At 67.0% G+C, this 55,938-nt stretch carries 57 protein-coding genes and 2 pseudogenes (2 of these 59 only partly in view); 46 read left to right on the top strand and 13 right to left on the bottom strand.

The window, feature by feature from the left end; genetic code table 11:
- The 3 genes in view from AWB95_RS09330 to AWB95_RS09320 are tightly spaced (at most 7 nt apart) and all read left to right on the top strand, a layout consistent with a single transcriptional unit that may run on beyond the window.
- A protein-coding gene (locus tag AWB95_RS09330) for a glycoside hydrolase family 38 N-terminal domain-containing protein (RefSeq protein ID WP_085168067.1) crosses the window boundary here: on the top strand, positions 1-776 show its final stretch. Its footprint begins 3,376 nt before the window's first position; the window shows 776 of its 4,152 coding nt (coding positions 3,377-4,152); its start codon lies beyond the left edge, outside the window; the stop codon is at positions 774-776.
- Positions 773-1,381, top strand: a complete 609-nt coding sequence (locus tag AWB95_RS09325; protein ID WP_085168065.1) for a DUF7158 domain-containing protein — start codon at positions 773-775, stop codon at positions 1,379-1,381. The genes AWB95_RS09330 and AWB95_RS09325 overlap by 4 nt, the downstream gene beginning before the upstream one ends.
- A 7-nt stretch (positions 1,382-1,388) precedes the next feature.
- Positions 1,389-2,294: an ROK family protein gene (locus AWB95_RS09320; RefSeq protein ID WP_085168063.1), complete on the top strand. Its 906-nt coding sequence runs from the start codon at positions 1,389-1,391 to the stop codon at positions 2,292-2,294.
- A gap of 68 nt (positions 2,295-2,362) precedes the next feature.
- On the opposite strand, the pseudogene AWB95_RS23940 reads toward AWB95_RS09320, so the two are convergent.
- A pseudogene (locus AWB95_RS23940) lies at positions 2,363-2,473 on the bottom strand (winged helix-turn-helix transcriptional regulator); the annotation flags it as partial.
- Between the two features lie 44 nt (positions 2,474-2,517).
- Between AWB95_RS23940 and AWB95_RS09310 the strand changes: the two are divergent.
- From AWB95_RS09310 to rplL, 3 genes are all read left to right on the top strand, one after another.
- Complete coding sequence (locus AWB95_RS09310) at positions 2,518-2,904, top strand: anthrone oxygenase family protein (RefSeq protein WP_062539710.1); 387 nt, start codon at positions 2,518-2,520, stop codon at positions 2,902-2,904.
- Between the two features lie 192 nt (positions 2,905-3,096).
- Positions 3,097-3,681 carry a 50S ribosomal protein L10 gene (gene rplJ / locus AWB95_RS09305; RefSeq protein WP_062539706.1) on the top strand — a complete coding sequence of 195 codons (585 nt, stop codon included), beginning with the start codon at positions 3,097-3,099 and terminating at the stop codon, positions 3,679-3,681.
- Positions 3,682-3,706: 25 nt separating this feature from the next.
- Positions 3,707-4,099 carry a 50S ribosomal protein L7/L12 gene (gene rplL, locus AWB95_RS09300; RefSeq protein ID WP_062539705.1) on the top strand — a complete coding sequence of 131 codons (393 nt, stop codon included), beginning with the start codon at positions 3,707-3,709 and terminating at the stop codon, positions 4,097-4,099.
- Positions 4,100-4,126: 27 nt separating this feature from the next.
- On the opposite strand, the gene AWB95_RS09295 is transcribed toward rplL, so the two are convergent.
- Positions 4,127-4,876, bottom strand: coding sequence for a TetR/AcrR family transcriptional regulator (locus tag AWB95_RS09295; RefSeq protein WP_084707081.1), 750 nt, complete (start codon positions 4,874-4,876; stop codon positions 4,127-4,129).
- 67 nt (positions 4,877-4,943) lie between these two features.
- On the opposite strand from AWB95_RS09295, the gene AWB95_RS09290 reads away from it, so the two are divergent.
- The 11 genes from AWB95_RS09290 (at position 4,944) to AWB95_RS09240 (ending at position 22,410) form a co-directional block, all read left to right on the top strand.
- A complete protein-coding gene (locus tag AWB95_RS09290) occupies positions 4,944-6,482 on the top strand; it encodes a carotenoid oxygenase family protein (RefSeq protein ID WP_085168061.1) in 1,539 nt (512 codons plus the stop codon).
- A gap of 87 nt (positions 6,483-6,569) precedes the next feature.
- The gene (locus tag AWB95_RS09285; RefSeq protein ID WP_062539704.1) at positions 6,570-7,646 is read left to right on the top strand and encodes an ABC transporter ATP-binding protein; all 1,077 of its coding nucleotides are present in this window, start codon (positions 6,570-6,572) and stop codon (positions 7,644-7,646) included.
- A gap of 402 nt (positions 7,647-8,048) precedes the next feature.
- The gene (rpoB, locus tag AWB95_RS09280) at positions 8,049-11,537 is read left to right on the top strand and encodes a DNA-directed RNA polymerase subunit beta (RefSeq protein WP_062539709.1); all 3,489 of its coding nucleotides are present in this window, start codon (positions 8,049-8,051) and stop codon (positions 11,535-11,537) included.
- 35 nt (positions 11,538-11,572) lie between these two features.
- On the top strand, positions 11,573-15,523 hold the full coding sequence (locus AWB95_RS09275) for a DNA-directed RNA polymerase subunit beta' (RefSeq protein WP_062539703.1): 3,951 nt from the start codon (positions 11,573-11,575) through the stop codon (positions 15,521-15,523).
- Positions 15,524-15,642: 119 nt separating this feature from the next.
- A complete protein-coding gene (locus AWB95_RS09270; RefSeq protein WP_062539702.1) occupies positions 15,643-16,530 on the top strand; it encodes a type IV toxin-antitoxin system AbiEi family antitoxin in 888 nt (295 codons plus the stop codon).
- An 86-nt stretch (positions 16,531-16,616) separates the two neighbouring features.
- Positions 16,617-17,369 (top strand): deoxyribonuclease IV, encoded by a 753-nt coding sequence (locus tag AWB95_RS09265; protein ID WP_062539708.1) that lies wholly within the window; start codon positions 16,617-16,619, stop codon positions 17,367-17,369.
- Between the two features lie 2 nt (positions 17,370-17,371).
- The gene (locus AWB95_RS09260; RefSeq protein WP_062539701.1) at positions 17,372-18,211 is read left to right on the top strand and encodes a CE1 family esterase; all 840 of its coding nucleotides are present in this window, start codon (positions 17,372-17,374) and stop codon (positions 18,209-18,211) included.
- A gap of 48 nt (positions 18,212-18,259) precedes the next feature.
- Positions 18,260-19,888, top strand: coding sequence for an acyl-CoA dehydrogenase family protein (locus tag AWB95_RS09255; RefSeq protein WP_062539700.1), 1,629 nt, complete (start codon positions 18,260-18,262; stop codon positions 19,886-19,888).
- An 85-nt stretch (positions 19,889-19,973) separates the two neighbouring features.
- A complete protein-coding gene (locus tag AWB95_RS09250; protein ID WP_062539699.1) occupies positions 19,974-20,912 on the top strand; it encodes a crotonase/enoyl-CoA hydratase family protein in 939 nt (312 codons plus the stop codon).
- A gap of 14 nt (positions 20,913-20,926) precedes the next feature.
- Positions 20,927-21,649, top strand: coding sequence for a PaaX family transcriptional regulator C-terminal domain-containing protein (locus AWB95_RS09245; RefSeq protein WP_099539548.1), 723 nt, complete (start codon positions 20,927-20,929; stop codon positions 21,647-21,649).
- Positions 21,646-22,410 carry a crotonase/enoyl-CoA hydratase family protein gene (locus AWB95_RS09240; RefSeq protein WP_062539697.1) on the top strand — a complete coding sequence of 255 codons (765 nt, stop codon included), beginning with the start codon at positions 21,646-21,648 and terminating at the stop codon, positions 22,408-22,410. The genes AWB95_RS09245 and AWB95_RS09240 overlap by 4 nt, the downstream gene beginning before the upstream one ends.
- Before the next feature lie 76 nt (positions 22,411-22,486).
- Here the strand turns inward: AWB95_RS09240 and AWB95_RS09235 are convergent, their stop codons facing one another.
- A complete protein-coding gene (locus AWB95_RS09235) occupies positions 22,487-22,891 on the bottom strand; it encodes a DUF3060 domain-containing protein (protein WP_062539696.1) in 405 nt (134 codons plus the stop codon).
- A 50-nt stretch (positions 22,892-22,941) separates the two neighbouring features.
- Positions 22,942-23,277, bottom strand: coding sequence for a DUF3060 domain-containing protein (locus AWB95_RS09230; protein ID WP_062539695.1), 336 nt, complete (start codon positions 23,275-23,277; stop codon positions 22,942-22,944).
- Positions 23,278-23,475: 198 nt separating this feature from the next.
- Here AWB95_RS09230 and AWB95_RS09225 point away from each other — a divergent pair, with 198 nt between their 5' ends.
- The 7 genes and pseudogenes from AWB95_RS09225 (at position 23,476) to AWB95_RS09195 (ending at position 29,963) form a co-directional block, all read left to right on the top strand.
- Positions 23,476-24,111 carry a TetR/AcrR family transcriptional regulator gene (locus AWB95_RS09225; protein ID WP_062539694.1) on the top strand — a complete coding sequence of 212 codons (636 nt, stop codon included), beginning with the start codon at positions 23,476-23,478 and terminating at the stop codon, positions 24,109-24,111.
- A 245-nt stretch (positions 24,112-24,356) separates the two neighbouring features.
- Positions 24,357-24,731 carry a 30S ribosomal protein S12 gene (gene rpsL, locus AWB95_RS09220; protein ID WP_003879423.1) on the top strand — a complete coding sequence of 125 codons (375 nt, stop codon included), beginning with the start codon at positions 24,357-24,359 and terminating at the stop codon, positions 24,729-24,731.
- Complete coding sequence (rpsG, locus tag AWB95_RS09215; RefSeq protein ID WP_045382601.1) at positions 24,731-25,201, top strand: 30S ribosomal protein S7; 471 nt, start codon at positions 24,731-24,733, stop codon at positions 25,199-25,201. Before rpsL ends, rpsG begins: the two co-directional genes overlap by 1 nt.
- Before the next feature lie 70 nt (positions 25,202-25,271).
- Entirely contained in the window at positions 25,272-27,377 is a 2,106-nt protein-coding gene (fusA, locus tag AWB95_RS09210) for an elongation factor G (protein WP_084707078.1), read from the top strand.
- 99 nt (positions 27,378-27,476) lie between these two features.
- The gene (gene tuf / locus AWB95_RS09205; protein ID WP_062539693.1) at positions 27,477-28,667 is read left to right on the top strand and encodes an elongation factor Tu; all 1,191 of its coding nucleotides are present in this window, start codon (positions 27,477-27,479) and stop codon (positions 28,665-28,667) included.
- Between the two features lie 112 nt (positions 28,668-28,779).
- A pseudogene (locus AWB95_RS09200) lies at positions 28,780-29,061 on the top strand (SHOCT domain-containing protein); the annotation flags it as partial.
- Positions 29,062-29,144: 83 nt separating this feature from the next.
- Complete coding sequence (locus AWB95_RS09195; RefSeq protein WP_373280769.1) at positions 29,145-29,963, top strand: mycofactocin-coupled SDR family oxidoreductase; 819 nt, start codon at positions 29,145-29,147, stop codon at positions 29,961-29,963.
- Positions 29,964-29,976: 13 nt separating this feature from the next.
- On the opposite strand, the gene AWB95_RS09190 is transcribed toward AWB95_RS09195, so the two are convergent.
- Positions 29,977-31,197 (bottom strand): cytochrome P450, encoded by a 1,221-nt coding sequence (locus tag AWB95_RS09190; RefSeq protein ID WP_062539690.1) that lies wholly within the window; start codon positions 31,195-31,197, stop codon positions 29,977-29,979.
- 188 nt (positions 31,198-31,385) lie between these two features.
- On the opposite strand from AWB95_RS09190, the gene AWB95_RS09185 reads away from it, so the two are divergent.
- Positions 31,386-31,931, top strand: a complete 546-nt coding sequence (locus tag AWB95_RS09185) for a TetR/AcrR family transcriptional regulator (protein ID WP_062539689.1) — start codon at positions 31,386-31,388, stop codon at positions 31,929-31,931.
- A gap of 38 nt (positions 31,932-31,969) precedes the next feature.
- The gene (locus AWB95_RS09180) at positions 31,970-33,178 is read left to right on the top strand and encodes an NAD(P)/FAD-dependent oxidoreductase (RefSeq protein WP_085168059.1); all 1,209 of its coding nucleotides are present in this window, start codon (positions 31,970-31,972) and stop codon (positions 33,176-33,178) included.
- A 9-nt stretch (positions 33,179-33,187) separates the two neighbouring features.
- Here AWB95_RS09180 and AWB95_RS09175 read toward each other — a convergent pair whose 3' ends face one another.
- From AWB95_RS09175 to mftR, 4 genes are all read right to left on the bottom strand, one after another.
- Positions 33,188-34,480: a VOC family protein gene (locus AWB95_RS09175; RefSeq protein WP_062539920.1), complete on the bottom strand. Its 1,293-nt coding sequence runs from the start codon at positions 34,478-34,480 to the stop codon at positions 33,188-33,190.
- Complete coding sequence (locus AWB95_RS09170; protein WP_062539919.1) at positions 34,477-34,986, bottom strand: RNA polymerase sigma factor; 510 nt, start codon at positions 34,984-34,986, stop codon at positions 34,477-34,479. The genes AWB95_RS09175 and AWB95_RS09170 overlap by 4 nt, the downstream gene beginning before the upstream one ends.
- 66 nt (positions 34,987-35,052) lie before the next feature.
- A complete protein-coding gene (locus AWB95_RS09165) occupies positions 35,053-36,066 on the bottom strand; it encodes a DUF2332 domain-containing protein (RefSeq protein WP_062539921.1) in 1,014 nt (337 codons plus the stop codon).
- 26 nt (positions 36,067-36,092) lie between these two features.
- Positions 36,093-36,689 carry a mycofactocin system transcriptional regulator MftR gene (mftR, locus tag AWB95_RS09160; protein WP_169714656.1) on the bottom strand — a complete coding sequence of 199 codons (597 nt, stop codon included), beginning with the start codon at positions 36,687-36,689 and terminating at the stop codon, positions 36,093-36,095.
- Positions 36,690-36,767: 78 nt separating this feature from the next.
- Between mftR and mftA the strand changes: the two genes are divergently transcribed.
- The 7 genes from mftA to mftG all read left to right on the top strand — a co-directional run bounded on the left by mftA (position 36,768) and on the right by mftG (position 43,242).
- Complete coding sequence (mftA, locus tag AWB95_RS22940) at positions 36,768-36,863, top strand: mycofactocin precursor MftA (protein ID WP_139818473.1); 96 nt, start codon at positions 36,768-36,770, stop codon at positions 36,861-36,863.
- Positions 36,848-37,156 (top strand): mycofactocin biosynthesis chaperone MftB, encoded by a 309-nt coding sequence (gene mftB, locus AWB95_RS09155; protein ID WP_062539917.1) that lies wholly within the window; start codon positions 36,848-36,850, stop codon positions 37,154-37,156. Before mftA ends, mftB begins: the two co-directional genes overlap by 16 nt.
- Positions 37,153-38,316, top strand: coding sequence for a mycofactocin radical SAM maturase (gene mftC, locus AWB95_RS09150; protein WP_085168057.1), 1,164 nt, complete (start codon positions 37,153-37,155; stop codon positions 38,314-38,316). Before mftB ends, mftC begins: the two co-directional genes overlap by 4 nt.
- Before the next feature lie 3 nt (positions 38,317-38,319).
- Entirely contained in the window at positions 38,320-39,513 is a 1,194-nt protein-coding gene (gene mftD, locus AWB95_RS09145; protein WP_085168055.1) for a pre-mycofactocin synthase MftD, read from the top strand.
- 132 nt (positions 39,514-39,645) lie between these two features.
- Positions 39,646-40,392 (top strand): mycofactocin biosynthesis peptidyl-dipeptidase MftE, encoded by a 747-nt coding sequence (mftE, locus tag AWB95_RS09140; protein ID WP_085168053.1) that lies wholly within the window; start codon positions 39,646-39,648, stop codon positions 40,390-40,392.
- Positions 40,389-41,801, top strand: coding sequence for a mycofactocin biosynthesis glycosyltransferase MftF (gene mftF, locus AWB95_RS09135; protein ID WP_085168051.1), 1,413 nt, complete (start codon positions 40,389-40,391; stop codon positions 41,799-41,801). Before mftE ends, mftF begins: the two co-directional genes overlap by 4 nt.
- A 7-nt stretch (positions 41,802-41,808) precedes the next feature.
- Positions 41,809-43,242, top strand: a complete 1,434-nt coding sequence (gene mftG, locus AWB95_RS09130) for a mycofactocin dehydrogenase MftG (RefSeq protein ID WP_085168049.1) — start codon at positions 41,809-41,811, stop codon at positions 43,240-43,242.
- Here mftG and AWB95_RS09125 read toward each other — a convergent pair.
- Positions 43,205-44,722 (bottom strand): MFS transporter, encoded by a 1,518-nt coding sequence (locus AWB95_RS09125; RefSeq protein WP_099539538.1) that lies wholly within the window; start codon positions 44,720-44,722, stop codon positions 43,205-43,207. The genes mftG and AWB95_RS09125 overlap by 38 nt on opposite strands.
- A 221-nt stretch (positions 44,723-44,943) precedes the next feature.
- On the opposite strand from AWB95_RS09125, the gene AWB95_RS09120 reads away from it, so the two are divergent.
- On the top strand, positions 44,944-45,555 hold the full coding sequence (locus AWB95_RS09120) for a TetR/AcrR family transcriptional regulator (protein WP_274520117.1): 612 nt from the start codon (positions 44,944-44,946) through the stop codon (positions 45,553-45,555).
- Here AWB95_RS09120 and AWB95_RS09115 read toward each other — a convergent pair.
- Positions 45,521-46,771 (bottom strand): cytochrome P450, encoded by a 1,251-nt coding sequence (locus AWB95_RS09115; protein ID WP_085168043.1) that lies wholly within the window; start codon positions 46,769-46,771, stop codon positions 45,521-45,523. The genes AWB95_RS09120 and AWB95_RS09115 overlap by 35 nt on opposite strands.
- A gap of 102 nt (positions 46,772-46,873) precedes the next feature.
- On the opposite strand from AWB95_RS09115, the gene AWB95_RS09110 reads away from it, so the two are divergent.
- Positions 46,874-48,499 carry a carboxylesterase/lipase family protein gene (locus AWB95_RS09110; RefSeq protein ID WP_085168041.1) on the top strand — a complete coding sequence of 542 codons (1,626 nt, stop codon included), beginning with the start codon at positions 46,874-46,876 and terminating at the stop codon, positions 48,497-48,499.
- A 6-nt stretch (positions 48,500-48,505) separates the two neighbouring features.
- On the opposite strand, the gene AWB95_RS09105 is transcribed toward AWB95_RS09110, so the two are convergent.
- Positions 48,506-48,982 carry a hotdog fold domain-containing protein gene (locus AWB95_RS09105; RefSeq protein ID WP_062540364.1) on the bottom strand — a complete coding sequence of 159 codons (477 nt, stop codon included), beginning with the start codon at positions 48,980-48,982 and terminating at the stop codon, positions 48,506-48,508.
- A 343-nt stretch (positions 48,983-49,325) separates the two neighbouring features.
- Between AWB95_RS09105 and rpsJ the strand changes: the two genes are divergently transcribed.
- From rpsJ to rpsQ, 11 genes are read left to right on the top strand one after another with little or no spacing between them, the layout of a single operon-like run.
- Positions 49,326-49,631, top strand: coding sequence for a 30S ribosomal protein S10 (gene rpsJ, locus AWB95_RS09100; RefSeq protein WP_003873519.1), 306 nt, complete (start codon positions 49,326-49,328; stop codon positions 49,629-49,631).
- Between the two features lie 14 nt (positions 49,632-49,645).
- Entirely contained in the window at positions 49,646-50,299 is a 654-nt protein-coding gene (rplC, locus tag AWB95_RS09095; protein WP_062540363.1) for a 50S ribosomal protein L3, read from the top strand.
- Entirely contained in the window at positions 50,299-50,949 is a 651-nt protein-coding gene (gene rplD / locus AWB95_RS09090; RefSeq protein WP_062540365.1) for a 50S ribosomal protein L4, read from the top strand. Before rplC ends, rplD begins: the two co-directional genes overlap by 1 nt.
- Complete coding sequence (rplW, locus tag AWB95_RS09085) at positions 50,949-51,251, top strand: 50S ribosomal protein L23 (RefSeq protein WP_045373352.1); 303 nt, start codon at positions 50,949-50,951, stop codon at positions 51,249-51,251. The genes rplD and rplW overlap by 1 nt, the downstream gene beginning before the upstream one ends.
- 21 nt (positions 51,252-51,272) lie before the next feature.
- Positions 51,273-52,115, top strand: a complete 843-nt coding sequence (gene rplB / locus AWB95_RS09080; protein WP_062540362.1) for a 50S ribosomal protein L2 — start codon at positions 51,273-51,275, stop codon at positions 52,113-52,115.
- Positions 52,116-52,126: 11 nt separating this feature from the next.
- The gene (rpsS, locus tag AWB95_RS09075) at positions 52,127-52,408 is read left to right on the top strand and encodes a 30S ribosomal protein S19 (RefSeq protein ID WP_045373356.1); all 282 of its coding nucleotides are present in this window, start codon (positions 52,127-52,129) and stop codon (positions 52,406-52,408) included.
- Positions 52,405-52,950: a 50S ribosomal protein L22 gene (rplV, locus tag AWB95_RS09070; protein WP_085168039.1), complete on the top strand. Its 546-nt coding sequence runs from the start codon at positions 52,405-52,407 to the stop codon at positions 52,948-52,950. Before rpsS ends, rplV begins: the two co-directional genes overlap by 4 nt.
- On the top strand, positions 52,950-53,789 hold the full coding sequence (gene rpsC / locus AWB95_RS09065; RefSeq protein WP_085168037.1) for a 30S ribosomal protein S3: 840 nt from the start codon (positions 52,950-52,952) through the stop codon (positions 53,787-53,789). Before rplV ends, rpsC begins: the two co-directional genes overlap by 1 nt.
- Positions 53,790-53,792: 3 nt before the next feature.
- Entirely contained in the window at positions 53,793-54,209 is a 417-nt protein-coding gene (rplP, locus tag AWB95_RS09060) for a 50S ribosomal protein L16 (protein WP_045373361.1), read from the top strand.
- Positions 54,209-54,442, top strand: a complete 234-nt coding sequence (gene rpmC, locus AWB95_RS09055; RefSeq protein ID WP_045373363.1) for a 50S ribosomal protein L29 — start codon at positions 54,209-54,211, stop codon at positions 54,440-54,442. The genes rplP and rpmC overlap by 1 nt, the downstream gene beginning before the upstream one ends.
- Positions 54,442-54,816: a 30S ribosomal protein S17 gene (rpsQ, locus tag AWB95_RS09050; RefSeq protein WP_062540611.1), complete on the top strand. Its 375-nt coding sequence runs from the start codon at positions 54,442-54,444 to the stop codon at positions 54,814-54,816. The genes rpmC and rpsQ overlap by 1 nt, the downstream gene beginning before the upstream one ends.
- A gap of 65 nt (positions 54,817-54,881) precedes the next feature.
- On the opposite strand, the gene AWB95_RS09045 is transcribed toward rpsQ, so the two are convergent.
- On the bottom strand, positions 54,882-55,938 hold the 3' portion of the coding sequence (locus AWB95_RS09045; protein WP_062540612.1) for a CapA family protein. It continues 53 nt past the right edge of the window; the window shows 1,057 of its 1,110 coding nt (coding positions 54-1,110); the start codon falls outside the window, past its right edge; it ends in the stop codon at positions 54,882-54,884.

Below are 55,938 nucleotides of genomic sequence, written 5' to 3'. Positions count from 1 at the left end.
TTGACATACCCAAGGTTTCCGACGGCGCCGGCCAGGCCCCGCAGGCCGAGCACGCGCAGCCGCTCTACGCGCGGTACTGGCTGCACAACCGCGGGCCGGCCCCACTCGGCGGCTTGCCGGCCGTCGCTTACCTGCACCCGCAGCGGGTCAGCGCCGCAGCCGGCGACGAGGTAACGCTGCGCCTGACCGTGGTCAGCGACTGCACCGATGCGTCGCTGACCGGCCGTGTCGCACTTCGCTGTCCGGCCGGCTGGAAGGCCAGGCCCGCCGAGCTGCCGTACACCTTGGAGCCCGGTGACTACCGGGAAACCGATGTGAGGGTGGCCATTCCGCCGCGCGCCGAAGCCGGGCTGTACCCGCTGCGGGCACAGCTGCACGTCACCGGCGACGACGTGCCGGCGGCATGGCGCCAGGTGGTCGAGGACGTTTGCGTGGTTGCGGTCGGCGGCGTCGACGGCCGGCTGGTGTCCCTGGTCGGCGAGCCGTCCGACGTCGAGGTCAGCGCCGGAGATTCGGCGCGGCTGGTCGTCACCGTCGGCACCGAGGCGTGCGCGGATCTGGCGCTGGAGGCACACCTGATCAGCCCGTGGGACACGTGGGAATGGACCGGCCCGGCTGCGCAAGGAGCGGTGCTGCCCGCGCGCGGCGCCGTCGAGCTCGGCTTCGACATCGCGCCACCCGCGTGGGCCGAGCCCGGTGAGTGGTGGGCGCTGGTTCGGTTGGCCTGCGCCGGGCACCTGCTGTATTCGCCGGCGGTGAGGGTGGCGGTCCGATGATCGTCGCCACCGTCGGTGGCGCCGGCGTCCCGGTCGACGAGGTCGACGCCCGCGAGGCGCGGCTGCGCGACGGCCCGCTGGCCGCTGCGCTGCCGGCGCCGGGCACCAGCGAGGGACGGCAACTGCGACGCTGGCTGACCCAGCTGATCGTGACCGAGCGGGTGATCGCCGCCGAGGCCGCGGCGCTCGGTGTGACCGACACGGATGCACCCGGCGAGTCCGAGCTGCTGCCCGATGCGACGGCCCGTCTCGAGATCGGCAGCGTGGCCGCCGCAGCACTGGCGAACCCGTTGGCGCGCAACGTCTTTGTCAGCATCACCGCCGACGTCGACGTCAGCGACGCGGACGTCGCCGCCTACCACGCCCGCAACCCGCTGCGATTCGCCGCGCCGGCGGCCGGCGGCGACGGCTGGTGCAGACCGGCGGCCGCTGCGCCGACATTGGACGACGTGCGCCCGCAGATCGCCGAGCATCTGCGAGCAGCAGCGCGCCGCAAGGCATTTCGGGTCTGGCTGGACGCGCGCCGGGCCGCGCTGGTGCGGCTGGCCCCCGGCTACGAGCATCCCGGCGACCCGCGACAGCCCGACAACACCCACCGCCACTGAGTTCCGCATGCTCATCTTGGCTCTCGACATCGGCGGCACCAAGATCGCAACCGGGCTGGTCGATTCCGTTGGCACAGTGGTGTATTCCGCCAAGCGCCCGACTCCGGCGGGCGAGGTGTGGGCCGTGGTCGAGGCGATGATCGGCGAGGCGATGGACGTCGCCGGCGGCGCGGTGGCCGGCGTGGGAGTGGCGGCGGCCGGGCCGATCGACCTTGCCGCGGGGACCGTCAGCCCGGTGAATATCGCCGGCTGGCGCGGATTCCCGCTGCGGGACAGGGTCGCCGCCGCGGTACCGGGTGTGCCGGTGCGGCTCGGCGGCGACGGGCTGTGCATGGCGCTCGGCGAGCATTGGCGCGGCGCGGGGCGCGGCGCGCGCTTCCTGCTCGGCATCGTGGTGTCCACCGGCGTGGGCGGCGGGCTGGTGCTCGACGGCGCCCCGTACCACGGCCGCACCGGCAACGCCGGGCACGTCGGGCACGTCGTCGTCGACCCGGATGGCCAGCCGTGCTCGTGCGGCGGGCGCGGCTGCGTCGAGACCGTCGCGGCCGGCCCGTCGATGACGCGCTGGGCGCGGGCCAACGGCTGGTCTGGCGCCGATGCCCTGGCGCTGGCCGAGTCAGCCGCGGCCGGAGACCCGTTGGCGCTGCGCGCATTTCAGCGCGGCGCCGATGCACTGGCCGCGATGATCGCCTCGGTGGCGGCGGTCTGCGACCTAGACGTGGTGGTCGTCGGCGGGGGAGTTGCCAACGCCGGCGGGGTGCTGTTCGACCCGCTGCGCGCGGCAGTGGCCGGTCACGCCGGCTTGGACTTCATCCGCGACTTGCGGGTGGTGCCGGCCGCGCTCGGCGGCGACGCCGGCCTGGTCGGGGCCGCCGCACTACTTGTTCCACCTCGCGCGAGTGGCCAGTTATGACACGCTCCAAGGCTTTTCGCGTGCCATAACTGGCCACTCGGCGGCAGCCAGATGTTGCGGTGCATGCGCTGTCGGCCCCAGTCGCACAGGGGCGCCAGCACCGGGGCGAGGGTCAAACCGTAGTCCGAAATCGAGTAGTGCACGCAGGGCGGGACAGTGCGGGCGTCGTAGCGTTCGATGATTCCGTCGTCGACAAATCTTGGCGGTGCTGATCACCGGCTCCATGGTCGGCGTCGAGTTCGCAGTCGCCGCGTTCGCGCACCCGATCTTCGCCGGCCTGCCTGACGACGCCTTCCGCGCGGCCCGCAGCGACGCCAGCCGGCTGCTGGGCAGGGTGATGCCGTTCTGGTATGCGGGCTCGCTGGTACCGCTGGTCCTCGTCACGGCCGTCACGCGCAGTTGGTTCACCGGGATCGCTGCCGTGCTGATGACCGCCGTTGTGTTGCTGACGGTCACGGTGCTGGTACCGATCAACAACCGCATCGGCGCCTGGTCGGCCACCGGTGAGGTCTCCCGCGAGTTGGCGCGCCGCTGGGATCGCTTGCACTGGCTGCGGGTGGCGATCATGGTGGCGATCTTCGCCTTGCTGACCGCCGCCTGTTTTGGCTGATCGCGGCGCAAACGCTATTGTGGTGGCCGATCCACCGAAGACCGTCGGTCACCGAGCAATCGGTTGAAGGTCCGGGAATTCCCGGCGGCCCACGCAGGAGGACGAGGCACGCTGAGCTGATACTGCACGCCCCGACCGCTTCCTGCGTCGGGGCGTTCGTCTTTCCCGGGCCGTAACGCCAAGGAGGTATGCATGGCCCGGGCTGACAAAGCCACCGCCGTTGCAGACATCGCCGAGCAGTTCAAGGCGTCCACTGCGACCCTGATCACCGAATACCGGGGTCTGACGGTGGCCAACCTGGCTGAGCTGCGCCGGTCGCTGGCCGGGTCGGCGAGCTATGCCGTCGCCAAGAACACGCTGATCAAGCGGGCCGCCTCGGAGGCGGGCATCGAAGGGCTCGACGAGCTGTTCGTCGGGCCCACCGCGATCGCATTCGTCACCGGCGAGGCCGTCGACGCCGCCAAGGCGATCAAGACCTTCTCCAAGGACCACAAGGCGCTGGTCATCAAGGGCGGGTACATGGACGGTCGCGCGCTGACCGTCGCCGAAGTCGAGCGCATCGCCGACCTGGAGTCCCGCGAGGTGCTGCTGGCCAAACTGGCCGGCGCGATGAAGGCCAACCTCGCCAAGGCGGCCGGGCTGTTCAACGCGCCGGCATCGCAGGTGGCCCGCCTTGCGGCCGCGCTGGAGGAGAAGAGGGCTGCCGAGGCTCCCGCCGCAACCGGCGAGACCCCGGCCGAGGCTCCCGCCGCAACCGCCGAGACATCAACCGAATAACGCACACCGAGGAAGGACCCACACCATGGCCAAACTGTCTACTGACGAACTGCTCGACGCTTTCAAGGAGCTGACTCTCCTGGAGCTCTCGGAGTTCGTGAAGAAGTTTGAGGAGACCTTCGAGGTCACCGCCGCCGCCCCGGTCGCCGTCGCGGCCGCTGCGCCGGGCGCTGCCCCCGCCGCCGCCGAGGCTGCCGAGGAGCAGTCCGAGTTCGACGTCATCCTCGAGGGCGCCGGCGACAAGAAGATCGGCGTCATCAAGGTCGTCCGCGAGATCGTCTCCGGCCTGGGCCTCAAGGAGGCCAAGGACCTGGTCGACGGCGCGCCCAAGCCGCTGCTGGAGAAGGTCACCAAGGAGGCCGCCGAGGAGGCCAAGACCAAGCTCGAGGCCGCAGGCGCCACGGTCACCGTCAAGTAGCTCGACGCACGACAACCCCCGGGAACGCTACGGGCTCTTCGGTGGCGACCCGCTGCGCCCGGCTCCGCCGCGCTGGCGATCGCCACCGGACCCGGGGGTTTCGTGTACCGCCAAGATTTGCGACTGCTGCGTCAATTCGCGTGAATCACCCAGTGCGACAAGCAAGTTCGTCGTCATCGCGGCAAGCACCGGCCCGACGGCGTCGCCGTCGTCGCCGTAGTAGCCGGCCAGTTCCAGCATCACGAAACCGTGGATCGCTGCCCAGAACTGGGCGGCAATCGCCACTACGGACGCGTCGTCGCCAGCAGAACCCGCGGTGATCCGGCCCGAGCGCATCGACCGGTGTACCGGATCCACCACCCGCGCGAAGCTCGGGTAGCGCTCGTTGATCTCGGCAATGGTCAGAGTGAGCAGGTTGTGCGCCGGGGCGTTGATGCCGTGCGCGCTGGTACTGCCGAACATCAGCCGGTACATGTGCGGGCGCTCGATTGCGTAGCGCCGGTAGGCGATGCCGGTGGCCACCAGGTCGGCGACCGGATCCGGGGTTTGCGGGACCGTTAACGCGTCGGCGAATTGCCGCAGGCCCTCCTCGGCAACCGCGGCGATCAGCGCCTGCATCCCACCGAAATGGGTGTACACCGCCATCGTCGACGTCCCCGCCCCACCGGCAATCTTGCGGGTTTGCAGCGCGTCGGGGCCGTCATCGTTGAGCAGCCTGACCGCGGCGTGCACCAATTCGTGGCGCACGCTGCGTTGCATCTGCGGGGAACTCATCATTGCCATCTTGGCATAGGCAGCGTACAGTGCTTATAACAATGTAATATCAATGTTATAGGAGCTAGATATGGCCACCGCCGCTACCGCCCCATCGACGAATCCCTACCTCGAGGGCTTCCTGGCGCCGGTGCGTGCCGAACTGACCGCGACCGGCTTACCGGTCACCGGCCACATCCCCGAACACCTCGACGGGCGGTACCTGCGCAACGGGCCCAACCCGGTCGCCGAAGTCGACCCGGCCGCCTACCACTGGTTCAGCGGCGACGCCATGGTGCACGGCGTGGCGCTGCGCGACGGGCAGGCCCGCTGGTACCGCAACCGCTGGGTCCGCACCTCGGTCGTGTGTGCGGCGCTGGGCGAGGCGCCGCCCGCACGGCTCAACCCGCGCGCCGGGATGCTGTCCGTCGGTCCCAACACCAACGTGCTCAGCCACGCCGGACACACGCTGGCACTGGTGGAGGGCGGGGGCGCCAACTACGAGCTGACCGAGGAGCTCGACACCGTCGGGACATGCGACTTCGACGGCACGTTGGCCGGCGGTTACACCGCTCACCCGCACCGCGACCCGGCAACCGGCGAATTGCACGCCGTCTCTTACTCTTTCGCGCGCGCGCGCAGCGTCCAGTATTCGGTGATCGACACCCTGGGGCGGGCACGGCGAACCGTCGACATCGCGGTGAGCGGATCGCCCATGATGCACGACTTCTCGTTGACCGAGAAGTATGTGGTGATCTACGACCTGCCGGTGACGTTCGACCCGGTACAGGTGCTGCCGACGAACGTGCCGCGCTGGCTCGGCCTGCCCGCCCGCCTGGTGATGCAGTCCCTGCTCGGGCGCGTCCGTATGCCGAGCCCGATGGCGACGATGATCAACCGCAACAGTCAGCCGACGAACAAGATGCCCTACAAATGGAACCCCCGCTATCCGGCGCGCATCGGGGTCATGCCGCGCGAAGGCGACAACCAAGACGTCCGGTGGTTCGACATCGAACCGTGCTATGTCTTTCACCCACTCAACGCCTACTCCGAAGACCGCAATGGCGCCGAGGTGCTGGTGCTCGACGTGGTCCGCTATTCGCGGATGTTCGACCAGGACCTGCGTGGGCCCGGCGACAGCCGGCCCGCCCTGGACCGCTGGACCATCAACCTCGGCGCCGGGTCAGTGACCACCGAACGCCGCGACGACCGGCCGCAGGAATTCCCGCGGATCAACGAGAGCCTGCTCGGTGCCCGGCATCGGTTCGGCTACGCCGTCGGCACCGCCGGCGGATACGTCCCCGATGGGCCATCCGAGATGCGTACGGCGCTCTACAAGCACGACTACGCGACCGGATCCTGCGCCGTAGCCGCATTGGACGCCGACCTTGTAATCGGGGAGATGTCATTCGTGCCCAATCCCACCAGCACCTCGGAAGACGACGGCATCCTGATCGGCTACGGGTATCACCGGGGCCGCGACGAGGGTCAGCTGCTGATGCTCGACGCCGAGACCCTCGAGGCGGTGGCCACCGTGCACCTGCCGCAACGGGTGCCGATGGGGTTTCACGGCAACTGGGCGCCATCCGATCCAGCCGGCGTTGGCCTTGACACACCTACCCGCGGGTAGCCAGCGATAGGCGTGTTGCCGCCCGCCCGGGTAGGCTAAAGTGACTGAAACCACAGGCCAGTCGGCAACGTCACCGGGAGGATTCGCATGGGCAAGGCAATCCGGGTTGAAGGACTCACCAAGTCCTTCGGATCCCAGCGAATCTGGGAAGACGTCACGATGGACATCCCGCCGGGCGAGGTCAGCGTGTTGCTGGGCCCGTCGGGTACCGGTAAATCGGTGTTTTTGAAGTCGCTGATCGGGCTGCTGCGCCCGGAGCGCGGCTCGATCATCATCGACGACGTCGACATCACCGAGTGCTCGGCCAAGGAGCTCTACGAGATCCGCACCCTGTTCGGGGTCATGTTCCAGGACGGCGCGCTGTTCGGGTCGATGAACATCTACGACAACACCGCGTTCCCGTTGCGTGAGCACACCAAGAAGAAGGAAAGCGAGATCCGTGACATCGTCATGGAGAAGCTGGCGATCGTCGGTCTGGCCGGTGATGAGAAGAAGTTCCCCGGTGAGATCTCGGGCGGTATGAAAAAGCGTGCCGGCCTGGCGCGTTCGCTGGTGCTCGACCCGCAGATCATCCTCTGCGACGAGCCGGACTCCGGTCTGGACCCGGTGCGTACCGCGTATTTGAGTCAGCTGCTGATCGACATCAACGCGCAGATCGACGCCACGATCCTGATCGTGACGCACAACATCAACATCGCCCGCACGGTGCCGGACAACATGGGCATGCTGTTTCGCCGCAAGCTGGTCATGTTCGGCCCGCGCGAGGTGCTTTTGACCAGCGACGAGCCCGTGGTCAAGCAGTTCCTCAACGGTCGCCGGATCGGGCCGATCGGTATGTCGGAGGAAAAGGACGAGGCCACCATGGCCGAGGAGCAGGCCCACCTGGAGGCCGGCCACCACGGCGGTGGTGTCGAGGAGATCGAGGGCGTGCCGCCGCAGATCACCGCCACCCCGGGCATGCCGGAGCGCAAGGCCGTCGCCCGCCGTCAGGCCCGCGTCCGCGAGAACCTGCACCTGCTGCCCAAGAATGCGCAGCAAGCCATCCTCGAGTCCCTCGAGGGCAGCGTCCAGGACTACCCGGCGCACGAGCGGGACTTCGGCGGCGAGGACCGTGGCCGCCACCGCGACTACGACGCGCCCACCGAGACCATCCGCACGCAATAGTCGGGCCACGCCGCGGCAGTGCCGGGAAGGAGTTCTCGCTGACAAGTTGGCGCGTCAACCCTTGACGGACGAGCCGGAAGGGGTCAGTCTGTTGGGCAGCATGTGTGCAGGGGAATCCCGAAGCGGCGGCCAGCGCCCGGATCGCCGAGGTTCCTGGGCACGGTAGTTGAGGAATGCGCAGTCCTGCGCTATCGTTGGACGTTGCGCTGGCTGCCTCCTGCCCATCTCACCCGCCACTTGACACCGTGGTCCTAGCCTGAGCCCGTTTCCGGCTCAGCGATCTAGCCGCGTGCGTGAGATTTGGACAGTTCGTCCGCCAGCCGAACCGACACAGTTATCGCGGCAAAAGGTCCGGTGGCCGCCGGCTCCTGTTAGTCGCACGAGGTGCTGGAAGGATGCATCTTGGCAGTCTCCCGCCAGAGCAAGACAAACCGTCAAACTTCCTCCAATAGCTCCGTTCCCGGAGCACCCAACCGAATTTCTTTTGCGAAGCTGCGTGAACCGCTCGAGGTCCCCGGCCTGCTGGACGTGCAGACGGACTCCTTCGAGTGGCTGATCGGCACGCCGGAATGGCGTGAGAAAGCGGCCGCCCGCGGCGACGTCGCGCCCAAGGGCGGGCTGGAAGAGGTGCTCGACGAGCTCTCACCCATCGAGGACTTCTCCGGCTCGATGTCGCTGTCCTTCTCCGACCCGCGCTTCGACGAGGTCAAGGCGCCCGTCGACGAGTGCAAAGACAAGGACATGACGTACGCGGCCCCGCTGTTCGTCACCGCGGAGTTCATCAACAACAACACCGGCGAGATCAAGAGCCAGACGGTGTTCATGGGCGACTTCCCGATGATGACCGAGAAGGGCACGTTCATCATCAACGGGACCGAGCGCGTCGTCGTCAGCCAGCTGGTCCGCTCTCCCGGTGTCTACTTCGACGAGACCATCGACAAGTCGACCGAAAAGACCCTGCACTCGGTCAAGGTGATCCCCAGCCGCGGCGCGTGGCTGGAGTTCGACGTCGACAAGCGCGACACCGTCGGTGTGCGCATCGACCGCAAGCGCCGCCAGCCGGTCACCGTGCTGCTCAAGGCGCTGGGCTGGACCAACGAGCAGATCACCGAGCGGTTCGGCTTCTCCGAGATCATGATGTCGACGCTGGAGAAGGACAACACGGTCGGCACCGACGAGGCGCTGCTGGACATCTACCGCAAGCTGCGCCCGGGCGAGCCGCCCACCAAGGAGTCCGCGCAGACCCTGCTGGAGAACCTGTTCTTCAAGGAGAAGCGCTACGACCTCGCGCGGGTGGGCCGCTACAAGGTCAACAAGAAGCTCGGCCTGAACACCGCGTCCCCGATCACGACGACCACTCTGACCGAAGAGGACGTCGTCGCCACCATCGAGTACCTGGTCCGCCTGCACGAGGGCCACACCACGATGACCGTCCCGGGCGGAGTCGAGGTGCCGGTGGAAACCGACGACATCGACCACTTCGGTAACCGGCGCATTCGTACCGTCGGTGAGCTGATCCAGAACCAGATCCGAGTCGGCATGTCCCGCATGGAGCGGGTGGTCCGCGAGCGGATGACCACTCAGGACGTCGAGGCGATCACGCCGCAGACCCTGATCAACATCCGTCCCGTCGTGGCGGCGATCAAGGAGTTCTTCGGCACCAGCCAGCTCTCGCAGTTCATGGACCAGAACAACCCGCTGTCCGGGCTGACCCACAAGCGGCGCCTGAACGCACTGGGCCCGGGTGGTCTGTCCCGGGAGCGGGCGGGCCTCGAGGTGCGCGACGTGCACCCGAGTCACTACGGCCGGATGTGCCCGATCGAGACGCCGGAGGGCCCGAACATCGGTCTGATCGGGTCGCTGGCGGTGTACGCCCGGGTCAACCCGTTCGGGTTCATCGAGACGCCGTACCGCAAGGTCGTCGACGGCCGGGTGACCGACGAGGTGGTGTACCTGACCGCCGACGAGGAGGACCGCCACGTCGTCGCGCAGGCCAACTCGCCGATCGACGACGGGGGCCGGTTCACCGAGGACCGCGTTCTGGTCCGCCGGAAGGGCGGCGAGGTCGAGTACGTGTCGTCGTCGGAGGTCGAGTTCATGGACGTCTCGCCGCGCCAGATGGTGTCGGTGGCCACCGCGATGATCCCGTTCCTCGAGCACGACGACGCCAACCGCGCCCTGATGGGTGCCAACATGCAGCGGCAGGCGGTTCCGCTGGTGCGCAGCGAGCGTCCGCTGGTGGGAACCGGGATGGAGCTGCGCGCCGCGATCGACGCCGGTGACGTCGTCGTCGCCGACAAGGGCGGCGTCGTCGAGGAAGTGTCTGCCGACTACATCACGGTGATGGCCGACGACGGCACCCGGCAGAGCTACCGGTTGCGCAAGTTCGCCCGGTCCAACCACGGCACCTGTGCCAACCAGCGTCCGATCGTGGACGCCGGCCAGCGCGTCGAGGCCGGCCAGGTGATCGCCGACGGCCCGTGTACCGACAACGGCGAGATGGCGCTCGGCAAGAACCTGCTGGTGGCGATCATGCCGTGGGAAGGCCACAACTACGAGGACGCGATCATCCTGTCGAACCGCCTCGTCGAGGAGGACGTGTTGACCTCGATCCACATCGAGGAGCACGAGATCGACGCCCGCGACACCAAGCTGGGCGCCGAGGAGATCACCCGCGACATCCCCAACGTGTCCGATGAGGTGCTCGCCGACCTCGACGAGCGTGGCATCGTGCGCATCGGCGCCGAGGTTCGCGACGGCGACATCCTGGTCGGCAAGGTCACCCCGAAGGGGGAGACCGAGCTGACCCCGGAGGAGCGGCTGCTGCGGGCGATCTTCGGCGAGAAGGCCCGCGAGGTCCGCGACACGTCGCTGAAGGTGCCGCACGGCGAGTCCGGCAAGGTCATCGGCATCCGGGTGTTCTCCCGCGAGGACGACGACGAGCTGCCCGCAGGCGTCAACGAGCTGGTCCGTGTCTATGTCGCGCAGAAGCGCAAGATCTCCGACGGCGACAAGCTGGCCGGCCGGCACGGCAACAAGGGCGTGATCGGCAAGATCCTGCCCGTCGAGGACATGCCGTTCCTGCCCGACGGCACGCCGGTGGACATCATCCTGAACACCCACGGGGTGCCGCGACGGATGAACATCGGCCAGATCCTGGAAACCCACCTGGGCTGGTGTGCACACAGCGGCTGGAAGGTCGAGGGCAAGCCCGACTGGGCCGCCAAGCTGCCGGAGGAGCTGCTGGAGGCCGAGCCGAACAAGATCGTCTCGACGCCGGTGTTCGACGGCGCGCGGGAAGAGGAGCTGCAGGGCCTGCTGTCCTCCACGCTGCCCAACCGCGACGGCGAGGTGCTGGTCGACGGCGACGGCAAGGCGATCCTTTACGACGGGCGCTCCGGTGAGCCGTTCCCGTACCCGGTGACCACCGGCTACATGTACATCATGAAGCTGCACCACCTGGTGGACGACAAGATCCACGCCCGCTCCACCGGCCCGTACTCGATGATCACCCAGCAGCCGCTGGGCGGTAAGGCACAGTTCGGTGGCCAGCGGTTCGGTGAGATGGAGTGCTGGGCCATGCAGGCCTACGGCGCGGCGTACACGCTGCAGGAGCTGCTGACCATCAAGTCCGACGACACCGTCGGGCGGGTCAAGGTGTACGAGGCGATCGTCAAGGGCGAGAACATCCCCGAGCCGGGCATCCCCGAGTCGTTCAAGGTGCTGCTCAAGGAGCTGCAGTCGCTGTGCCTCAACGTCGAAGTGCTCTCCAGTGATGGCGCGGCCATCGAGATGCGCGACGGTGACGACGAGGATCTGGAGCGCGCTGCAGCCAACCTGGGAATCAACTTGTCCCGCAACGAATCTGCCTCGGTTGAGGACTTAGCCTAATTGTTTTCTAGTCCCGAAAGGGGAAAGGGAGTTACGTGTTAGACGTCAACTTCTTCGATGAACTCCGGATCGGCCTGGCCACCGCCGACGACATCCGTCAGTGGTCCTACGGCGAGGTCAAGAAGCCGGAGACCATCAACTACCGCACATTGAAGCCGGAGAAGGACGGCCTGTTCTGCGAGAAGATCTTCGGACCGACTCGCGACTGGGAGTGCTACTGCGGCAAGTACAAGCGGGTGCGCTTCAAGGGCATCATCTGTGAGCGCTGCGGCGTCGAGGTGACCCGCGCCAAGGTGCGCCGCGAGCGGATGGGCCACATCGAGCTGGCCGCTCCGGTCACGCACATCTGGTACTTCAAGGGTGTGCCGTCGCGGCTGGGCTACCTGCTGGACTTGGCGCCCAAGGATCTCGAGAAGATCATCTACTTCGCCGCCTACGTGATCACCAGTGTGGACGACGAGCTGCGGCACAACGAGCTGTCCACGCTCGAGGCCGAGATGGTCGTCGAGCGCAAGGCCGTCGAGGACCAGCGCGACGCCGACCTGGAGGCGCGCGCGCAGAAGCTGGAGGCCGATCTGGCCGAGCTGGAGGCCGAGGGCGCGAAAGCCGATGCGCGGCGCAAGGTTCGCGACGGCGGCGAGCGGGAGATGCGCCAGATCCGGGACCGTGCCCAGCGTGAGCTGGACCGGCTGGAGGACATCTGGAACACCTTCACCAAGCTGGCCCCCAAGCAGCTGATCGTCGACGAGAACCTCTACCGTGAGCTGGTCGACCGCTACGGCGAGTACTTCACCGGTGCGATGGGCGCGGAGTCGATCCAGAAGCTGATCGAGAACTTCGACATCGACGCCGAGGCCGACGCGCTGCGCGAGGTGATCCGAAACGGCAAGGGGCAGAAGAAGCTTCGCGCGTTGAAGCGTCTGAAGGTGGTGGCTGCGTTCCAGCAGTCCGGCAACTCGCCAATGGGCATGGTGCTCGACGCGGTGCCGGTGATCCCGCCGGAGCTGCGTCCGATGGTGCAGCTCGACGGCGGCCGGTTCGCCACGTCGGACCTCAACGACCTGTACCGCCGGGTGATCAACCGCAACAACCGGCTCAAGAGGCTCATCGACCTCGGCGCGCCTGAGATCATCGTCAACAACGAGAAGCGGATGCTGCAGGAGTCCGTCGACGCGCTGTTCGACAACGGCCGTCGCGGCCGCCCGGTCACCGGGCCGGGCAACCGCCCGCTGAAGTCGCTCTCCGATCTGCTCAAGGGCAAGCAGGGCCGGTTCCGCCAGAACCTGCTCGGTAAGCGTGTCGACTACTCGGGCCGTTCGGTCATCGTGGTTGGCCCGCAGCTGAAGCTGCACCAGTGCGGTCTGCCCAAACTGATGGCGCTGGAGCTGTTCAAGCCGTTCGTGATGAAGCGGCTCGTCGACCTCAACCACGCGCAGAACATCAAGAGCGCCAAGCGGATGGTCGAGCGTCAGCGTCCGCAGGTGTGGGATGTGCTCGAGGAGGTCATCGCCGAGCACCCGGTGCTGCTGAACCGCGCACCCACCCTGCACCGGCTGGGTATCCAGGCGTTCGAGCCAATGCTGGTGGAAGGCAAGGCGATTCAGCTGCACCCGCTGGTGTGTGAGGCGTTCAACGCCGACTTCGACGGCGACCAGATGGCGGTGCACCTGCCGCTATCCGCCGAGGCGCAGGCCGAGGCCCGCATCCTGATGCTGTCCTCCAACAACATCCTGTCGCCGGCCTCGGGTCGCCCGCTGGCGATGCCGCGGCTGGACATGGTGACCGGGCTGTACTACCTGACCACCGAGGTGCCCGGCGACAAAGGCGAATACGTCGCGGCCGCGAAGGACCGTCCCGAGTCGGGGGTGTACTCCTCGCCGGCCGAGGCGATCATGGCGATGGACCGCGGCGTGCTGTCCGTGCGGGCCAAGATCAAGGTGCGCTTGGATCAGCTGCGTCCGCCCGCCGAGCTGGAGGCCGAGCTGTTCGGCGTGAACGGTTGGCAGCCAGGGGATTCCTGGATGGCCGAGACCACGCTGGGCCGGGTGATGTTCAACGAGCTGCTGCCGGTCGGTTACCCGTTCGTGAACCAGCAGATGCACAAGAAGGTGCAGGCCGCGATCATCAACGACCTGGCCGAGCGCTACCCGATGATCGTGGTCGCGCAGACCGTCGACAAGCTCAAGGACGCCGGCTTCTACTGGGCCACCCGCTCCGGTGTGACCGTGTCGATGGCCGACGTGTTGGTGCCGCCGCGCAAGCAGGAGATTCTCGACTCCTACGAGGAGCGGGCCGACAAGGTCGAAAAGCAGTTCCAGCGTGGTGCTTTGAACCACGACGAACGCAACGAGGCGCTGGTGGAGATCTGGAAGGAAGCCACCGACGAGGTGGGGCAGGCGCTGCGTGAGCACTACCCCGACGACAACCCGATCATCACGATCGTCGACTCCGGTGCGACGGGTAACTTCACCCAGACCCGGACGCTGGCCGGCATGAAGGGTCTGGTGACCAACCCGAAGGGTGAGTTCATCCCGCGGCCGATCAAGTCGTCGTTCCGTGAGGGCCTGACGGTGTTGGAGTACTTCATCAACACCCACGGCGCCCGAAAGGGCTTGGCGGACACCGCGTTGCGAACCGCCGACTCGGGTTACCTGACCCGGCGTCTGGTGGACGTGAGCCAGGACGTCATCGTGCGCGAGGCCGACTGCGGCACCGAGCGCGGCATCACCGTCGAGCTGGCCGAGCGCCAACCCGACGGCACCCTGATCCGCGACCCGTTCATCGAAACCTCCGCCTATGCCCGCACTTTGGGCACCGACGCGGTGGACGAGAAGGGCAACGTCGTCGTCGCGCGCGGCCACGACCTCGGGGACCCCGAGATCGACGCTCTTCTGGCCGCGGGCATCACGTCGGTGAAGGTGCGCTCGGTGCTGACCTGCGGGACCGGAACCGGCGTGTGCGCCACCTGCTACGGGCGTTCAATGGCGACCGGCAAGCTGGTCGACATCGGCGAGGCCGTCGGCATCGTTGCCGCCCAGTCCATCGGCGAGCCCGGCACGCAGCTGACCATGCGCACCTTCCACCAGGGTGGTGTCGGTGAGGACATCACCGGTGGTCTGCCCCGCGTGCAGGAGCTGTTCGAGGCCCGGGTGCCGCGCGGTAAGGCGCCCATCGCCGACGTCACCGGACGGGTGCGCCTGGAGGAGGGCGAGCGTTTCTACAAGATCACCATCGTCCCCGACGACGGCGGCGAGGAAGTGGTCTACGACAAGCTCTCCAAGCGCCAACGCCTGCGGGTGTTCAAGCACGAGGACGGCACCGAGCGGCTGCTCGCCGACGGCGACCACGTCGAGGTGGGCCAGCAGCTGATGGAAGGCTCCGCCGACCCGCACGAGGTGCTGCGCGTGCAGGGCCCGCGTGAGGTGCAGATCCACCTCGTCAAGGAGGTCCAGGAGGTCTACCGGGCCCAGGGTGTGTCGATCCACGACAAGCACATCGAGGTGATCGTCCGGCAGATGCTGCGCCGGGTCACGATCATCGACTCGGGTTCGACGGAGTTCCTGCCCGGCTCGCTGATCGACCGTGCCGAGTTCGAGGCCGAGAACCGTCGGGTGGTGGCCGAGGGCGGCGAGCCCGCCGCCGGCCGTCCAGTGCTGATGGGGATCACCAAGGCGAGCCTCGCCACCGACTCGTGGTTGAGCGCGGCGTCGTTCCAGGAGACCACGCGAGTGCTGACCGATGCGGCGATCAACTGCCGCAGCGACAAGCTCAACGGTCTGAAGGAGAACGTGATCATCGGCAAGCTGATCCCGGCCGGCACCGGCATCAGCCGTTACCGCAACATCCAGGTGCAGCCGACTGAGGAGGCCCGGGCCGCCGCGTACACGATCCCGTCGTACGAGGATCAGTACTACAGCCCGGACTTCGGCCAGGCGTCCGGTGCCGCGGTGCCGCTGGACGACTACGGGTACTCCGACTACCGCTAGTACCGCGAGCAGACGCAGAATCGCACGCCAGGTGCCCTGGCGATGCGATTCTGCGTCTGCTCACTGCGCCATCCCCAGGGTGGTTAGCCAATTCCCCGGAACCCTCTCATGCTTCCGGTGTGCACGTCGATGCGATAGCCGTCTTAGCGGAGGGCGGAGGCTTCGCTACGGCAGCGCAGTTGCTTTCGGTGATGACTCGTCAGGAACTCGATGTGAAGGTGAAGAATGGCGGCCTCACCAGGGTGTGGTACGGCATTTATGCTGCGGCTGAACCCGACTTGTTGGGCCGCTTGAAGGCACTCGACCTCTTCATGGGACGTCATGCGGTCGCCTGCATGGGTACAGCCGCCGCGTTGTACGGCTTCGATACCGAGGTCACGTCGCGCGTCCACGTGCTCGATCCCGGCGTACGGATGCGGCCGTCGCGAAACCTGATGGTGCATCAGCGAATCGGTGCACCGCTGCGGCGAGTCGAAGGTCGGCTCGCAACAGCGCCAGCATGGACCGCGATCGAAATCGCACGGTCCTTGCGACGGCCACGAGCCTTGGCGACGCTCGACGCGGCCTTGCATGTCGGCGCTTGCACCACCGGCGAACTGCACGCGGCGATCCGCGAGCAGAAAGGCCGTCGCGGCATCGTCAAGGTCCGCGAATTGATTGGCTACGCCGACGGCCGCGCTGAGTCGCCGATGGAAAGTGAGGCGCGCCTGGTCTTTATCGACGGCGGAGTGCCCATGCCCGAGTTGCAGTACAACATCGTCGACTACTACGGCAAGGTTTGGCGCGTCGACTTCGCCTGGCCGGCGGCAATGGTCGTCGCCGAATACGACAGTGTCGAGTGGCATGTTGGCCGTGAAGCCCTGCTACATGACCGCTTGAAAACCGCCCGATTGCAGGAATGCGGTTGGTCTACTGTCCCAATGACTGTCGACGATATCCGCGGCGATCCGTTCGGCCTGGTAGCGCGGATCACGGGCCTCCTGGCGACGCCGCGCTTGGCTGGGTGAGCAGACGCAGAATCGCACGTTCGGGCACGGAAACGTGCGATTCTGCGTCTGCTCGCGGAGGAACGTGACCCACTACACTGATGTCAATGCTCATCGGTTCGCATGTAAGCCCGAAGGATCCGCTGGCCGCCGCAGCGGCTGAGGGCGCCGACTTGGTGCAGATCTTTCTCGGCAATCCGCAGAGCTGGAAGAAGCCGAAACCGCGCGACGACGCGGCCCAGCTGAAGGCGTCGAGCATGCCGCTCTACGTTCACGCGCCGTACCTGATCAACGTCGCATCGGCGAACAACCGGGTGCGGATCCCGTCGCGCAAGATTCTGCAGGACACCTGCGATGCGGCTGCCGAGATCGCGGCCACCGCCGTGATCGTGCACGGTGGACATGTTGACGACGACGATCTGCAAGCCGGTTGCGAGCGCTGGCGAAAAGCGATGGAGCGCCTGGAAACCGATGTGCCGGTGTACTTGGAGAACACCGCCGGCGGTGACCACGCGATGGCCCGCCACTTCGAGACCATCGCCCGGCTCTGGGACCACATCGGCGACACGGGTATCGGTTTTTGCCTGGATACCTGCCACGCATGGGCAGCGGGCGAGGTGCTCATCGACGCCGTCGACCGCATCAAGGCGATCACCGGCCGCATCGATCTGGTGCACTGCAACGACTCCAGGGATGCGGCGGGCTCGGGCGCGGACCGCCATGCCAACATCGGCTCCGGCCAGATCAATCCTGAGCTGCTGGTCGCGGTGGTGAAAGCGGCCAACGCGCCCGTCGTCTGCGAAACCGCCGACGATGGCCGCAAGGACGACATCGCCTTCCTCCGCGACCGCGTCGGCTAGCCATGGTCGCCCGGCTCGCTGCGCTACTCGGTGTGCTCGCGACGGTGGCGGCGTGTGCGGCTTCCCCGCCGGCGACGGCCGCATTGCCGGACGGCATGAGTGTGCACACGATCAGCGTTGGCGGCCTGGATCGGACCTATCGGGTGTACAAGCCGACCGGGCTGCCGGAGTCCGCGCCGCTGGTGGTGATGCTGCACGGCGGGTTCGGCAGCGCGCGGCAAGCCGAAAAGGCTTACGGCTGGAACCAATTGGCCGACTCGATGAAATTTCTGGTCGCTTATCCCGACGGCGTCGGGCGGGCCTGGAACACCGGCGGCGGGTGTTGCGGGCAACCCGGCCGCGACGGGGTGGACGACGTCGCCTTCATCACGGCGACGGTTACCGAGATCAGCCACGCGATCGGGGTCGATGCGTCGCGGATCTACGCCGCCGGTATCAGCAACGGCGGCATCATGGCGTACACGCTGGCGTGCCATACCGGCATGTTCGCGGCGATCGGCCCCGACGCTGCCACCCAACTCGACCCGTGCACGTCGCCGCATCGCACGTCGGTGATGCACATCCACGGCACCGGCGACCAGAACATTCGCTACAACGGTGGACGCGGTGCCGGCGTCGCACACATCGACGGGCCCCCGGTGCCGCAGGTGAATGCCTTCTGGCGCAACGTCGACCATTGCGCGCCGCCGACCACCAGCACCGAGCGCCGGGTCACCACCTCGACCGCCGAGTGTCCCGACAACCGCAGCGTCGTTCTGATGACGGTCGACGGCGGTGGCCATGAATGGCCGCAATTCGCGACGCCCACACTGTGGCGGTTTTTCGCCGCCCACGCCGACTGAGTATTACGTCTCTTGTGCGGTTGTCGCAAAAATGTAACACTGGAAGGCATGTCAGACACGCACGTCGTCACCAACCAGGTCCCGCCGCTGGAGGACCACAACCCTGCCACCTCGCCGGTCCTCATCGAGGCGCTGATCCGCGAGGGCGGGCAGTGGGGTCTCGACGAGGTCGCCGAACTCGGTGCGATCTCCGGTTCGGCGCAGACCCAACGCTGGGGCGAGCTGGCCGACCGCAACCGGCCCATTCTGCACACCCACGACCGCTACGGGCACCGCATCGACGAGGTGGAGTACGACCCGGCCTATCACGAGCTGATGCGCAGGGCCATCGCCCATGGCCTGCACGCAGCGCCGTGGGCGGACACACGGCCGGGCGCGCACGTCGTCCGGGCCGCCAAGACCAGCGTGTGGACCACCGAACCCGGCCACATGTGCCCGATCTCGATGACCTACGCGGTTGTCCCCGCCTTACGGCACAACCCAGAGCTGGCAAAGGTTTACGAGCCGTTGCTGACCAGCCGGGTCTACGACCCGGAACTCAAGGTGGCGACGGCCAAGGCCGGAATCACCGCCGGCATGTCGATGACCGAAAAGCAGGGCGGCTCCGATGTTCGCGCCGGCACCACCCAGGCCACTCGCAACGCCGACGGCAGCTACCGCCTCACCGGGCACAAGTGGTTCACGTCGGCGCCGATGTGCGACATCTTCCTGGTGCTGGCCCAGGCGCCCGGCGGGCTGTCGTGCTTCCTGCTGCCCCGAGTGCTGCCCGACGGCAGCCGCAACCGAATGTTGTTGCAGCGGCTCAAGAACAAGCTGGGCAACCACGCCAACGCCTCCAGCGAAGTCGAGTACGACGGGGCGGTCGCCTGGCTGGTCGGCGAGGAGGGCCGCGGCGTGCCGACCATCATCGAGATGGTCAACCTGACCCGGTTGGACTGCGCGCTGGGCAGCGCCACCAGCATGCGCAGCGGGCTGACCCGCGCCGTTCACCACGCCCAGCACCGCAAGGCGTTCGGCGCGTATCTGATCGACCAGCCGCTGATGCGTAATGTGCTGGCGGACTTGGCTGTTGAGGCCGAGGCGGCCACCATGGTCGCGATGCGGATGGCTGGCGCCACCGACAACGCGGTGCGCGGCGACGAGACCGAGGCGCTGCTGCGCCGGATCGGATTGGCCGCCACCAAGTATTGGGTGTGCAAGCGAGCCACCCCGCACGCCGCCGAGGCGATGGAATGTCTCGGTGGAAACGGCTACATCGAGGACTTCGGAATGCCGCGACTGTACCGGGAGGCCCCGCTGATGGGCATCTGGGAGGGCTCCGGCAACGTCAGCGCACTGGATACCTTGCGCGCCATGGCAACCCGGCCCGAATGCGTCGAGGTGCTGTTCGCCGAGCTGGCCAAGAGCGCGGGCCAGGATCCGCGGCTGGACGCACACGTCGAACGCCTCAGGCCGCAACTCGGTGATTTCGACACTATCCAGTACCGGGCCCGTAAGGTCGCCGAGGACATCACCCTGGCACTGCAAGGCGCGCTGCTGGTGCGCCATGGGCACCCTGCCGTCGCTGAGGCGTTCCTGGCTACCCGGCTCGGCGGCCAGTGGGGCGGCGCCTACGGCACGATGCCCACCGGCCTGGATCTGGCGCCGATCCTCGAGCGTGCAATGGTCAAGGGATGACGTTTACTGGCGAGCAGACGCAAAAGCACCCAATTTTCGCCTTTTCAGGGATACTTTGCGTCTGCTCGCGAAGGGGACTCGAGCGATGACTCACGCGATCCGACCGGTCGACTTCGACAACCTGAAGACGATGACCTACGAGGTCACCGACCGGGTTGCGCGGATCACCTTCAACCGGCCCGAAAAGGGCAACGCGATCATCGCCGACACCCCGCTGGAGCTGTCGGCGCTCGTCGAGCGCGCCGACCTGGACCCCAACGTGCACGTCATCCTGGTCTCCGGGCGGGGTGAAGGGTTTTGCGCCGGTTTCGATTTGAGCGCCTACGCCGAGGGCTCGTCGTCGGCCGGTGGCGGCAACGCCTACAAGGGCACCGTGCTTGACGGCAAGACCCAGGCCGTCAACCACCTTCCCAACCAGCCGTGGGACCCGATGATCGACTACCAGATGATGAGCCGGTTCGTGCGCGGTTTCTCCAGCCTGATGCACGCCGACAAGCCGACCGTAGTGAAGATCCACGGCTACTGTGTGGCCGGCGGCACCGACATCGCGCTGCACGCCGACCAGGTGATCGCTGCCGCGGACGCCAAGATCGGCTATCCGCCGACCAGGGTGTGGGGAGTGCCGGCCGCGGGGCTGTGGGCCCACCGGCTCGGCGACCAGCGCGCCAAACGCCTTCTGCTGACCGGGGATTGCATCACTGGCGCGCAAGCCGCCGAGTGGGGTCTGGCGGTCGAGGCGCCGGACCCGAAGGATCTCGACGAGCGCACCGAGCGACTCGTAGAGCGGATCGCGGCGGTGCCGGTCAACCAGTTGATCATGGTTAAGCTCGCGCTGAACTCCGCGCTCCTGCAGCAGGGGGTGGCGACCAGCAGAATGGTCAGCACCGTGTTCGACGGCATCGCCCGGCACACCCCGGAGGGCCATGTGTTCGTTGCCGACGCGGTCGAACACGGCTTCCGCGACGCGGTGCGCCACCGCGACGAGCCGTTCGGCGATTACGGCCGCCAAGCCTCCGGGGTGTAGGTATGCCGAAAACGCTGGCCCGCATGACCGCACGCTCCGTCGTGCTGTCGGTGCTGCTGGGCGCCCACCCGGCATGGGCGAGCGCCGCCGAATTAGTCAAGCTCACCAGCGATTTCGGCATCAAGGAGCCCACGTTGCGGGTAGCGCTGACCCGGATGGTCGGCAACGGCGACCTGGTCCGGTCGGCCGACGGCTACCGGCTCTCCGACCGGCTGCTGGCCCGGCAGCGCCGTCAAGACGAGGCGATCAGCCTGCGGGTAAAGCCATGGCGCGGCCATTGGACCACGCTGATCGTGACCAGCATCGGTACCGACGCACGTACCCGCGCCACCCTGCGAACCACGTTGCACGACAAGCGATTCGGTGAACTGCGCGAAGGGGTGTGGATGCGGCCGGACAACCTGGCACTGGACCTGGACGCCGAGGTGCGCACCCGGCTGCGCATCCTGACGGCCCGCGATGACCGGCCCGCCGAGCTGGCCGGCCAGCTGTGGGATCTGCCCGGATGGTCGCAGACCGGCCGCGGCTTGCTGGACGAAATGGCCGCCGCCACCGACATTCCCGGCCGGTTCGTGGTAGCCGCTGCGATGGTTCGTCACCTGCTTAGCGACCCGATGCTGCCGAGCGAACTGCTGCCCGCCGACTGGCCCGGCACGCAACTGCGCGCTGCCTACCACGACTTCGCCACCGAACTGACCAAGCGGCGCGACGGTATCCAACTAGTGGAGGCACGATGAGCGAGTCGGTACGGGTAGAGCGCAATGGCCCGGTGACCACAGTGATTCTGAACCGCCCGGAGGCGCGCAACGCCGTCAACGGCCCGACGGCTGCCGCTTTGTTCGCCGCCTTCGAGGAGTTCGACCGCGATGACACCGCGTCGGTGGCGGTGCTGTGGGGTGACGGCGGAACGTTTTGCGCCGGGGCCGATTTGAAAGCATTCGGCACCCCTGATGCCAACCAAGTGCACCGGACGGGTCCCGGCCCGATGGGCCCGACGCGAATGGTGTTGTCCAAGCCCGTGATCGCTGCGGTGAGCGGGTACGCGGTGGCCGGCGGCCTGGAATTGGCGTTGTGGTGCGATATGCGTGTCGCCGAGGAGGACGCGGTGTTCGGAGTGTTCTGCCGGCGCTGGGGGGTTCCGCTGATCGACGGCGGCACCATCCGGCTGCCGCGGCTGATCGGGCACAGCCGGGCGATGGACATGATCCTGACCGGCCGCGGCGTCGACGCCGCCGAAGCGCACGCGATCGGGTTGGCCAACCGCGTCGTGCCCAAGGGGCAGGCCCGCCGGGCCGCCGAGGAACTGGCGGCGCAGCTGGCCGCGCTCCCGCAGCAATGCATGCGGTCGGATCGGCTCTCGGCGCTGCACCAGTGGGGCACAACAGAATCAGAGGCGCTGGACTACGAATTCGCCAGCATCTCCCGGGTCAGCGCCGAGGCGATGGAGGGCGCGGGACGCTTCGCGGCCGGCGCCGGCCGCCACGGCGCCAGCGCCTAACGCGGTCGCGAGCAGACGTAAAAACACCTCAAAACGGCCATTCTTAGGGGCCTTTTGCGTCTGGTCGCGGGAGAACCTAGCCCTTGTTGATCGTGTTGCCCGAGCCGAGGTTGTCGACTTTGGGGTCGCCGTTTTTGTAGGTGATGGTGTTGTTGAGCCCGACGACGCTGAGTTGCTTGTCGATCTTGTCGAAGGTGATCTTGTTGTCAGCGCCGCCGATGCTCACGGTCCCGCATGTGCCCTTGACGGTCAGTGTGTTGTTGGAGCCGCCGACGTTCAGCGACTTCCCGTCGCCGCAGTCGAGGTCGGTTGTGGTTCCGAACGATCCGTAGTTGATCGTGTTACCGACCTCGAACTGTGCGCCGGTGCTTCCGCTGGTGGTGCTGGTCGACGGCGTCGCGTGCTTCTCGTGCGAACCGCAGCCGGTTAGCCCTGAAACCACTACCGCGGCCGACAGCGCCAGAATCGTGTACGCGCGCATTCTTCCTCGATTCTCAGGTTGTGGCGGGATTGTCGCTGTTGCAGGAAAACTCACGTCGCTGCACGGTTGATGCGGTTGACCATGCCCAGTTCGCGACCGCGGTCCCAGATGACCGGGTCGCCGTTGTGGAAGTACACGGTCTCGTCGGAGCCGTAGACCGTGATGTCGTTGAGGACGGTGTCGGCGACGACGGTGTTGCCCGAACCCATGACCGTCACCGCCCAGCACGTTCCCAGCGCGTTGATGGAATTGGACGTGCCGTTGACGATCAGCGTGGCGTCGTTGCAGTCCACCGTCTGCTCGACGCCCTCGCCGGTGATGTGGGTGTCACCGTTCTTGGCGGCGGCGGAGGGCACCCCGGCGAACAATGTGAAACCAACGGCCATCGCACACGCCGCCGACGTGCGGCCAAGGGTCGTCCATGTCACCGCGGCTCCTCTCGCCATGGCGGGTGATCTGCTCGAGGAGAGCCTACGTGCATCGCCCCGTGTGATGGCCGCCTTCCCGCATTTGTCAACTAGAGTTCTTCGCTGACCCCGGTCCAATTGAGAACGCGGGTCAACGCAAACCGAAGGGCGATCACCATGGCAGCAGAGCCGGAAGCATCGGGTGGTCGCTCGCGTGCCGGGACCAAGTCGACGGCCCGCCCGGCAAAGCTGAGCCGCGACATCATCATTAACGCCGCGCTCACCTTCCTGGACCGTGAGGGCTGGGACGCGCTGACCATCAACGCGCTGGCGACGCAGCTGGGAACCAAGGGGCCGTCGCTCTATAACCACGTGCACAGCCTGGAAGACCTGCGCCGCACGGTGCGCATGCGGGTGATCGACGACATCATCACGATGCTGAACAGGGTCGGCGAGGGCAGGGCCCGCGACGACGCCGTGCTGGTCATGGCGGGCGCCTACCGCAGCTACGCCCATCACCACCCCGGCCGCTATTCGGCGTTCACCCGAATGCCGCTCGGCGGCGACGACCCGGAATACACGGCCGCGACCAGGGCAGCGGCCGCGCCGGTCATCTCGGTGCTGACGTCCTACGGGCTGGACGGCGAGGAAGCCTTCTATGCGGCGCTGGAATTCTGGTCGGCGCTGCACGGGTTCGTTTTGCTCGAGATGACCGGGGTGATGGACGAGATCGACACCGACGCCGTGTTCTCCGACATGGTGCTGCGGCTGGCCGCAGGCCTGGAACGCCGCAGCGGAGCCACCGCCGGCTAGGTTGTTGATCGCCGCTTTGACCTGTCCGACCAGCGGCGGGTATTGTTGATGCTCGCGCCTGGCCTCGTACGGCGCCTTCGGTGACGTAAGGCGTGCCGCCGGGCCAATTCGCATGTCCACGATGCAACGGATGACGCTACGGTGTGTTCGAGGCAGGCGCGTGCGACACGCCCGGTCGCGGGGTACTGCGGCGGGGCGTAACTGCAGTACAGAGACTTGAATACAGCAACACAGAAAGCCGGTAGATGCCAACCATTCAGCAGCTCGTCCGCAAGGGGCGCCGCGACAAGATCGGCAAGGTCAAGACCGCGGCCCTCAAGGGCAGCCCGCAGCGCCGTGGCGTGTGCACGCGCGTGTACACCACGACTCCGAAGAAGCCGAACTCGGCGCTTCGGAAGGTGGCTCGCGTCAAGCTGACCAGCCAGGTTGAAGTCACCGCATACATCCCCGGCGAGGGCCACAATCTGCAGGAGCACTCGATGGTGCTGGTGCGTGGCGGCCGGGTGAAGGACCTGCCCGGCGTGCGCTACAAGATCATCCGCGGCTCGCTCGACACGCAGGGGGTCAAGAACCGCAAGCAGGCTCGCAGCCGTTACGGCGCCAAGAAGGAGAAGAGCTGATGCCGCGCAAAGGCCCCGCGCCGAAGCGTCCGCTGGTCAACGACCCGGTCTACGGCTCGCAGCTGGTCACCCAGCTGGTGAACAAGGTTCTCCTGAAAGGGAAGAAATCGCTCGCCGAACGCATTGTTTACGGTGCGCTCGAACAGGCTCGCGAGAAGACCGGCACCGACCCGGTCATCACGCTCAAGCGGGCTCTCGACAACGTCAAGCCGGCTTTGGAGGTGCGTAGCCGCCGCGTCGGTGGTGCCACCTACCAGGTGCCCGTCGAGGTGCGCCCGGACCGGTCCACCACGCTCGCGCTGCGCTGGCTGGTCAGCTTCTCCCGGCAACGTCGGGAGAAGACCATGGTCGAGCGTCTGGCAAACGAGATCTTAGATGCCAGCAACGGCCTCGGGGCTTCCGTCAAGCGGCGTGAGGACACCCACAAGATGGCCGAGGCAAACCGCGCCTTCGCGCATTATCGCTGGTGAGAGTTCCGGCGACGACGCCGGAGACCCGCACCACAGCTAACCAAGCAACCGAAAGAGTGGGAAGACTTCTGTGGCACAGAAGGACGTGCTAACCGACCTGAGCAAGGTCCGCAACTTCGGCATCATGGCGCACATCGATGCCGGCAAGACCACGACTACCGAACGCATCCTGTACTACACCGGCATCAACTACAAGATCGGTGAGGTCCACGACGGCGCCGCCACGATGGACTGGATGGAGCAGGAGCAGGAGCGGGGGATCACCATCACCTCCGCCGCCACCACGACGTTCTGGAAAGACAACCAGCTCAACATCATCGACACGCCCGGCCACGTCGACTTCACCGTCGAGGTGGAGCGCAACCTGCGGGTGCTCGACGGCGCGGTCGCCGTGTTTGACGGCAAGGAAGGTGTCGAGCCGCAGTCCGAGCAGGTGTGGCGCCAGGCCGACAAGTACAACGTCCCGCGGATCTGCTTCGTCAACAAGATGGACAAGATCGGCGCGGACTTCTACTTCTCGGTCAAGACGATGGAGGAGCGGCTCGGCGCCAACGCGGTGCCGATCCAGCTGCCGATCGGCTCGGAGAGCGAGTTCGAGGGCGTCGTCGACCTGGTCGAGATGAACGCCAAGGTCTGGCGCGGCGAGACCAAGCTCGGCGAGAAGTACGACGTCGTCGACATCCCCGCCGAGCTGGCCGAAACGGCCGAGGAGTACCGCAACAAGCTGCTGGAAACCGTCGCCGAGTCCGACGAGCACCTGTTGGAGAAGTACGTCGGCGGCGAGGAGATCACCGTCGAGGAGATCAAGGCCGCGATCCGCAAGCTGACGATCGCCTCCGAGATCTACCCCGTGCTGTGCGGCAGCGCGTTTAAGAACAAGGGCGTCCAGCCGATGCTCGACGCGGTGGTCGACTATCTGCCGTCGCCGCTGGACGTGCCGCCGGCGATCGGTCACGCACCCGGTCACGAGGACGAGGAAGTCGTTCGACACGCCACGACCGGGGAGCCGTTCTCGGCGCTGGCGTTCAAGATCGCGACGCACCCGTTCTTCGGCAAGCTGACCTACATCCGGGTGTACTCGGGCACCGTGGACTCCGGCAGCCAGGTCATCAACGCCACCAAGGGCAAGAAGGAGCGGCTGGGCAAGCTGTTCCAGATGCACTCCAACAAGGAGAACCCCGTCGAGCGGGCCAGCGCCGGCCACATCTACGCGGTGATCGGCCTAAAGGACACCACCACCGGCGACACCTTGAGCGACCCCAACCAGCAGGTCGTACTGGAGTCGATGACCTTCCCCGACCCGGTGATCGAGGTGGCCATCGAACCCAAGACCAAGAGCGACCAGGAGAAGCTGTCCGCGTCGATCCAGAAGCTGGCCGAGGAGGACCCGACCTTCAAGGTGCACCTGGACCAGGAGACCGGTCAGACGGTGATCGGCGGCATGGGCGAGCTGCACCTGGACATCCTGGTCGACCGGATGCGCCGCGAATTCAAGGTCGAGGCCAACGTCGGTAAGCCGCAGGTGGCGTACAAGGAGACCATCCGCCGCAAGGTCGAGAACGTCGAGTACACCCACAAGAAGCAGACCGGCGGCTCGGGCCAATTCGCCAAGGTCATCATCACCGTCGAGCCGTTCACCGGCGAGGACGGCGCCACCTACGAGTTCGAGAACAAGGTCACCGGTGGCCGGGTGCCCCGCGAGTACATCCCGTCGGTGGACGCCGGCGCCCAGGACGCCATGCAGTACGGCGTGCTGGCCGGCTACCCGCTGGTGAACTTGAAGGTCACGCTGCAAGACGGCGCGTTCCACGAGGTGGACTCGTCGGAAATGGCGTTCAAGATCGCCGGTTCGCAGGCACTGAAAAAGGCTGCCGGACAAGCGCAGCCGGTGATCCTGGAACCGATCATGGCCGTCGAGGTCACCACGCCCGAGGACTACATGGGCGACGTGATCGGCGACCTGAACTCCCGCCGTGGTCAAATCCAGGCCATGGAGGAGCGCGGCGGTGCACGTGTCGTCAAGGCGCACGTGCCGCTGTCGGAGATGTTCGGCTACGTCGGCGACCTGCGGTCGAAGACTCAAGGCCGGGCGAACTACTCCATGGTGTTCGACTCCTACGCCGAAGTGCCGGCGAACGTGTCGAAGGAGATCATCGCGAAGGCGACGGGCGAGTGATCTCGCCCGGGGAGTAACCTTGCCCGGTCACTACCGGGGCACAACTGAAACCATCAACACTGCTTTTTTAAGCACCAACAAGTCCAGGAGGACACAGAAGTGGCGAAGGCGAAGTTCGAGCGGACGAAGCCGCACGTCAACATCGGGACCATCGGTCACGTTGACCACGGCAAGACCACGCTGACCGCGGCTATTACCAAGGTCCTGCACGACAAGTACCCGGAGTTGAACGAGTCGCGCGCATTCGACCAGATCGACAATGCGCCCGAGGAGCGTCAGCGCGGTATCACCATCAACATCTCCCACGTGGAGTACCAGACCGAGAAGCGTCACTACGCGCACGTCGACGCCCCGGGCCACGCCGACTACATCAAGAACATGATCACCGGCGCCGCCCAGATGGACGGCGCGATCCTGGTGGTCGCCGCCACGGACGGCCCGATGCCGCAGACTCGCGAGCACGTGCTGCTGGCTCGCCAGGTCGGGGTGCCCTACATCCTGGTCGCTCTGAACAAGGCCGACATGGTCGACGACGAGGAGCTGCTCGAGCTCGTCGAGATGGAGGTCCGCGAGCTGCTGGCCGCCCAGGAGTTCGACGAGGACGCCCCGGTGGTCAAGGTATCGGCGCTGAAGGCCCTCGAGGGCGACCCGAAGTGGGTCGAGGGCATCGAGGAGCTGATGAACGCCGTCGACGAGTCGATTCCGGACCCGGTCCGCGACACCGACAAGCCGTTCCTGATGCCCGTCGAGGACGTGTTCACGATTACCGGTCGCGGCACCGTCGTCACCGGCCGTGTCGAGCGTGGCGTGATCAACGTGAACGAGGAAGTCGAGATCGTCGGCATCCGCCCGGAGACAACCAAGACCACGGTCACCGGTGTGGAGATGTTCCGCAAGCTGCTCGACCAGGGCCAGGCTGGCGACAACGTCGGGCTGCTGCTGCGCGGTGTCAAGCGTGAGGACGTGGAGCGTGGCCAGGTGGTCACGAAGCCCGGCACCACCACGCCGCACACCGAGTTCGAGGGTCAGGTCTACATCTTGAGCAAGGACGAGGGCGGCCGGCACACGCCGTTCTTCAACAACTACCGTCCGCAGTTCTACTTCCGCACCACCGACGTGACCGGTGTGGTGACGCTGCCGGAGGGCACCGAGATGGTGATGCCCGGCGACAACACCGACATCTCGGTGAAGCTGATCCAGCCCGTCGCGATGGACGAGGGTCTGCGGTTCGCCATCCGCGAGGGTGGCCGTACCGTGGGCGCCGGCCGGGTGACCAAGATCGTCAAGTAGTTTCTGTAGCAACGTAAAGCCTCCGAAATCGCGAGATTTCGGGGGCTTTTACGTCTGATCGGCACGCGGTAGCGCTACCCCCACGCAATGTTGTGGCGCTACCTGAAATCCCAAGATCCTGCAAATCCTCAAGGCCAACGGCGTTCCGGTGAACCGGATGGTCGACGTGCGGTCCAACCCGGCGCTTCGTCAGCAGATTCAGGCGGTGGTGCGCCACGCGGCAAGCCAGGCCGCCCAACCCGCAGCAGCCGTCGCACCGGCCGCGGGGCCATTGGACACCGCGCCGGAACCGTCGATCGGCGAACGCTTGCAGGAGTTGGAGCGGCTGCACCAGTCGGGTGCGGTGACCGACGAGGAGTATGCCAGCAAACGAGCCCAGATCATCGCCGAAATCGGAGCGCGGCAGCGGATCGGCCCCACTAGAACACGTTTCAGTTTGGCTGCTAGCCTGGTCGGCAGTCAGTGGAAGGGATGTCGTTGTCAGCTACGTTGCACGGCCGGGTGGCATTCGTCACCGGCGCCGCCCGCGGTCAGGGACGCTCGCACGCAGTCCGGCTGGCGCGCGAGGGCGCCGACATCATCGCCGTGGACATCTGTGCACCGGTGTCCGACAGCATCACCTACCCGGCGGCCACCACGGAGGACCTTGTCGAGACCGTCCGCGCGGTGGAGGCCGAAGGGCGCAAGGTGCTGGCGCGCCAAATCGACATTCGTGACGACGCCGCGCTGCGCCAACTGGTGGCCGACGGCGTCGAGCAATTCGGTCGTCTGGACATCTTGGTCGCCAATGCCGGTGTGCTGAGCTGGGGCCGCGTTTGGGAACTGACCGACGACCAGTGGGACACCGTCATCGGCGTCAACCTGACGGGCACCTGGCGTACCATCCGCGCGGTGGTGCCGGCGATGATCGAGGCCGGCAACGGCGGCTCGATCGTGGTGGTCAGCTCGTCGGCCGGGCTGAAGGCCACACCCGGCAACGGGCACTACGCGGCGTCGAAGTACGGGCTCGTCGGGCTGGCCAATACGTTGGCCTTGGAGCTCGGCGAATTCGGTATCCGGGTCAACTCGATCCACCCGTATTCGGTGGACACCCCGATGATCGAGCCGGAAGCGATGACGCAGATTTTCGCCAGGCATCCGCATTACATCCATAGCTTTGCGCCAATGCCGTTGCAGCCCAACGGATTTATGACGGCCGACGAGGTATCCGATGTGGTGGTCTGGCTGGCCGGCGACGGTTCGGGCACACTGTCGGGTGCGCAGATTCCCGTCGACAAGGGCGTGCTGAAGTACTGACAGTCGTCGGTCGCTAGTCGCAAGCCAGTTGCAGGCGTTCGAGGCGGCGCACCAGAAGGCTCGGCAGCCACCGCCCGGTTTGGGCCGCCTCGATATTCGAGGTGCGTTGCAGGAGCTGACCAAGCACGATGCGTGCTTCCAGCCGGGCGAGTGCAGCGCCGACGCAGAAGTGTGCGCCCTTGCCGAAGGAGATGTGCCCCTTCCCGCCGAGACGGTCGAGCCGAAATTCGTCGGGGCTCTCGAAATGCGACGGATCGCGATTGGCCGCCCCCCACAGCAGCAGTAGGCGCGAACCCCCTGGGACGTCAACACCGCACAATGCGGTGTCGCGGACGACGTGGCGGTAATGCCCCCGGAACGGGGGTTCGTAGCGCAATACTTCCTCGAGAAACGTGCCGAGCAGCTCCGGTTGGTCGCGCACCTGCTGCTGGATATCCGGCCGGGTCGCCAAAACCCAAGCCGCGGAGCCGATTAACGAGGCGGTGGATTCACCTCCGGCGCTGAACAGCGTCACCATCATCGCCAAAGCCGTCAACTCGGCCAATTCGCCCGAGGCGCACGCCGTGGCCAGGTCACCGAGCAGATTGTCGCGAGGGTCGGCTGCAGCTTGGTGGAACTGTTCGGTGATGTAGCCGCCGAGTTCCATCACTGCAATGCCTGCGGCGGTGAGTTGTTCGGAGTTGACGAGTCCTTCAACGACCTGGGTTGCGGCATATCCCCATCGGACGAGCCTGTCGACGTCCTCGTCGGGAACTCCGATGATCCGTCCGACAATCATCATCGGGAGCCGATTCGCCACGGCGCCCATCCACTCGATACGTCCGTCGCGCCAGTTGGCGTTCCACAACTGATCGGCAGTTGCAGCGATGAACGGCTCGAAGGCGCGAATGCGTTTCGCTGCCAGTTGTGGTGTCAGCATCTTTCGATGGACGGCATGCGCAGGATCGTCGGCGGTGGCCAGCGCTTGAGTCGGTCCGCCGAGTTCTCCCACCGGGAAAGCGGCCACGGTTCCGTCGGGCTGATAGATCATCGTCGCGGTCAGGTTTGAGGAGAAATCGTCCGGCCGCGCAATGACATCGTTGACGGCGTCCCAACTGCACACCGCGTAGAAGCCGGAATCGCCGATCTGGTGCACCGGCCCTGCCGCAAGCATGCGTTCGTATAGCGGGTAGGGATCCTGCACGAATCGATCGTGGAATAGCTCGATGCCCAGGTGGGCGTCCAGCGACGTCATGTCTTCAAACCTCAGCGAGGCGACCTGCGGCGTCAAGCGGTTCGGGCGAAGTTGAAATCGCCGGTGGCCGCTGACGACGGCCGTTGTCTCAGGAGGTGCTCCTGTTTAGCACGAACTGTGAAACGCAGACTCTTTTCCGTCTCAAATTTGAGAAGATGAACCTTCCGGGTGTGAGGGGGCTTATATCGATGGTTCGAGAGGATTGGGTCGTCGGTGGCGATCGCCGCCACGCTGCCGCGGACCGCATCTACGCCGCGGCCACGGAACTTATTGTCCGCAAAGGGCTGGACGCTTTCGACATCGATACTTTGGCCGCCCGCGTCCACTGTTCTCGCGCCACGATCTATCGCTATGCGGGTGGGAAAGCCCAAATCCGCGACGCCGTTCTGATGCGCATGGCTGCTCGCATTGTCGACACTGTTCGGCGCGCCGTAGATGGGCTAAGCGGGTCGGAACGCATGATCACTGCGATCACCGTGGCACTGGAAGAGATCAGGTCGGATCCGATGCGCCGCCTGATGCTTGACTCGACCACCGCAGCCGATTTGGGGGATTTGCATTCGTCGCCGGTGCTGGCCCGTCTCGCCGCCGATCTCACCGGCATCACCGATGACGACTCCCAGGCCGCGCAGTGGATCGTGCGGGTGGTCATGTCGCTGGCGTACTGGCCAATCGGCGACAGCCGTCGCGAAGAGGAAATGCTGAGGCGTTTCGTTACACCCGCGTTCAACTAGTCAAGGCCATTTTGCGCGGAAGGCGGGGTGGCGCACCATTGGCCGCCGCGATCGTGTATGAACTCCACGTGGGGAATAGCGAAAGAGGCATCGTGATCGTCGGCGGGGGGCTCGCCGCGGCGCGGACCGCTGAACAACTGCGACGCGCGGACTACGCCGGCCCTCTGACCATCGTCAGCGACGAGGTGCATCTGCCCTACGACCGGCCGCCGCTCTCCAAAGAGGTGCTGCGCAGCGAGGTCGACGACGTCACCCTCAAACCGCGAGAGTTCTACGACGAGAACAACATCACGCTGCGACTGGGTTCGGCCGCCACCAGCCTTGACACTGCCGCGCAAACGGTGACGCTCGACGACGGAACGGTGCTCGGCTACGACGAGCTCGTCATCGCGACCGGCCTGGTGCCGCGGCGCATTCCGGCTTTCCCCGACCTCGAGGGCATCCGGGTCTTGCGTTCGTTCGACGAAAGTCTCGCGCTGCGCAGGCACGCATCGGCCGCGCAACGTGCCGTCGTCGTCGGCGCCGGTTTCATCGGCTGTGAGGTGGCGGCCAGCCTGCGGGGCCTGGGCGTGGAGGTGGTGCTGGTCGAGCCGCAGCCCGCGCCGCTGGCCGCCGTGCTCGGCGCGCAGATCGGCGAGCTGGTGGCGCGGCTGCACCGCGCCGAGGGCGTCGACGTGCGCACCGAGGCCGGTGTGGCGGAGGTCCGAGGCCAGGGACATGTCGACAGCGTGGTGTTGACCGACGGCGCCGAGGTGAGCGCTGATTTGGTGGTCGTCGGGATCGGGTCGCGGCCGGCCACCGATTGGCTGGACGGCAGTGGGATCAAGGTGGACAACGGTGTGCTGTGCGACGCGGCCGGACGCACCAGCGTGCCCAACGTGTGGGCGCTCGGTGATGTCGCCTCGTGGCGCAACCCGGTGGGACATCAAGTGCGGGTTGAGCATTGGAGCAACGTCGCCGAACAGGCCCGGGTGGTGGTGCCGGCGATGCTGGGCCGGGAAACGCCGTCAAATGTTGTCGTCCCGTACTTTTGGAGCGACCAGTACGACGTCAAGATTCAGTGCCTGGGCGAGCCGCACGCCACCGACATTGTGCACCTCGTCGAGGACGACGGCCGTCGGTTCCTGGCTTACTACGAGCGCGACGGCGTGGTGGTCGGCGTGGTCGGCGGCGGCATGCCCGCCAAGGTGATGAAGACCCGCGCCAAAATAGCTGCCGGAGCACCGATCTCGGACGTACTGGAGTAACGGCTCGCGCTAGAACTGACCAAGGTAGAAACGGGCGCCATGATCGTCGGCGCATTCGGCAGTAATCCCGTACGGCCGCCGGGCGGGTGCCTGTAACACAATGCCGCCGGCTTCGCGGACCCGCGTGACCGCGGCGTTGATGTCGGCCACCGCCCACATCGGCACCGTTGTTGCGCGTGCGCTGCCGCCGGCGACACCGGCCATTGGATGCGTCGACACCACCTGCCAGCCGTCCTCGACATGGCCGGGCTCGAAGGTCCAGTGCAGTATCCGGCCGTAGAACTCGCGAAAGCCCGCCGAATCCGGAACTTGGTACGTGACGTACGACAGCTCGCCCGGACCGGAACCGTTGAGCGCGGGGCGTTTCGGGTCGCCCGCAGGTTGGTAGACCGCGAACGCGACGCCCTGCGGGTCGGTGGCGTCGAGAATCGGGCCATAGTCAGACTGCCGGACTTCGCCCGCCGTTCCGCCCGCCGCGGCGATCGCTTCGCGGGTGGCATGCAGATCGGTGACGGCGTAGCAGCAGAACAACGTAGGTTCGCCGTCGACACCGAAAATCCCCGTCGGCAGTTCGGTATTCGTCACGCGGTGCGAGGCCGGGTCGTAGGTCCAGCCGAGCACGTGCCGGTAGAAGGCCGCTGCCCGTTCGGGGTCAGGGGCCCACACCGAGACATACCCAATGTCGCCGTGCTGGATTCGGGCGTCCGCAGTGCTCGTCGGCCCGCTGAGCATCCAGCGGTGACCGAACGGGTCGATAATGGTCGCGTTGCGTGCGCCGTAGTTTTCGTACGGTTCTCGTTCGACGAATGCGCCGCGTTCACGGGCCCGCTGCAACGCCGCGTCGGCGTCGGCGACATGCAGCATCAGGCTCACCGAAACGGCCCCGGCCACAGGGGCTTTGAGTCCCATCTCCGGGTATTCGTCGGCGAGATACAGCACGCCACCGGCGATTGCGAGCTCGGCGTGCCCAATCCGCCCGTCGGCCATGATGATTGGATCTCCTACCAGGACCGCGCCCAGTGCGCCGACGTACCAGTCGATAGCCTGCCGCGCGTCGGCGACGAACAAATACGGCACCGCTGCGGCCCGGGGTGCGGCCGAAGTCGTGGCCGTGGAGGGTTCGGTCAGTTCGGAAATCACCGCGGCAGTGCCACTCATCGCAACTCCTTCGGTTCCAGTGGGCAGGGAAAGTGCCGATTCCAGGCGCCGACGCAGCCGCGCGGCGAATGCCGGATCGGGCTGCACCGGAAGGTCATCGGCGCGCAGCACGCGCAGTGGGTCACGACGGTCGCGCGGAATCATGACGCGCCTCCTTCCGGGTAGTGCTGTTTGAACGCCCGCCGTGCACGGACCAAGAGCGCCTCGGTGGCATGCACGGTGCGCCCGATCAGCTCGGCGCACTCGGGTACCGAGCAGTCGTCCATGTACCGCAACGCCAGCACGGTGCGGTGCGGCTCGGACAACCGCGCCAGCACGCTTTCGGCGACGATGCGATCCAACTCGGCCTCCCAGTCGTCGCCTGGGTCGATCGGCTCGGGCAAGTCGGCGACCGGCAAGTCGTGTCGCCGCCGGCAGTGGTCGGCGAGTTTGTGCCGTGCCACACCGAGCAGCCACGGCACCGCGATCGGTGGCGGCTCGGATTTGCGGGCGGCGTCCATCGCCGCCAGAAAGGTCTCCGACGTCAGGTCTTCGGCCGTCCCGCGATCACCGCAGCGCCGGACGAAGTATCCGTACACAATCGGCAGTGCGTCGTCGTAGAGTGCCAGCAGCGCGCGCGGAGCGTCGTTCCGGTCCGATTCGGCGCTCACACCTCTATCGTCGTGGTGGCGTGCCCAACTCCGACGCGCTTGCGTGGAAAATTTTGCGCCGGCACGCTATTCCCAGGTCACCGGCGGGCCGTGCGGCGAGCACGCGGCCAGGACTTCGTCGGCACCGCCGGGCCAACTGCGGGCACAGACGAGGAACTCGACCGGGGAATCGGGTGTTCGCCGTCGTGGCTCCAACGTGAGATGCACGAACGGCGACGCGGCGGTCGCCCGCTCCGCCAGAGTGTCGATTGCGTTTGTCGTGGCTTGCTGTTCGTCGCGGAAAAGGTACTGCCACATGATGGAGTGCCACAGCACGGTGACCGCGCCGTGCGCAACGGTGAGCTCGGCGACGGCGTCGGCGGCCCCGCTGCGCAACAGCGGCGCGGAAACCCGTCGGGCGACGCTGATCGCGCCGCGCAACCGGTCCAGCCTGACCGTCATGTCCGGCCAGACGTAGCTCAGCAGCGTCAGCTCCCCGTCGCGGCTGGTGGCGTCGACGGGCGCGATGTCGTAGCCGCGCCGTTCGACGATCTGCAGGTCCGCAGCCGGCGGTAGCCGGCCACGCCAGGCGTCGTCGATGGTCACCGGTGAGTCGGCCGGACCCCACTCGCCGCCGGCATAGCGGTAGCGGTAATGGTCTGCTCGCAGGTTCAGCCCGGCGCTGCATCCGATCTCGAAAAGCCTTATCGGCAAACCGAATCGGCGACTCAGAATCAGCAGTGCGCCGATCAGCGCCGCGGACCTGCCCACCTCGTTCGTCTGTGGCGGCTGATCGAGCGCGGTGCGCAGCATGTCGGCCCGCTCAACAACGACGCGAGTGATCTCCGGCCACGCGGCCCCGGCGTCCCAGCGACCACCGGTGCTCGGATACCAGCGGCGCAACTTCGGCGCGCGCCCGTCGAGCACCAGTCTGTGCAATCCGCCGAGCAGTCGCAGCGGCACCGCCTCACGCACCGGATCGTGTTCGTGGCCGGCCAGGATTCCCGCGAACACGCCACCGGCGTCGACGTCGGCCGCCACCCGATCGAGCAGCTCGCCGTACATCGCGGAGCCCAGCTCCGCGCACGCCTGCGACTGCATTCGCAGAGACCGCAGCAACCGGGTGCTCACCGGTCCAGTTGGTCCAGCCCGGCGCCGACGACGTCGAACGCGTCCCCGAGCGCCTGCGGCAACGAGACGGATTCGTCGTCGAGCCAATGCTCGTAGGCACTCAACGCCACCCCGAGCATCATCCATGCGACGGTCTGGGGAAGCAGGTCGGCGGCGTTGGCACCGGAGCGGCGCGCGACGAACTCGGCGATGACGGCGCGCCAGCCGGCATACATCGTCATCGAATACGCTTGCAGCTCAGCGGTTTGCAAGATCACCCGCATGCGCTGCCGGTGCCGGGCCGTCTCCGATTCGTCGAAGGTGTTGAACGCCAAGAGTGCTGAACGCAATGCCTCGCCGAGCGGCACGTCCGGGTCGACCTGGTCGAGCAGTTCGCGCAGGTGTTGTAGATGGGCGTCGAAATCCCCCCACGGGATTGCGTTCTTGGAGGCGTAGTAGCGGAACAGGGTTCGGCGGGCGATGCCGGCGGCCTGCGCGACGTCGTCGACGCTGACCTCGGCGAAACCGCGGGCAGCGAACAAGCCGAGGGCAACATCGGTGATGTGGTGCGGCGTCGTCGAGCGGCGCCGGCCCACTCGCGACTGAGTCAGCATGACCCGCCCTTCCATTTCGGCACTCGATGCCATATTCTGACCAAGATTGTCGAACCCCTGACGACGAAAGGCAAGTTTATGGAGCCGAACCAGCAGATCGACAGCGACACCGAGCTGGTCACCGAGACCCTGGTGGAAGAGGTGTCCATCGACGGGATGTGCGGGGTCTACTGACCGTGCCCGGCCCGCCGGGCGGGTTCAATCCCGACGCCGGCTGGCGGTTGCACCCGCAAGTGGCAGTGCGCCCGGAGTCGTTCGGCGCACTGCTCTATCACTTCGGCACCCGCAAGCTGTCGTTCCTGAAGAACCGCACCATCCTGGCAGTCGTGCAGTCGCTGGCCGATCACACCGACGTCCGGGCCGCCTGCCGCGCCGCGGGTGTCGCCGACGGCGAAGAGCGCCCATATCTGCGTGCGTTGCGTGTGCTTGCCGACTCGAACATGCTGGTGCGCAAGGAGAATCAATGACCTCGGTAGTTCCGCGGCTGATCGAGCAGTTCGAGCATGGCCTCGACGCACCCATCTGCCTGACCTGGGAGTTGACTTACGCCTGCAACCTGGCGTGCGTGCACTGCCTGTCGTCGTCGGGCAAACGCGATCCGCGCGAGTTGTCCACCCGGCAGTGCAAGGACATCATCGACGAGCTGGAACGCATGCAGGTGTTCTACGTCAACATCGGTGGCGGGGAACCCACTGTGCGGCCGGACTTTTGGGAGCTGGTCGACTACGCCACCGCACACCATGTCGGTGTCAAGTTCTCCACCAACGGGGTCCGGATCACGCCCGAGGTGGCCGCGCGGCTGGCCGCCAGCGACTACGTCGACGTGCAGATCTCCCTCGACGGGGCCACCGCGGAGGTCAACGACGCCGTGCGGGGCCCCGGGTCGTACGCGATGGCCATCCGCGCGCTGGAGAACCTGGCCGCCGCCGGCTTCAGCGACGCCAAGATCTCGGTGGTGGTCACCCGTCACAACGTTGACCAGCTTGACGAATTCGCCGCGCTGGCAAGCCGTTACAGCGCGACGCTGCGCATCACCCGGCTGCGTCCGTCGGGTCGCGGCGCCGATGTGTGGGACGAGCTGCACCCGACCGCCGACCAGCAGGTGCGGCTGTACGAGTGGCTGGTCGCCAAGGGCGAGGGGGTGCTGACCGGCGACTCGTTCTTCCACCTGTCGGCGCTCGGCGAACCCGGCGCACTGGCCGGCCTCAACATGTGCGGGGCGGGCCGGGTGGTCTGCCTGATCGACCCGGTCGGCGACGTCTACGCCTGCCCCTTCGCCATCCATGACCGTTTCCTCGCCGGAAACGTTTTGTCCGACGGCGGATTTGACAACGTCTGGAAGAATGCACCGCTGTTCCGTGAGCTCCGCGAACCACAGTCCGCCGGCGCCTGCGGAAGCTGCGGGCATTACGACAGCTGCCGCGGCGGCTGCATGGCGGCGAAGTTCTTCACCGGTCTGCCGCTGGACGGGCCCGATCCGGAATGCGTGCAGGGCCACGGCGCGCCGGCGCTGGCCCGCGAACGCGACAAACCCCGCCCGGCCGGCGACCACTCCCGCGGCGCGCCGGTGCCGCTGACCCTGTCCACGCGCCCGCCGCGACGCATCTGCAACGAAAGCCCGGTGTAGTCGATGGCACGGGACATCTGGTTCGAGACGGTCGCCGTCGCTCAGCAGCGCGCCAAGCGCCGGCTGCCGAAGTCGGTGTACGCCGCGCTGGTCGCCGCCAGCGAAAAGGGCATCACCGTCGCCGACAACGTCGAGGCGTTCAGCGAGCTGGGTTTCGCGCCGCATGTGGTGGGTGCGGTCGAGAAACGTGAACTGGCGACCACCGTTATGGGACAAGACATCTCGCTGCCGGTGATCATCTCGCCCACCGGCGTGCAGGCCGTACACCCGCACGGCGAAGTAGCTGTCGCCAGGGCGGCGGCCGCGCGTGGCACGGCGATGGGATTGTCGTCGTTTGCCAGCAAGCCGATCGAGGACGTCATCGCCGCCAACCCCAAGCTGTTCTTCCAGGTGTATTGGCTCGGCGGGCGAGACGCGATCGCGGAGCGCGTCGAGCGGGCCCGTGCGGCCGGCGCCGTCGGCCTGATCGTCACCACCGACTGGACCTTCTCGCACGGTCGGGACTGGGGCAGCCCCAAGATCCCCGAGCGGATGAACCTGGCAACCATCCTGCGGCTGTCCCCGCAGGCCGTCACCCGCCCGGGCTGGCTGTGGCAGTGGGGCAAGACGCTGCGTCCGCCGAACCTGCAGGTGCCCAACCAAGCGCGTAAGGGCGAGCCCGGTCCACCGTTCTTCGCCGCGTACGGCGAATGGATGGGCACCCCACCACCGACCTGGGACGACATCGCCTGGCTGCGTGAACTGTGGGGCGGACCGTTCATGCTCAAGGGCGTGATGCGGGTTGACGACGCGAAAAGGGCTGTGGATGCTGGTGTTTCGGCGATCTCGGTGTCCAACCACGGCGGCAACAACCTGGACGGAACTCCGGCGGCTATCCGTGCACTGCCGGCGGTTGCGGACGCGGTCGGTGATCAGATCGAGGTGTTGCTGGACGGCGGCATCCGGCGCGGCAGCGACGTCGTCAAGGCGCTGGCGCTGGGCGCGCGTGCGGTGATGATCGGCCGCGCCTACCTGTGGGGCCTGGCCGCGGCCGGACAACCCGGGGTCGAGAACGTGCTCGACATCCTTCGCGCCGGCATCGACTGCGCGCTGATGGGGCTCGGTCATGGCTCCGTGCATGACCTCAACGCCGACGACATCGTGGTCCCGCCGGAGTTTGCCCGAGCGCTCGGAGTGCCCGCCGCGGGCGGGGTCTGACGGTGCCGGGACGACGCCGTCGAGAAGTCTGATACTCGCGTGGCAGGCGGGGCTGTGGTGACCGGTCGGGACAAATCGATCGAGAACCCTGGAAAAAATTCGTCGAGTCACCCAACAACCGATGCACGCCAGGTGAATTCGTCCTACCATCGGCGAGTGGCCGTCCTCGGCGAACTTGGCAGCTTGACGTCGAACCAGCTGCAAGGCATGTCGGCGGCGCTGATGATCCCGGTCGGATCCACCGAACAGCACGGGCCGCACTTGCCGCTGGACACCGACACGCGGATCGCCCGCGCGGTCGCCCGCGCGCTCGCCACTCGCCTGCTCGAAGCATCCGATCGGCTGCAGTGGCTGGTGGCACCGGCCATCGGCTACGGCGACAGCGGCGAACACCAGAGCTTCCCCGGAACGCTTTCCATCGGCACCGACGCGCTGGCAACGCTGCTCGTCGAGTTCGGCAGGTCGGCGACCTGCTGGGCGCAGCGGCTGGTCTTCGTCAACGGCCACGGCGGCAACATCGCCGCTCTGAGCCGCGCGGTGCGGCTACTGCGATCCGAAGGACGCGACGCCGCCTGGTGCGCGTGCACGGCCAGTGGCGCCGACGCGCATGCCGGGCACACCGAAACATCGGTATTGCTGCATATTTCGCCGGCTGACGTGCTCTGCGACCGGTGGTGTGCGGGAAACGGCGCGCCGCTGGCCGACCTGCTACCGTCGATGCGACGTGGGGGAGTCGCGGCGGTCAGCGAGGTGGGCGTGTTGGGGGATCCGACGACGGCGACCACGGCCGAGGGGGAGCGGATCTTCACCGAGATGGTCGAGAGTTGCGTGCGCCGGGTCGCGCACTGGGCGCCGGGCGCCGACGGGATGCTGACATGACCCAGACCCGGTTGCCGGACGGGTTTGCTGTACAGGTCGACAGGCGTGTGCGCGTGCTCGGCCATGGCTCGGCTCTGCTGGGCGGGTCTCCCACCCGGCTGCTGCGATTGGCGCCGGCCGCGCAGGACATGCTGGCCGACGGCCGGTTGAAGGTCCACGACGCGGTCAGCGCCGAGCTGGCGCGCACCCTGCTGGACGCCACGGTGGCCCATCCCCGGCCGGCCGGCGGTCCGTCGCACCGCGACGTAACCGTGGTAATTCCTGTGCGGGACAACGTATCTGGCTTGCGACGCTTGCTGGCGTCGCTCCGCGGCCTGCGTGTCATCGTCGTCGACGACGGCTCGGCCCAGCCGATCCAGCGGGACGACTTCGCCGACGCGCACTGTGACATCGAGGTGCTGCGGCACCCGGTGAGCAAAGGACCCGCCGCGGCGCGCAACACCGGGCTGGCCGCCTGCACCACCGACTTCGTCGCATTCCTGGACTCCGACGTGGTCCCGCGCCGCGGCTGGCTGGAAGCGCTGCTGGGCCACTTCTGCGACCCCACCGTCGCGCTGGTTGCCCCGCGCATCATCGGCCTGGCCCAAAGTGACCATCTGGTGGCCCGCTACGAGGCAGTGCGTTCATCGCTGGATCTGGGTCAGCACGAGGCGCCCGTCGTCCCGTACACGAATGTCGCGTACGTTCCCAGTGCGGCGATCATCTGTCGGCGTGCCACGCTGCGCGAGGTCGGCGGGTTCGACGAAAGTCTGCACTCCGGTGAGGATGTCGACCTCTGCTGGCGGCTCGTGGAAGCCGGTGCACGGCTGCGGTACGAACCAATTGCGTTGGTGGCACACGATCATCGCACCGACTTGCGGGATTGGATTGCGCGCAAAGCGTTTTACGGCGGGTCCGCCGCGCCGCTGTCGGCGCGCCACCCGGACAAGACCGCGCCGTTGGTCATCTCCGGCTGGGCGCTGGCGGCCTGGATCCTGATGACGGTCGGCTCGGGATTGGGGTATTTGGCGTCGTTGCTGATCGCCGCGGTGACCGGTCGCAAGATCGCCAAGACCCTGGAGGGCCCCGACACCCAGGTCTGGGATGTGCTGGCGGTGGCCACCCGCGGCCTCTGGTCGGCGGCGCTGCAACTGGCCTCGGCGATCTGCCGCCACTACTGGCCCGTCGCGCTGCTCGCCGCCATCATGTCCCGGTACTGCCGCCGTGTTGTGGTGATCGCCGCCATCGTCGACGGCGTGGTGGACTGGCTCCGCCGCAGAGGGGCCAGCGACGACGACGCCAAACCGATCGGCCTGCTGACCTACCTACTGCTCAAACGCGTCGACGACCTGGCATACGGAATCGGATTGTGGTGCGGAGTCGTGCGGGAACGCAATATCGGACCGCTCAAGCCTCAGATCCGGGTCTGATTCCCAGTTGACCGCGGCCACCCTGCACAGCGATGTGCTGATCATCGGCGCGGGAAGTGCTGGATCGGTTGTGGCCGAGCGGCTTTCCGCCGACCCTCACCGCGTGGTGACCGTCCTGGAGGGCGGCATCGGGCTGGGCGATCCCGCGCTACTGGCTCAGACCGCCAACGGGCTGCAGCTGCCGATCGGCGCGGCCAGCCCGCTGGTGCTGCGGTACCAGACTCAGCTCACCGAGCATCCGCCACGCCAGATTCCGATCATGCGGGGCGCGACCATCGGCGGGTCCGGCGCCGTCAACGGCGGCTACTTCTGCCGTGGGCTGCCTCGCGACTTCGACGGCTACCAGCTGCCCGGTTGGGGATGGCGGGACGTCATCGACCACTTCCGGGCCATCGAAACCGACCTGGATTTCGCCGGGCCGGTCCACGGCGACGGCGGCCCCATCGCAGTGCGGCGCACCACCGAAATCGTCGGCAGCACCGCAGCTTTCGTCTCTGCAGCGGAGCGCGCGGGATTCGACTGGATCGACGACCTCAACGACCCACACGCGGCGGCGGGCGTGGGGGCAGTGCCGCTGAACATCGTCGACGGCGTGCGCACCAGCGCGGGCGCGGGTTATCTGATGCCCGCGCTGCAGCGGCGCAACCTGACGCTGCTGACGCAAACGCGGGCGATGCGTCTGCGGCTTTCCGGCAACCGCGCGGCCGGGGTGGACGCGGTCGGTCCCGGTGGCCCACTCACGGTGACAGCGGATCGGATCGTGTTGTGCGCCGGCGCAATCGAGTCGGCGCACCTGCTGATGCTCTCCGGGATCGGCGAGGAAAGCGTGCTGCGGGCCGCCGGAATCGACGTGGTGACGCCGTTGCCGGTCGGGATGGGGTGCAGCGATCACCCGGAATGGGTGTTGCCGACGAACTGGGCGGTCGCGGCCAGCAGGCCGGCGCTGGAGGTAGTGCTCAGCACGCCCGATGGCCTCGAGATACGGCCCTACACCGGTGGTTTCGTTGCGATGGTCGGAGATGGTACGGCAGGCCATCCGGATTGGCCGCACATCGGGGTGGCGCTGATGCAGCCGCGAGCGCGTGGACGCGTCACGTTGGTCTCCGCCGACCCTCGGGTTCCGCCGCGGATCGAGCACCGCTACGACAGCGAACCCGCCGACGTCGCCGCGCTGCAGCGCGGGTGCGGATTGGCCCGCGAATTAGCCGCGAGCGCAACGCAAGTCGGTGAACCGGCGTGGTCGACGTCGCAGCACTTGTGCGGCAGCGCCCCGATGGGCGCTGAAGACGATCCGCGGGCCGTCGTCGATCACCGCTGTCAAGTGCACGGCGTCGACGGGCTGTGGGTGATCGACGGGTCGGTGCTGCCTGTGATCACCAGTCGCGGCCCGCACGCCAGCATCGTCATGCTCGGCCACCGGGCCGCCGAATTCGTCGAGTGAGTTGGCGGACGGGGCGCAGTTGCTGTCCATCGCGGCCCGGCGCCCACGCGCCGATTAGCGCGGCTGCCACGGCGATGACAATTGCCAGCACCAGAAACGAGGAGTCCATGGCCCGCGCGAAGGCGTCGCGGCTGATATCGGCGAGTTGCTCGCCTCGCGGCCCAAGGGTTTTGGAAACCTCCAGCGCCTGAGCCAGTGAATGGGCGGCCGGACCGCGCAGCGGTTCGGGAAACGCCTGCAGATGCGGCGCGACGAGGTGGCTGTAGCGTGTGGCGAGTATCGAGCCGGCCAGGGCGATCCCGACTGCCGCGCCGATCTCGCGGGTGGCGTCGTTGACCGCCGATGCGACGCCTTGCTTCTCGTCGGGAACCGCCGCCATGATGGCCGATGTTGTCGGCGCCGTGCACAAACCGATCCCGCTGCTGATCACAAACAACGGCCCAACCATGTCCAGATATGGCGAATTGACCTCGAGCGCACGGACCCAGAGAAATCCGGTGGCGATCAGCAGCAGGCCGATGAACACCACGACCCGCAGACCGAGCCGTGGAACATACCATTGGGACAGCACGGAAAAGGTCAGCATCGGGAGCATCAGCGGACTGAACGCCAATGCGGTCTGGATGGGGCTGTAGCCCATCACCAGTTGGACGAACTGCATCATGACGAAGAAGAAGCCGAACATCGCGATGAAGAAGACGGTGATTGTTGCCGCGCCGGTGGCGAAGTCCGGTCTGCGGAACAGCCGAACATCGAGCAGAGGGTGCCGCCGTCGAACCTCGACAAACCCGAAGACCACCGCCAAGACCACGCCGGCGCCCATCAAACCGCACACCAACGGGTCGCTCCAGCCGCGTTCGGGCGCCTGGATGACCGCGAAGACGAAAACCGCGACGGCGCCGCCGATTAGCGCCGCGCCCGGCCAGTCCAGCGGGGTCGCGCCTTCGTCGCGCGACGTGGAGACCGTGCACGCCAGGACGAAGATCAGTGCCGCACTTGCAGTGAACGCCCAGAAAATGGACTGCCACGGCCAGAAATACAGCAGTGCACCGGATCCGAGCATCCCGATGACCCCGCCGCAGCCCGCGACGCCGGCCCAAATGCCCACTGCCTTCATGCGTTCGTCGTTGCGATAAGCGGCGGTCAACAGCGACAGTGTGGCGGGCATGATGAACGCCGCGCCGGCGCCGGCGGCGCCGCGCGCGACGATGATCTGCAGCGGGCTGGTGAAGACTGTCGGCGCCACCGATGCGATCGCGAATGTGGCGAGGCCGATCAGCAGGGCTCCGCGCCGGCCGTAGCGGTCGCCGATGGCCCCGGCCGGCAGCAGCAGGCAGGCCAGCACCACCGTGTAACCGTCGACCACCCACGTCAGTTGGGATTGCGTCGCGGAGGTCGCCACGGCGAGGTCGCCCAGCGCGGTGTTGAGCGCAACCATCGATGCGATCACCAGCGACACGCCCATGCAGGCGACCGCCATTGTCCAGATTCGGGCGCGGCGGGAACCGAGCGGTGTCAGTCCATCGGTACGCTGATCAGGCCGGACGAAGGTATTGACCACTAAGGCGTGCCTCCTTTCGGCGGCGAGGCAAGTTTTGAGACTAACAGTCTCCTAGATAGACCGATAGTCTTGTTGCTAGACGGGAGGTGGTAGCCATCGCCGGCAGTACCGATCCCCGCCCGGCGCGGTCTCGAGCCCGATTGCTCGAAGCCGCCACTGCGTTGCTACGTTCCGGTGGGCCCAGCGCGGTGACCGTCGACGCGGTCACCCGAGGCGCTAATGTGGCCCGCGCTACCCTGTACCGCCACTTCCCGAGCGGAAACGATTTGCTCGCAGCGGCTTTCAACAGCCTGATACCACCGGCCCCCATGCCGTCGGAAGACGGGACGCTGCGCGATCGTCTGATCGAGTTGGTGGTGGCTCAAGGCCAGTTGATCGCCGAGGCGCCCGGTATGCTGACCGCGATGTCCTGGCTGGCGCTGGGCCGCGACTTGGAACAGCTACCCGAAGCGCGCCGCACGCCCGTCGCGGACAGCGCTGCGATCAGCACGCTGCGCGAGCGCATCGCGCAGCAGTACGCAGCACCGTTCGACGCCATTTTCGACAGCCCGGACGCGGCCGAATTAGGCGAGATCGACCGGACCCGTGCGATCGCCCTGTTGATCGGCCCGATGGTGGTGGGCCGGCTGAGCACGTTGCCGGATTTCGACTACCAGGAGTGTGCCCGCGCCGCCGTGGACGGCTTCCTGCACGTGCAGCGGACCCAGGGTAAGTCGGTCAGCGCAGCTCGTAGCGAATCGGCAGGTGCTTGAGTCCACCGACGAATACGGTCGCGATGAGCTCCGGCTCCCCGTTCAGCTCAATGGATTTCAGCCGCGGCAGTAGTTCGGTGAAGAAGCTGTTCACCTCCATGCGGGCCAGCGCAGCTCCCAGGCAGAAGTGCACGCCGTAACCAAATGCCAAGTGCTTGTTGGGATCCCGGCCTACATCGAAGCGGAACGGGTCGTCGAACACCTCTTCGTCGCGGTTGCCCGAAACATAGGACAGGTATACCGACTCGCCTTCGGCGATCGGCACCCCACGCACCGTGGTGTCCGCGGTCGCGGTGCGCATGAATTCCTTGACCGGGGTGACCCAGCGGATCATCTCCTCGGTGGCCAGCGGCATCAAGTCGAGGTTGTCGGTCAATCGGGCGCGCTGGTCGGGGTTTTCGATCAGCGCCTGCAGGCCGCCGGAGATCGTGGCGCTGGTGGTGTCATGGCCGGCGGTGGCAATGATCACGTAGTAGGACGCAGTGTCGATGTCCGAGAGCGGTTCGCCGTCGACGCGGGCGTTGGCGATCGCCGACGCCAGGTCCTCGGTCGGATGCTCCCGCCGGGACGCGGTGATTGCGTTGAAGTAGCCGAAGAAGTCGAGCAGGATTTGAAGCTGTTCTTCGGGGGTGTTGCCGCGCTTGAACTCCTCGTCGTCGCCACCGAAGAGTTCCTGGGTCAGCCGCAGCATGCGGGGGAAATCGGATTCGGGGATCCCCAGCAGCGACATGATCACGTACAGCGGGTAATTCACGGCGACTTCTTGGACGAAGTCGCATTCGGTGCCGGTAGCCATCATCTTGTCGACGTAGATCTTGGCCAGCTCGTCGACGCGAACCTTCAACGCGCGCATTGCCTTGGGCCGGAACCAGTCGGCGCCGATCGCACGGACCACCCGGTGCTGCGGATCGTCCATGTGGATCAACGTCCGCAGCCCCATCCCGGAATCCAGTTGCGCGCGCGCGAAGTCGTCTTGCTCGGCGGTGGCCAGCAGCGGCCGCGGCTCGTTGATCCACAAGCTGTTGTCCCGCTCGATGTCCATGATGTCGGCGTGTTTGGTGATCGCCCAGAACGGCCGGTACGGGGGACAGTCGACCAGCGACACCGGCGCATGGGCCCGCAGGTGGGTGAGCGCCGCATGCAGCCGCGGCTCGTCGGCATACGAGGTCGGGTCGGCGAACACCTTGGCGGCCTCGTCAATGATCGGAGTGCTCATGGGGCTCCTATACTTGACACCCGTCAACTTTTTCAAGTCTCGCACGACCGCAAATATGAGGGAAGCGGTTTGGGCGGATCCGTAAATTGGAGTTCCGTGCCGATGCGATTGCCTGAGCGCCGACGAGCGTGGGCCGCGCTGCTGGTAGCGGCGGCGGTGGCGGTCGGCTGCGGCCACGGCGGCAGCGCCGCACCGCAGAAATCCGAGCCGGCGTATGCCGGCCCGCTGGACGCGGCGGTGGTGCGCACGCCAATGGGCCCGATGCGCGGCTTGGTCGCCGCGGATTACCGCCTGTTTCAAGGCATTCCGTATGCCGCGCCGCCAGTCGGCGCCTTGCGCTGGCAGCCGCCGCGGCCGGCGGCGCCGTGGCCGGGGACGTTGGAGGCCAGCAAGCCCGGGCCGCAGTGCGTTCAGGAAACCCCGCGTGAGGCCCGGACGGTCAAGCCGACCGGCGAGAACTGCCTGACGCTCAACGTGTGGACTCCCGCCCCGGGACGGCCCGACAAGCGCCCCGTGATGGTGTGGATTCACGGCGGCGGCTTCGTCAACGGCAGCGGCGACATCTACAACGCGCGCTGGCTGGCCGCCAAGGGCCACATCATCGTCGTCACGATCAACTACCGGCTGGGTGCGCTCGGATTCCTGGCTCACCCGGCACTCGGGACCGGCGATGACGTCGGCAACTACGGGCTGGCCGATCAGCAGGCTGCATTGCGGTGGGTGCGAGACAACATCTCCGCGTTCGGCGGCGACCCGGGCAAGGTGACCATTGCCGGAGAGTCTGCCGGCGGGATGTCGGTGTGCGATCACCTGGTGGCGCGGGGATCGGCGGGGCTGTTCCGCGCCGCGATCATCCAAAGCGCGCCGTGCCAAGCACAAGCCGAGCTGCCGGTTGCCCAGCACATCAGCGTGGAGTATGCGACCTCCGTGGGTTGCCCGGATCCGGCCACTGCCGCCGGGTGCCTGCGCGCGTTGCCGGCCGGCAAGTTGACGCGACCGCCCTGGTACTCCTACATCGGCGACTCCGACGCGCTCACCGGCCCGGTGACCGGCACGGCGGCGCTGCCGATGGGGTCCGTCGCGGCGATGTCGGCCGGCCGGGCCGCGCGGGTGCCAGTGCTGATCGGCGTCAACCACGACGAGTTCACGATGTTCGCGGCGCTGCGCTATCTGAAGCGGGGCCACGGCGTCACCCCTGCCGAGTATCCGCGCGTACTGGCCGACATCTTCGGCGCCGACGGGCGAGGAGTACTGGCGCACTATCCACCTGAGCGCTACGGCGGCGACGTGTCGCTTGCCTACTCCGCGGCGGTCACCGACGGTGTCTTCGCCTGTGTCGCAGACAGAATGGCCGTCGCGCTGAGTCGGGCGGCACCGGTCTACGGCTACGAGTTCGACGATCCGCACGCGCCGGCGCCGGACCCGTTGCGGCACGCACCTTTTCCGGTCGGCGCCAGTCATTCTCTGGAGCTGCGCTACCTGTTCAATGTCGGCGGCGCCCCGCCGCTGACTCCCGAACAACGTGCGCTGTCGGAGCAGATGATCGCCTACTGGAGCCAATTCGTGACAACCGGCGTGCCGAAGGCCGCGGGCCAGCCCGGCTGGCCGACAGTGGGCGGCGACCACTCCCGCTGGATGTCGCTGCGTCCCGACGCCAGCCGGGTCACGACAAGCTTCGAGGAGGCGCACCAATGCCCGTTCTGGGCAACGCTGAAGGGTAAGTCGTGAGCGGGGTCAGCCGACCGGCGTGACCCAGGTCGTGATGTCGGCGTGCACGACCTCCACGCCGTTGCGGTCCGTAACGCCGACCGGCACGACCAGTTCGATGCCGTCGGTGATCTGAGCGAAGTCGGGCGGGTCCAGCTGGGCCACCGCCCGCAGCGACGTCGTGGCCTTCTCCAAGTAATGCACGTTCATGGCCTTGGGGATCCAGCGGTGGCTGCGCGGCACCGTGGCCTCCATCAGCATGCCCATCGCGACCTCGGCGGCGTTGCAGGACGCGATCGCGTGCACGGTGTGCAGATGGTTGTGGACCAGAATCCACTTCGGAATGCGCACCTCGGCCAGTCCGGGTTCCATCCGGACCACGTGCGGTAGTACCGAGACGAAGTAGGGGACTCGTGCCATCGTCGCGACCGAAAACAGCCGGGTTCCGCCCGGGCGGCCGGACAGGCGCTTCCACGCCGCATAGGTGCTGGTCGGAGCGGTCATGACAGCACATCTTACTCTGGAGTAAGAAAGTGGCGCCGCAGCCCGCGTCGTCGCCGAGCTGGAATTTGGCCGATGCCGCGATCTGGGGCATACTGTTCAGGTTGCCTTGCGCCGGGTCAGCGCCTGGCCGGGCATACGACCGGCGCCCAGACGGGCGCGTCCGGTCCCATCCTTGGAGCGCGACGATTTGGCCGCGAACAAGGCTGCGTGAGGGCGACACACCCGACCGCGGGGGTCGGTGGACCAAGACAGGTAAACAGCGGCGCAACATCCGGCGCGACGCCAGACCACCGGCGCGCCGTGGGACCTAGGTCCGGACATTGGAGAGTGAGGTAGGAGAAGCGTGGCGGGACAAAAGATCCGCATCAGGCTCAAGGCCTACGACCACGAGGCCATTGACGCCTCGGCGCGCAAAATCGTCGAGACGGTCGTCCGGACCGGCGCAAGCGTGGTGGGTCCGGTGCCGCTGCCGACAGAGAAGAACGTGTACTGCGTTATTCGCTCTCCGCACAAGTACAAGGACTCGCGGGAGCATTTCGAAATGCGCACGCACAAGCGGCTGATCGACATCCTCGATCCGACACCGAAGACCGTCGATGCGCTGATGCGTATCGATCTGCCCGCCAGCGTCGACGTCAACATCCAGTAGGAGATCCAGACACAATGGCGAGAAAAGGCATTCTGGGCACCAAACTGGGCATGACACAGGTGTTCGACGAGAACAACCGGGTGGTTCCGGTGACGGTGGTCAAGGCCGGACCGAACGTGGTGACCCGAATCCGCACACCCGAGCGTGACGGCTACAGCGCGGTGCAGCTGGCCTACGGCGAGATCAGTCCGCGCAAGGTCAACAAGCCGTTGTCCGGTCAGTACGCCGCCGCCGGGGTCAACCCGCGCCGGCACCTGGCCGAGTTGCGTCTCGACGACGCCGACGCGGCCGCCGAATACGAGGTGGGTCAGGAGCTGACGGCCGAAATCTTCGCCGCTGGAAGCTATGTCGACGTGACCGGCACCTCCAAGGGCAAAGGCTTTGCCGGCACGATGAAGCGGCACGGTTTTGCCGGCCAAGGTGCCAGCCACGGCGCGCAGGCAGTGCACCGCCGCCCGGGCTCCATCGGCGGCTGCGCCACCCCTGCGCGGGTGTTCAAGGGCACCCGGATGGCCGGCCGGATGGGCAACGACCGGGTGACCACGCAGAACCTGTTGGTGCACAAGGTCGACGCCGAGAACGGCGTGCTGCTGATCAAGGGCGCCGTCCCCGGCCGCACCGGTGGGCTCGTCATGGTCCGCAGCGCGATCAAACGAGGTGAGAAGTGATGGCTGGCATCAAGATTGACGTCAAGACGCCGGACGGCAAGACGAGCGGCTCGGTGGAGCTGCCGGCCGCACTGTTCGATGCGCCGGCCAACATCGCTCTGATGCACCAGGTCGTCACCGCGCAGCGGGCGGCGGCGCGGCAGGGCACGCACTCGACCAAGACCCGCGGTGAGGTCCGCGGCGGCGGTCGGAAGCCCTACCGGCAGAAGGGCACTGGCCGCGCCCGGCAGGGTTCGGTGCGGGCGCCGCAGTTCACCGGCGGTGGCGTCGTGCACGGTCCCAAGCCGCGCGACTACAGCCAGCGCACCCCGAAGAAGATGATCGCCGCCGCGCTGCGCGGCGCGTTGTCGGACCGGGCGCGCAACGGCCGCATCCACGCGATCACCGAGCTGGTGTCGGGTCAGACCCCGTCGACCAAGAGCGCCAAGGCTTTTCTGGCCACGCTGACCGACCGCAAGCAGGTGCTGGTGGTGACCGAGCGCAGCGACGAGATCGGCGCCAAGAGTGCGCGCAACCTGCCCGGCGTGCATGTGCTGGCCCCCGACCAGCTCAACACCTACGACGTGCTGCGGGCCGATGATGTGGTGTTCTCCGTCGAGGCGCTGAACGCCTACATCGCCGCTAACACTTCCGAGGAGGTTTCGGCCTGATGGCGACCGTCACCGATCCACGCGACATCATCCTGGCGCCGGTCATCTCGGAGAAGTCCTACGGGTTGATCGACGACAACGTGTACACGTTTCTGGTGCACCCCGACTCGAACAAGACGCAGATCAAGATCGCCATCGAGAAGATCTTTTCGGTCAAGGTGGCGGCGGTGAACACCGCGAACCGGCAGGGCAAGCGCAAGCGCACCCGGACCGGTTACGGCAAGCGTAAGAACACCAAGCGCGCCATCGTCACGCTGGCGCCGGGCAGCAAGCCGATCGACCTGTTCGGCGCGCCGGCGTAGCCGAGGATAGAGAGACAAGCCATGGGAATTCGCAAGTACAAGCCGACGACACCGGGTCGTCGCGGTGCCAGCGTCTCCGACTTCGCCGAGATCACGCGCTCGACCCCGGAGAAGTCGTTGGTGCGCCCGCTGCACGGCCGCGGTGGCCGCAACGCGCACGGCAGGATCACCACTCGCCACAAGGGCGGCGGCCACAAGCGCGCCTACCGCGTGATCGACTTCCGCCGCAACGACAAAGACGGCGTCAACGCCAAGGTCGCGCACATCGAGTACGACCCGAACCGGACCGCCCGGATTGCGCTGCTGCACTACCTGGACGGCGAAAAGCGCTACATCATTGCCCCGCAGGGACTCTCGCAGGGCGACGTGGTGGAGTCGGGTCCGAACGCCGACATCAAGCCCGGCAACAACCTTCCGCTGCGCAACATTCCGGCCGGTACGTTGATCCACGCCGTGGAGCTGCGCCCTGGTGGGGGTGCCAAGCTGGCCCGCTCGGCGGGCTCGAGCATCCAGCTGCTCGGTAAGGAAGGCACCTACGCGTCGCTGCGGATGCCCAGCGGCGAGATCCGTCGCGTCGACGTGCGCTGCCGGGCCACGGTCGGCGAGGTGGGCAACGCCGAGCAGGCCAACATCAACTGGGGTAAGGCGGGCCGGATGCGCTGGAAAGGTAAGCGCCCCTCGGTCCGCGGTGTGGTGATGAACCCGGTCGATCACCCGCACGGTGGTGGTGAGGGGAAGACGTCCGGTGGGCGTCACCCGGTCAGCCCGTGGGGCAAGCCCGAGGGCCGTACCCGTAAACCGCACAAGCCCAGCGACAAGCTCATCGTCCGCCGCCGGCGCACCGGCAAGAAGCACGGGCGTTAAGAGGAGTAGCGATGCCACGCAGCCTGAAGAAGGGTCCGTTCGTCGACGACCATTTGCTCAAGAAGGTCGACGCACAGAACGAGAAGAACACCAAGCAGGTCATCAAGACCTGGTCGCGGCGGTCGACGATCATCCCCGATTTCATCGGCCACACCTTCGCCGTCCACGACGGACGCAAGCATGTGCCGGTGTTCATCACCGAGGCGATGGTCGGCCACAAGCTTGGTGAGTTCGCGCCGACGCGCACTTTCAAGGGACACATCAAGGACGACCGGAAAGCCAAGCGGCGATGACTACCAAGACTGAATTTCCTTCTGCGACAGCCAAGGCGCGCTTTGTGCGGGTGTCGCCGACCAAGGCGCGCCGGGTGATCAACCTGGTGCGCGGCAAGTCGGTGTCCGAGGCGCTCGACATCCTGCGCTGGGCGCCGCAGGCGGCCAGCGTTCCGGTGGCCAAGGTCATCGCGAGCGCGGCGGCCAACGCCCAGAACAACAATGGGCTCGATCCGGCGACGCTGGTGGTGGCCAGCGTCTGCGCCGACGACGGCCCCACCGCCAAGCGGATCCGTCCGCGCGCCCAGGGCCGAGCGTTCCGGATCCGTCGGCGCACCAGCCACATCACCGTGGTGGTGGAAAGCCGTCCGGTGAAAGACGAACGCTCCTCGCAGTCGGCTCGGTCCCGTCGCGCCCAGGCGAGCAAGGCCGCCGCCAAGAAGGCGCCCGCCACGAAAGCGCCGGCCAAGAAGGCGCCGGCGAAGAAGGCATCCGCCGCCAAGTCCGCGGAAGCGGCCAAGAAGACCGATGAGGCTTCTGAAGCGAAGGGAGGCTCGCAGTAGTGGGCCAGAAGATCAATCCGCACGGCTTCCGGCTCGGCATCACCACCGACTGGAAGTCTCGGTGGTACGCCGACAAGCAGTACGCCGAATACGTCAAGGAAGACGTGGCGATTCGCCGGCTGCTGTCCACCGGCCTGGAGCGCGCGGGGATCGCCGACGTGGAGATCGAGCGCACCCGCGACCGGGTCCGAGTGGACATCCACACCGCCCGGCCGGGCATCGTCATCGGCCGCCGCGGCACCGAAGCCGACCGCATCCGCGCGGACCTGGAGAAGCTGACCGGCAAGCAGGTCCAGCTCAACATCCTCGAGGTCAAAAACCCTGAGTCACAGGCACAGTTGGTGGCCCAAGGCGTCGCCGAGCAGCTGAGCAACCGGGTCGCGTTCCGGCGCGCAATGCGCAAGGCCATCCAGTCGGCGATGCGCCAGCCCAACGTCAAGGGCATCCGGGTCCAGTGCTCCGGCCGTCTCGGCGGCGCGGAGATGAGCCGCTCGGAGTTCTATCGCGAGGGTCGCGTCCCGCTGCACACGCTGCGCGCCGACATCGACTACGGCCTGTATGAAGCCAAGACCACCTTCGGCCGGATCGGCGTGAAGGTGTGGATCTACAAGGGCGACATCGTCGGTGGCAAGCGCGAGCTGGCTGCTCCGACGGCAGGGGGCGCCGAGCGTCCGCGCCGCGAGCGGCCATCGGGTACCCGTCCCCGCCGCAGTGGCGCCGCGGGCACAACGGCCACCAGCACCGACGCCGGTCGGGCCGCTTCGGGCGGTGACGACGCCGCGGCCACCGCGGCTCCGGCCGAGGAGCAGGCCGCCGAAACGCAGAGCACGGAGAGCTGAATCATGTTGATTCCCCGCAAGGTCAAGCACCGTAAGCAACATCATCCGCGTCAGCGCGGCATCGCCAGCGGCGGAACCACGGTGAGCTTCGGCGACTACGGCATCCAGGCTTTGGAGCACGCCTACATCACCAACCGGCAAATCGAGTCCGCTCGTATCGCCATCAACCGCCACATCAAGCGTGGCGGCAAGGTGTGGATCAACATCTTCCCGGACCGCCCGCTGACCAAGAAGCCGGCGGAAACCCGGATGGGTTCGGGTAAGGGTTCACCGGAGTGGTGGGTGGCCAACGTCAAGCCGGGCCGGGTGCTCTTCGAGCTCAGCTACCCGAACGAGGCGATCGCGCGGGCCGCGCTGACCCGAGCAATCCACAAGCTGCCGATCAAGGCACGCATCGTTACCCGAGAGGAGCAGTTCTGATGGCAGTGGGCGTTTCCGCTGGCGAACTGCGCGAGCTCACCGGCGAAGAACTGGTCGACAAACTGCGTGAATCCAAGGAAGAGCTGTTCAACCTTCGCTTCCAGATGGCGACCGGGCAGCTCAACAACAACCGTCGACTTCGCACGGTGCGTCAGGAAATCGCGCGCATCTACACCGTGCTGCGCGAACGTGAACTCGGCCTGGCTTCCGGGCCCGAGGGTGAGGAATCGTAATGGCAGAGGCGAAGACCGGCGCTAAGGCCGCGTCCAAGAAGGCCGCTCCGAAGAAGGCAGCTCCGAAGGAGGCCGCGACCCCGAAAGACAAGGGGCCCAAGCACACTCCGCGCACGCCTAAGCCGCGGGGCCGGCGCAAGACCCGCATCGGTTATGTGGTCAGCGACAAGATGCAGAAGACCATCGTCGTCGAGCTGGAGGACCGGGTGCGACACCCGCTCTACGGCAAGATCATCCGCACCACCAAGAAGGTCAAGGCGCACGACGAGAACAGCATCGCCGGCATCGGCGACCGGGTCTCGCTGATGGAAACCCGCCCGCTGTCGGCGACGAAGCGCTGGCGGCTCGTCGAAATCCTGGAGAAGGCCAAGTAGCCACGCAGCGCCACCAGGCGCAAAAGCCCCTATTTCGCAACGGAATTGGGGGCTTTTGCATCTTCTCACGCCGGGTTGGCGACCAAGGTGCCGTCGGGCGCCGCGTCAATGCGTGTTCCGAAGTGCCGGCTGGCGTCGTCAAGCGTGCCGCGCAGCCATTCGGCGTCGCCGGGTGAGGCGTGCTCCAGCCGCATGCGGCGGGCCCGCATCGGAACCAGGCGCAGCGCGACAAGCGCACCGCTGCCGCGGTCTACCGTTGCGAAGTACAGCACCCGCAGCTCGTCGCGGTACTCCTCGTAGCCGGCGATGCCCTCGTAGTCGTTGACGGTGTCGCCGCAGCCGTAGAGGATCAGCTTGCCGCGGTACACCTCGACCGGGCGCGGATGGTGCGACGAATGGCCGTGCACCACGTCGACGCCCGCGTCGACCAATCGGTGCGCGAAGCGAACCTGGTCCGACTCGATGCGGTATCCCCAGTTGGAGCCCCAGTGCAGCGACACCACCCCGATGTCGCGCGGCCGCTTGACGGCCAGGACTCGGTCGGCGAGCTCGACGGCGTCCCGCTCGGACAGCTCTGCGACGGCGACTCCGGGCCGCGTCGCCGTGGCGGCCCAGCCGAGCGGAACCCCGCTGGAGGTCATGGCGGCGGCAGCGGTCACAATCCGCGTTCCGTCCGGAAGCCCAAGCACCGCAGGCTGTTTCGCTTCGCTGGCGTTGAGTCCCGCGCCGACGGGCTGAATTCCGGCGGCAGTGAGCGCACGCAGCGTGTCGGCGAGCCCGGTGGGACCGAAGTCCAAAATGTGGTTGTTGGCCAGCACGGCGACGTCCGGCCGGACGACGGTCAGGCATCCCCGGTTGTCCGGGTGCATCCGGTAGTGCACCGCCTTGCCGGGCGCGAAGTCGCCGTCGGCGGTGACGGCGGTCTCCAGGTTGAGAATGCGGGCGTCCGGAGCGACGTCGTCGAGCACCGTCAACGCATCGCCCCACGGCCAGGCGTCGTCCACCGGAGCGGGAATCGGACCGTTGGCGCGCTCGGCCAGCCGCACGTAGCTTCTCGCGTCGGTTACCGCCGGCTCCCGCAGCGTGGGATCGCCCCCGTGCGGCAGGATCTGGTCGACGCCG

It is taken from the genome of Mycobacterium celatum (assembly GCF_002101595.1).
GTDB classification, from domain to species: domain Bacteria; phylum Actinomycetota; class Actinomycetes; order Mycobacteriales; family Mycobacteriaceae; genus Mycobacterium; species Mycobacterium celatum.
Note: the sequence above shows the minus strand (reverse complement) of the source record. Positions and strands in the feature narration are given on the sequence as shown.

What these genes read in the sequence shown, in the direction of transcription:
- AWB95_RS09325 (WP_085168065.1), top strand. Translation starts at nt 773, where the DNA reads ATGATCGTCGCCACCGTCGGTGGCGCCGGCGTCCCGGTCGACGAGGTC.
- AWB95_RS09320 (WP_085168063.1), top strand. Translation starts at nt 1,389, where the DNA reads ATGCTCATCTTGGCTCTCGACATCGGCGGCACCAAGATCGCAACCGGG.
- AWB95_RS09310 (WP_062539710.1), top strand. Translation starts at nt 2,518, where the DNA reads ATGGTCGGCGTCGAGTTCGCAGTCGCCGCGTTCGCGCACCCGATCTTC.
- rplJ (WP_062539706.1), top strand. Translation starts at nt 3,097, where the DNA reads ATGGCCCGGGCTGACAAAGCCACCGCCGTTGCAGACATCGCCGAGCAG.
- rplL (WP_062539705.1), top strand. Translation starts at nt 3,707, where the DNA reads ATGGCCAAACTGTCTACTGACGAACTGCTCGACGCTTTCAAGGAGCTG.
- AWB95_RS09295 (WP_084707081.1), bottom strand. Translation starts at nt 4,876, where the DNA reads ATGATGAGTTCCCCGCAGATGCAACGCAGCGTGCGCCACGAATTGGTG.
- AWB95_RS09290 (WP_085168061.1), top strand. Translation starts at nt 4,944, where the DNA reads ATGGCCACCGCCGCTACCGCCCCATCGACGAATCCCTACCTCGAGGGC.
- AWB95_RS09285 (WP_062539704.1), top strand. Translation starts at nt 6,570, where the DNA reads ATGGGCAAGGCAATCCGGGTTGAAGGACTCACCAAGTCCTTCGGATCC.
- AWB95_RS09265 (WP_062539708.1), top strand. Translation starts at nt 16,617, where the DNA reads ATGCTCATCGGTTCGCATGTAAGCCCGAAGGATCCGCTGGCCGCCGCA.
- AWB95_RS09260 (WP_062539701.1), top strand. Translation starts at nt 17,372, where the DNA reads ATGGTCGCCCGGCTCGCTGCGCTACTCGGTGTGCTCGCGACGGTGGCG.
- AWB95_RS09255 (WP_062539700.1), top strand. Translation starts at nt 18,260, where the DNA reads ATGTCAGACACGCACGTCGTCACCAACCAGGTCCCGCCGCTGGAGGAC.
- AWB95_RS09250 (WP_062539699.1), top strand. Translation starts at nt 19,974, where the DNA reads ATGACTCACGCGATCCGACCGGTCGACTTCGACAACCTGAAGACGATG.
- AWB95_RS09240 (WP_062539697.1), top strand. Translation starts at nt 21,646, where the DNA reads ATGAGCGAGTCGGTACGGGTAGAGCGCAATGGCCCGGTGACCACAGTG.
- AWB95_RS09235 (WP_062539696.1), bottom strand. Translation starts at nt 22,891, where the DNA reads ATGCGCGCGTACACGATTCTGGCGCTGTCGGCCGCGGTAGTGGTTTCA.
- AWB95_RS09230 (WP_062539695.1), bottom strand. Translation starts at nt 23,277, where the DNA reads ATGGCCGTTGGTTTCACATTGTTCGCCGGGGTGCCCTCCGCCGCCGCC.
- AWB95_RS09225 (WP_062539694.1), top strand. Translation starts at nt 23,476, where the DNA reads ATGGCAGCAGAGCCGGAAGCATCGGGTGGTCGCTCGCGTGCCGGGACC.
- rpsL (WP_003879423.1), top strand. Translation starts at nt 24,357, where the DNA reads ATGCCAACCATTCAGCAGCTCGTCCGCAAGGGGCGCCGCGACAAGATC.
- rpsG (WP_045382601.1), top strand. Translation starts at nt 24,731, where the DNA reads ATGCCGCGCAAAGGCCCCGCGCCGAAGCGTCCGCTGGTCAACGACCCG.
- AWB95_RS09190 (WP_062539690.1), bottom strand. Translation starts at nt 31,197, where the DNA reads ATGACGTCGCTGGACGCCCACCTGGGCATCGAGCTATTCCACGATCGA.
- AWB95_RS09185 (WP_062539689.1), top strand. Translation starts at nt 31,386, where the DNA reads ATGGTTCGAGAGGATTGGGTCGTCGGTGGCGATCGCCGCCACGCTGCC.
- AWB95_RS09175 (WP_062539920.1), bottom strand. Translation starts at nt 34,480, where the DNA reads ATGATTCCGCGCGACCGTCGTGACCCACTGCGCGTGCTGCGCGCCGAT.
- AWB95_RS09165 (WP_062539921.1), bottom strand. Translation starts at nt 36,066, where the DNA reads ATGCAGTCGCAGGCGTGCGCGGAGCTGGGCTCCGCGATGTACGGCGAG.
- mftR (WP_169714656.1), bottom strand. Translation starts at nt 36,689, where the DNA reads ATGCTGACTCAGTCGCGAGTGGGCCGGCGCCGCTCGACGACGCCGCAC.
- mftA (WP_139818473.1), top strand. Translation starts at nt 36,768, where the DNA reads ATGGAGCCGAACCAGCAGATCGACAGCGACACCGAGCTGGTCACCGAG.
- mftC (WP_085168057.1), top strand. Translation starts at nt 37,153, where the DNA reads ATGACCTCGGTAGTTCCGCGGCTGATCGAGCAGTTCGAGCATGGCCTC.
- mftD (WP_085168055.1), top strand. Translation starts at nt 38,320, where the DNA reads ATGGCACGGGACATCTGGTTCGAGACGGTCGCCGTCGCTCAGCAGCGC.
- mftF (WP_085168051.1), top strand. Translation starts at nt 40,389, where the DNA reads ATGACCCAGACCCGGTTGCCGGACGGGTTTGCTGTACAGGTCGACAGG.
- AWB95_RS09125 (WP_099539538.1), bottom strand. Translation starts at nt 44,722, where the DNA reads ATGGCGGTCGCCTGCATGGGCGTGTCGCTGGTGATCGCATCGATGGTT.
- AWB95_RS09115 (WP_085168043.1), bottom strand. Translation starts at nt 46,771, where the DNA reads ATGAGCACTCCGATCATTGACGAGGCCGCCAAGGTGTTCGCCGACCCG.
- AWB95_RS09110 (WP_085168041.1), top strand. Translation starts at nt 46,874, where the DNA reads ATGCGATTGCCTGAGCGCCGACGAGCGTGGGCCGCGCTGCTGGTAGCG.
- AWB95_RS09105 (WP_062540364.1), bottom strand. Translation starts at nt 48,982, where the DNA reads ATGACCGCTCCGACCAGCACCTATGCGGCGTGGAAGCGCCTGTCCGGC.
- rplC (WP_062540363.1), top strand. Translation starts at nt 49,646, where the DNA reads ATGGCGAGAAAAGGCATTCTGGGCACCAAACTGGGCATGACACAGGTG.
- rplD (WP_062540365.1), top strand. Translation starts at nt 50,299, where the DNA reads ATGGCTGGCATCAAGATTGACGTCAAGACGCCGGACGGCAAGACGAGC.
- rplW (WP_045373352.1), top strand. Translation starts at nt 50,949, where the DNA reads ATGGCGACCGTCACCGATCCACGCGACATCATCCTGGCGCCGGTCATC.
- rplB (WP_062540362.1), top strand. Translation starts at nt 51,273, where the DNA reads ATGGGAATTCGCAAGTACAAGCCGACGACACCGGGTCGTCGCGGTGCC.
- rpsS (WP_045373356.1), top strand. Translation starts at nt 52,127, where the DNA reads ATGCCACGCAGCCTGAAGAAGGGTCCGTTCGTCGACGACCATTTGCTC.
- rplV (WP_085168039.1), top strand. Translation starts at nt 52,405, where the DNA reads ATGACTACCAAGACTGAATTTCCTTCTGCGACAGCCAAGGCGCGCTTT.
- rplP (WP_045373361.1), top strand. Translation starts at nt 53,793, where the DNA reads ATGTTGATTCCCCGCAAGGTCAAGCACCGTAAGCAACATCATCCGCGT.
- rpmC (WP_045373363.1), top strand. Translation starts at nt 54,209, where the DNA reads ATGGCAGTGGGCGTTTCCGCTGGCGAACTGCGCGAGCTCACCGGCGAA.
- rpsQ (WP_062540611.1), top strand. Translation starts at nt 54,442, where the DNA reads ATGGCAGAGGCGAAGACCGGCGCTAAGGCCGCGTCCAAGAAGGCCGCT.